48 protein-coding genes and 5 pseudogenes are annotated in these 57124 nt (G+C 72.8%); 23 read left to right on the forward strand and 30 right to left on the reverse strand.

Going from position 1 to position 57124, the window contains the following annotated elements:
- Positions 1 to 3593: 3593 nt before the first annotated feature.
- The gene (locus tag ABD946_RS14330) at positions 3594 to 4271 is read right to left on the reverse strand and encodes a hypothetical protein (protein WP_345283512.1); all 678 of its coding nucleotides are present in this window, start codon (positions 4269 to 4271) and stop codon (positions 3594 to 3596) included.
- A gap of 244 nt (positions 4272 to 4515) precedes the next feature.
- On the opposite strand from ABD946_RS14330, the gene ABD946_RS14335 reads away from it, so the two are divergent.
- Positions 4516 to 7548 (forward strand): SpoIIE family protein phosphatase, encoded by a 3033-nt coding sequence (locus ABD946_RS14335; RefSeq protein WP_345283514.1) that lies wholly within the window; start codon positions 4516 to 4518, stop codon positions 7546 to 7548.
- A gap of 30 nt (positions 7549 to 7578) precedes the next feature.
- Here the strand turns inward: ABD946_RS14335 and ABD946_RS14340 are convergent, their stop codons facing one another.
- From ABD946_RS14340 to ABD946_RS14360, 5 genes and pseudogenes are all read right to left on the reverse strand, one after another.
- Positions 7579 to 8346, reverse strand: a complete 768-nt coding sequence (locus tag ABD946_RS14340; RefSeq protein ID WP_345283516.1) for a 3-oxoacyl-ACP reductase — start codon at positions 8344 to 8346, stop codon at positions 7579 to 7581.
- A 4-nt stretch (positions 8347 to 8350) separates the two neighbouring features.
- Positions 8351 to 9652 (reverse strand): aldehyde dehydrogenase family protein, encoded by a 1302-nt coding sequence (locus ABD946_RS14345; protein WP_345283599.1) that lies wholly within the window; start codon positions 9650 to 9652, stop codon positions 8351 to 8353.
- Between the two features lie 100 nt (positions 9653 to 9752).
- Positions 9753 to 11113, reverse strand: a pseudogene (locus tag ABD946_RS14350) (glutamine synthetase family protein).
- The gene (locus ABD946_RS14355) at positions 11110 to 12627 is read right to left on the reverse strand and encodes an amino acid permease (RefSeq protein WP_345283518.1); all 1518 of its coding nucleotides are present in this window, start codon (positions 12625 to 12627) and stop codon (positions 11110 to 11112) included. Before ABD946_RS14355 ends, ABD946_RS14350 begins: the two are co-directional and overlap by 4 nt.
- A 176-nt stretch (positions 12628 to 12803) precedes the next feature.
- The gene (locus ABD946_RS14360) at positions 12804 to 13544 is read right to left on the reverse strand and encodes a Mut7-C RNAse domain-containing protein (protein WP_345283520.1); all 741 of its coding nucleotides are present in this window, start codon (positions 13542 to 13544) and stop codon (positions 12804 to 12806) included.
- A gap of 146 nt (positions 13545 to 13690) precedes the next feature.
- Between ABD946_RS14360 and ABD946_RS14365 the strand changes: the two genes are divergently transcribed.
- Complete coding sequence (locus tag ABD946_RS14365; protein ID WP_345283522.1) at positions 13691 to 14422, forward strand: FadR/GntR family transcriptional regulator; 732 nt, start codon at positions 13691 to 13693, stop codon at positions 14420 to 14422.
- Between the two features lie 27 nt (positions 14423 to 14449).
- Here the strand turns inward: ABD946_RS14365 and ABD946_RS14370 are convergent, their stop codons facing one another.
- On the reverse strand, positions 14450 to 14683 hold the full coding sequence (locus ABD946_RS14370; RefSeq protein ID WP_345283524.1) for a DUF2277 domain-containing protein: 234 nt from the start codon (positions 14681 to 14683) through the stop codon (positions 14450 to 14452).
- A gap of 119 nt (positions 14684 to 14802) precedes the next feature.
- Between ABD946_RS14370 and ABD946_RS14375 the strand changes: the two genes are divergently transcribed.
- From ABD946_RS14375 to ABD946_RS14400, 6 genes are all read left to right on the forward strand, one after another.
- Complete coding sequence (locus ABD946_RS14375; RefSeq protein WP_345283526.1) at positions 14803 to 15078, forward strand: hypothetical protein; 276 nt, start codon at positions 14803 to 14805, stop codon at positions 15076 to 15078.
- Between the two features lie 171 nt (positions 15079 to 15249).
- Positions 15250 to 16884 carry a D-alanyl-D-alanine carboxypeptidase/D-alanyl-D-alanine endopeptidase gene (gene dacB / locus ABD946_RS14380; protein WP_345283528.1) on the forward strand — a complete coding sequence of 545 codons (1635 nt, stop codon included), beginning with the start codon at positions 15250 to 15252 and terminating at the stop codon, positions 16882 to 16884.
- Between the two features lie 134 nt (positions 16885 to 17018).
- Entirely contained in the window at positions 17019 to 17828 is an 810-nt protein-coding gene (locus ABD946_RS14385; RefSeq protein ID WP_345283530.1) for a peptidoglycan-binding protein, read from the forward strand.
- A gap of 225 nt (positions 17829 to 18053) precedes the next feature.
- Positions 18054 to 18323 (forward strand): hypothetical protein, encoded by a 270-nt coding sequence (locus ABD946_RS14390; protein ID WP_345283532.1) that lies wholly within the window; start codon positions 18054 to 18056, stop codon positions 18321 to 18323.
- Complete coding sequence (locus ABD946_RS14395) at positions 18316 to 18924, forward strand: DUF6879 family protein (protein WP_345283534.1); 609 nt, start codon at positions 18316 to 18318, stop codon at positions 18922 to 18924. Before ABD946_RS14390 ends, ABD946_RS14395 begins: the two co-directional genes overlap by 8 nt.
- On the forward strand, positions 18924 to 19760 hold the full coding sequence (locus ABD946_RS14400) for a methionyl-tRNA formyltransferase (RefSeq protein ID WP_345283536.1): 837 nt from the start codon (positions 18924 to 18926) through the stop codon (positions 19758 to 19760). The genes ABD946_RS14395 and ABD946_RS14400 overlap by 1 nt, the downstream gene beginning before the upstream one ends.
- Positions 19761 to 19794: 34 nt before the next feature.
- Here ABD946_RS14400 and ABD946_RS14405 read toward each other — a convergent pair whose 3' ends face one another.
- The 7 genes from ABD946_RS14405 to ABD946_RS14435 all read right to left on the reverse strand — a co-directional run bounded on the left by ABD946_RS14405 (position 19795) and on the right by ABD946_RS14435 (position 28183).
- Positions 19795 to 19965, reverse strand: coding sequence for a tetratricopeptide repeat protein (locus tag ABD946_RS14405; protein WP_345283538.1), 171 nt, complete (start codon positions 19963 to 19965; stop codon positions 19795 to 19797).
- Positions 19946 to 21757 (reverse strand): tetratricopeptide repeat protein, encoded by a 1812-nt coding sequence (locus ABD946_RS14410; protein WP_345283540.1) that lies wholly within the window; start codon positions 21755 to 21757, stop codon positions 19946 to 19948. Before ABD946_RS14410 ends, ABD946_RS14405 begins: the two co-directional genes overlap by 20 nt.
- A 191-nt stretch (positions 21758 to 21948) precedes the next feature.
- Positions 21949 to 22359, reverse strand: coding sequence for a hypothetical protein (locus tag ABD946_RS14415; RefSeq protein WP_345283542.1), 411 nt, complete (start codon positions 22357 to 22359; stop codon positions 21949 to 21951).
- A 194-nt stretch (positions 22360 to 22553) separates the two neighbouring features.
- Positions 22554 to 23861, reverse strand: coding sequence for an MFS transporter (locus tag ABD946_RS14420; protein ID WP_345283544.1), 1308 nt, complete (start codon positions 23859 to 23861; stop codon positions 22554 to 22556).
- A gap of 153 nt (positions 23862 to 24014) precedes the next feature.
- Complete coding sequence (locus ABD946_RS14425) at positions 24015 to 24476, reverse strand: cupin domain-containing protein (RefSeq protein ID WP_345283546.1); 462 nt, start codon at positions 24474 to 24476, stop codon at positions 24015 to 24017.
- 39 nt (positions 24477 to 24515) lie between these two features.
- Positions 24516 to 26213, reverse strand: a complete 1698-nt coding sequence (locus ABD946_RS14430; RefSeq protein ID WP_345283548.1) for an AMP-binding protein — start codon at positions 26211 to 26213, stop codon at positions 24516 to 24518.
- A gap of 32 nt (positions 26214 to 26245) precedes the next feature.
- Positions 26246 to 28183: an FAD/NAD(P)-binding protein gene (locus ABD946_RS14435; protein WP_345283550.1), complete on the reverse strand. Its 1938-nt coding sequence runs from the start codon at positions 28181 to 28183 to the stop codon at positions 26246 to 26248.
- Positions 28184 to 28608: 425 nt separating this feature from the next.
- Between ABD946_RS14435 and ABD946_RS14440 the strand changes: the two genes are divergently transcribed.
- The 3 genes from ABD946_RS14440 (at position 28609) to ABD946_RS14450 (ending at position 31314) form a co-directional block, all read left to right on the forward strand.
- The gene (locus ABD946_RS14440; RefSeq protein ID WP_345283552.1) at positions 28609 to 29226 is read left to right on the forward strand and encodes a TetR/AcrR family transcriptional regulator; all 618 of its coding nucleotides are present in this window, start codon (positions 28609 to 28611) and stop codon (positions 29224 to 29226) included.
- 196 nt (positions 29227 to 29422) lie between these two features.
- Positions 29423 to 30385 (forward strand): hypothetical protein, encoded by a 963-nt coding sequence (locus tag ABD946_RS14445; protein WP_345283554.1) that lies wholly within the window; start codon positions 29423 to 29425, stop codon positions 30383 to 30385.
- Complete coding sequence (locus ABD946_RS14450) at positions 30382 to 31314, forward strand: hypothetical protein (RefSeq protein ID WP_345283556.1); 933 nt, start codon at positions 30382 to 30384, stop codon at positions 31312 to 31314. Before ABD946_RS14445 ends, ABD946_RS14450 begins: the two co-directional genes overlap by 4 nt.
- A gap of 60 nt (positions 31315 to 31374) precedes the next feature.
- On the opposite strand, the gene ABD946_RS14455 is transcribed toward ABD946_RS14450, so the two are convergent.
- Positions 31375 to 32727 carry a hypothetical protein gene (locus ABD946_RS14455; protein ID WP_345283558.1) on the reverse strand — a complete coding sequence of 451 codons (1353 nt, stop codon included), beginning with the start codon at positions 32725 to 32727 and terminating at the stop codon, positions 31375 to 31377.
- Complete coding sequence (locus ABD946_RS14460; RefSeq protein ID WP_345283560.1) at positions 32727 to 33623, reverse strand: hypothetical protein; 897 nt, start codon at positions 33621 to 33623, stop codon at positions 32727 to 32729. Before ABD946_RS14460 ends, ABD946_RS14455 begins: the two co-directional genes overlap by 1 nt.
- Before the next feature lie 287 nt (positions 33624 to 33910).
- Between ABD946_RS14460 and ABD946_RS14465 the strand changes: the two genes are divergently transcribed.
- The 4 genes and pseudogenes from ABD946_RS14465 (at position 33911) to paaK (ending at position 38091) form a co-directional block, all read left to right on the forward strand.
- Positions 33911 to 34123 (forward strand): hypothetical protein, encoded by a 213-nt coding sequence (locus tag ABD946_RS14465; protein WP_345283562.1) that lies wholly within the window; start codon positions 33911 to 33913, stop codon positions 34121 to 34123.
- Between the two features lie 47 nt (positions 34124 to 34170).
- Positions 34171 to 35391, forward strand: a complete 1221-nt coding sequence (locus ABD946_RS14470) for an RCC1 domain-containing protein (protein WP_345283563.1) — start codon at positions 34171 to 34173, stop codon at positions 35389 to 35391.
- 31 nt (positions 35392 to 35422) lie between these two features.
- On the forward strand, positions 35423 to 36643 hold the full coding sequence (locus ABD946_RS14475; RefSeq protein WP_345283564.1) for an RCC1 domain-containing protein: 1221 nt from the start codon (positions 35423 to 35425) through the stop codon (positions 36641 to 36643).
- A gap of 121 nt (positions 36644 to 36764) precedes the next feature.
- A pseudogene (gene paaK / locus ABD946_RS14480) lies at positions 36765 to 38091 on the forward strand (phenylacetate--CoA ligase PaaK).
- Here the strand turns inward: paaK and ABD946_RS14485 are convergent.
- From ABD946_RS14485 to ABD946_RS14515, 7 genes are all read right to left on the reverse strand, one after another.
- The gene (locus ABD946_RS14485) at positions 38088 to 38312 is read right to left on the reverse strand and encodes a hypothetical protein (protein ID WP_345283566.1); all 225 of its coding nucleotides are present in this window, start codon (positions 38310 to 38312) and stop codon (positions 38088 to 38090) included. The pseudogene paaK and the gene ABD946_RS14485 overlap by 4 nt on opposite strands.
- Positions 38309 to 38818, reverse strand: coding sequence for an HD domain-containing protein (locus ABD946_RS14490; RefSeq protein ID WP_345283568.1), 510 nt, complete (start codon positions 38816 to 38818; stop codon positions 38309 to 38311). The genes ABD946_RS14485 and ABD946_RS14490 overlap by 4 nt, the downstream gene beginning before the upstream one ends.
- Positions 38812 to 40071, reverse strand: coding sequence for a cytochrome P450 family protein (locus tag ABD946_RS14495; protein ID WP_380148563.1), 1260 nt, complete (start codon positions 40069 to 40071; stop codon positions 38812 to 38814). Before ABD946_RS14495 ends, ABD946_RS14490 begins: the two co-directional genes overlap by 7 nt.
- A 96-nt stretch (positions 40072 to 40167) precedes the next feature.
- Positions 40168 to 40959 (reverse strand): ABC transporter permease, encoded by a 792-nt coding sequence (locus ABD946_RS14500; protein WP_345283572.1) that lies wholly within the window; start codon positions 40957 to 40959, stop codon positions 40168 to 40170.
- A complete protein-coding gene (locus ABD946_RS14505; RefSeq protein WP_345283574.1) occupies positions 40956 to 41927 on the reverse strand; it encodes an ATP-binding cassette domain-containing protein in 972 nt (323 codons plus the stop codon). Before ABD946_RS14505 ends, ABD946_RS14500 begins: the two co-directional genes overlap by 4 nt.
- Before the next feature lie 75 nt (positions 41928 to 42002).
- Positions 42003 to 42848, reverse strand: a complete 846-nt coding sequence (locus tag ABD946_RS14510) for a DUF4097 family beta strand repeat-containing protein (protein ID WP_345283576.1) — start codon at positions 42846 to 42848, stop codon at positions 42003 to 42005.
- A 112-nt stretch (positions 42849 to 42960) separates the two neighbouring features.
- Positions 42961 to 43482 carry a hypothetical protein gene (locus ABD946_RS14515; RefSeq protein ID WP_345283578.1) on the reverse strand — a complete coding sequence of 174 codons (522 nt, stop codon included), beginning with the start codon at positions 43480 to 43482 and terminating at the stop codon, positions 42961 to 42963.
- 272 nt (positions 43483 to 43754) lie between these two features.
- On the opposite strand from ABD946_RS14515, the pseudogene ABD946_RS14520 reads away from it, so the two are divergent.
- A pseudogene (locus tag ABD946_RS14520) lies at positions 43755 to 44396 on the forward strand (nucleoside/nucleotide kinase family protein).
- A gap of 294 nt (positions 44397 to 44690) precedes the next feature.
- Here the strand turns inward: ABD946_RS14520 and ABD946_RS42715 are convergent.
- Positions 44691 to 45113, reverse strand: a pseudogene (locus tag ABD946_RS42715) (DNA glycosylase); the annotation flags it as partial.
- On the opposite strand from ABD946_RS42715, the gene ABD946_RS42720 reads away from it, so the two are divergent.
- Positions 45024 to 45245 (forward strand): hypothetical protein, encoded by a 222-nt coding sequence (locus ABD946_RS42720; protein ID WP_425558625.1) that lies wholly within the window; start codon positions 45024 to 45026, stop codon positions 45243 to 45245. The pseudogene ABD946_RS42715 and the gene ABD946_RS42720 sit on opposite strands and share 90 nt — an antisense overlap.
- Positions 45246 to 45265: 20 nt before the next feature.
- The gene (locus ABD946_RS14530; RefSeq protein ID WP_345283580.1) at positions 45266 to 45751 is read left to right on the forward strand and encodes a cupin domain-containing protein; all 486 of its coding nucleotides are present in this window, start codon (positions 45266 to 45268) and stop codon (positions 45749 to 45751) included.
- A gap of 34 nt (positions 45752 to 45785) precedes the next feature.
- Here ABD946_RS14530 and ABD946_RS14535 read toward each other — a convergent pair whose 3' ends face one another.
- Entirely contained in the window at positions 45786 to 46640 is an 855-nt protein-coding gene (locus tag ABD946_RS14535) for an S-methyl-5'-thioadenosine phosphorylase (protein WP_345283582.1), read from the reverse strand.
- A 128-nt stretch (positions 46641 to 46768) separates the two neighbouring features.
- Between ABD946_RS14535 and ABD946_RS14540 the strand changes: the two genes are divergently transcribed.
- Positions 46769 to 47557 (forward strand): N-formylglutamate amidohydrolase, encoded by a 789-nt coding sequence (locus tag ABD946_RS14540; RefSeq protein WP_345283584.1) that lies wholly within the window; start codon positions 46769 to 46771, stop codon positions 47555 to 47557.
- 39 nt (positions 47558 to 47596) lie between these two features.
- On the opposite strand, the gene ABD946_RS14545 is transcribed toward ABD946_RS14540, so the two are convergent.
- A complete protein-coding gene (locus ABD946_RS14545) occupies positions 47597 to 49831 on the reverse strand; it encodes an MMPL family transporter (protein WP_345283585.1) in 2235 nt (744 codons plus the stop codon).
- 108 nt (positions 49832 to 49939) lie between these two features.
- Here ABD946_RS14545 and ABD946_RS14550 point away from each other — a divergent pair, with 108 nt between their 5' ends.
- Positions 49940 to 50515: a TetR family transcriptional regulator gene (locus tag ABD946_RS14550; protein WP_345283587.1), complete on the forward strand. Its 576-nt coding sequence runs from the start codon at positions 49940 to 49942 to the stop codon at positions 50513 to 50515.
- A gap of 279 nt (positions 50516 to 50794) precedes the next feature.
- Positions 50795 to 51514, forward strand: coding sequence for an alpha/beta fold hydrolase (locus ABD946_RS14555; RefSeq protein WP_345283589.1), 720 nt, complete (start codon positions 50795 to 50797; stop codon positions 51512 to 51514).
- 167 nt (positions 51515 to 51681) lie between these two features.
- On the opposite strand, the gene ABD946_RS14560 is transcribed toward ABD946_RS14555, so the two are convergent.
- Complete coding sequence (locus ABD946_RS14560; RefSeq protein ID WP_345283591.1) at positions 51682 to 53751, reverse strand: S53 family peptidase; 2070 nt, start codon at positions 53749 to 53751, stop codon at positions 51682 to 51684.
- Positions 53752 to 54087: 336 nt separating this feature from the next.
- Between ABD946_RS14560 and ABD946_RS14565 the strand changes: the two genes are divergently transcribed.
- A complete protein-coding gene (locus ABD946_RS14565; protein WP_345283593.1) occupies positions 54088 to 54642 on the forward strand; it encodes a DinB family protein in 555 nt (184 codons plus the stop codon).
- A 91-nt stretch (positions 54643 to 54733) separates the two neighbouring features.
- Positions 54734 to 55315: a helix-turn-helix domain-containing protein gene (locus ABD946_RS14570; protein WP_345283595.1), complete on the forward strand. Its 582-nt coding sequence runs from the start codon at positions 54734 to 54736 to the stop codon at positions 55313 to 55315.
- Between the two features lie 33 nt (positions 55316 to 55348).
- Here the strand turns inward: ABD946_RS14570 and ABD946_RS14575 are convergent, their stop codons facing one another.
- From ABD946_RS14575 to ABD946_RS14585, 3 genes and pseudogenes are all read right to left on the reverse strand, one after another.
- Entirely contained in the window at positions 55349 to 55663 is a 315-nt protein-coding gene (locus ABD946_RS14575) for a dihydrodipicolinate synthase family protein (protein WP_425558623.1), read from the reverse strand.
- Positions 55557 to 56024, reverse strand: a complete 468-nt coding sequence (locus ABD946_RS42725; RefSeq protein ID WP_425558624.1) for a dihydrodipicolinate synthase family protein — start codon at positions 56022 to 56024, stop codon at positions 55557 to 55559. Before ABD946_RS42725 ends, ABD946_RS14575 begins: the two co-directional genes overlap by 107 nt.
- 103 nt (positions 56025 to 56127) lie before the next feature.
- Positions 56128 to 57084 (reverse strand): annotated as a pseudogene (locus tag ABD946_RS14585) (aldolase); the annotation flags it as partial.
- Between the last annotated feature and the right edge of the window lie 40 nt (positions 57085 to 57124).

Raw genomic sequence — 57124 nt, forward strand, 5'->3', positions numbered from 1 at the left:
CGTGGCGTTCACCGGGCGGAAATCGGCTGCGGGCCACGGAGCGGGCGCTGCCAGCGATGCCGGGTAATGGATGCGATCTTGCGGGCGGGCGGGGAGGTGCTCGGGGCCAAGGCTCTCCGAGCGGTGGACCTGGGGGGATCACGGCTTGGAGCACGGATGGTGCCGGATGCGGACTGGACGGGGGGGCGGGACGGTGGTGGTGACAGGCCTTAGGGGACGGCGGAGCACCGCGACTGGGAGGGGCTTCACAAACGGCGCGGCCAGGTCGGACAGGCACCTGATGACGCTCGGCGCTGGCCGGGCCGGGTTGCTTGGGAGGGTGCCACCGAGGAGCTGCCACGCTGACTGGTGATGGAGCGACCATAGGGAGGCGCCGACACGCATGGCTGTCGGACGTAGCTGCATGAGGCGACGACAACGCGGGCCGCCGGGAGGGGCTGCTGGCGTGGGAACGCGGCCGTATTCGCGGACGGCTGGCCGCACGCATTCGGGCCGCCGGCGGGGCGAGCTTCGCGCCGTTGGCGGCCCGGTACGGGGGGGGCGGCCGCCGTGGGAGGAACCTGCAGATGGGACTGGGCAGACACCAGGCAATGCGGCACAGACGGCCACCTGCCTCGACGGACCTGGGGCTGCCGTGCCGCGGACATTGGACCGGGAGAGCTAGGCGAGGATCGCGAGCGGGGGCGCCAGACGCCCCACCCCGACGTCACACCGGGCGACCACAGTGCCCGCTGACAAACAACCTGCCTGACGCCCGACGGCCTGCGGCTGAAATCGATCTCGAGGGCGGCCTACGCTACCAGTTCGCGTCTTCCTGTACGACACCGCGACCGACGTACTGCCGGATGCCGGGTTCTCCACCTGCTGGTTGCGTCTTCGGGCTTCCGGACGGCCTGGCCGCCGAGGTCGAGACGGACCTTCCGCGACGAGGTGGTACGGTATCCGGAGCTGCGCCCGAGGACGGCCTGGCAGATCGGGATGCCATGCCCAGTCGCGGTCTGGATCAGACGGACCCCACGCACGGTGCGGATGGCTGGCCGCGCGCCGGTGGCGCAGGACGCCAGGAGCACCCGCACCCCGCCGCCCGGTCCCACCAGCACGTCAGCTGCTGCGGCCCACGCTAGCCGACTGATCAGGTTCCCGACGCGAGTCCATCCACGACGCGAACAGGGCGAGACACCACCTTGACGCCGCCTGCGGCAGAAGCCGGCCACCTCGGTGAGCACCGGGGTGATGTAGTGTAACAGGCGGAACAGCCCAGGCGCAGCCGGATCACCACCGTGCCGCAGGGGCCAGCGAGCTGGCCGCATGCGGAAGGTGGCACCAGCTCCTGCGCAGTGATCGGCACCGGGGCGGTAACTCTGGGCCAAGTTCGGGCAGCAGCCGGGCCCAAGGCGAGCGTGCCGACCGCGCCGGCGCCGACCACCACGAGCATGCGAGACGCCACCAAGGTGCTGGCCCAGCAGGGTGGCGGCCGGCACGCCAGAGACGGTGGCCCACACCGAGTACGCCGGAGAACATCACCGAGGACCGCCCGGGCCCGCAGGGGCGGCGGCGCCCGCCTCGGCACGGCGGCCACCGCAACAGCGACCCCGAAGAAGCGCGTGCGGCCAAAGCCCGAGTGCGTCAGCCGAGGCGGCCGAGCCAAGTAGGGACATACGTTCGGGGCCTCAGCGTGCGCAGAAGTCAAGGCTTCAGACCGACCGTGAAACACAGCGAGGCGGACAGGCCCGCATCATGCAACGGCCTTGCGGGGGCAGTCTTCGCGCAGAGCGCAGGTGCGCACTGCTGGCAGGCCCGATCGACCACCCCCGAGTACAGCGTTAATCCGAGATCAGCCAGCCGGACTATGCCACGGTCACCCGGGGACTCTCCGAGGTCACGTCGCGACTGCAGGGAGCACGGCCATCGCGGCGAACTCGGTGGTGCCGAAGATCGCGTAACGGCGGTGATGACTGAGGGCTGCACGTGACGCGCACCAGCACAGGCACTAGACGGGACCAACTCCAGGGGTGTTGCACATGGGGCGAGTCGCCACTGACACACTCTGCGCGAGGTTCGGGGCAGTTTATCACGAGCCGAGGTCAGCGTCAACGGATCGTGCGGACGCTCCTGACCGTGGAGATCTCGGTCAGCGTGCGCGCAGTCGGCGCCGGCGCCGGCCCCCTCCGCAGTGGCGCGGCGTCACCTTCCACGGCGTCATCAACTCCTTGCCAGGAGCTCAGCTCGGCGACGCTCATCGCGACGCGTCCGGCTCCGGCGGACGTACGGGCGGCCCGTGGTCGGAGCCAGGACGGCGCAGGCGGTGCTCGCGATCGACGATCCGCTCGCCCCGGCACACGACCGGCAGCAGTCGCACGCGTCCGCCGCAGCTCGCGCGGCGGCAGGTCTCGGCGTGCACGGCCCGCGCCTCGGCACAGTGCCCGTAGCGCGTGCGGTCGCAGGGCATCTCCGCATCCGGCCGCAGACGGACTCGGCTCGGGGGCGATGCACCGTGGTCCAGCAACATAAAAAAGTAGCACTGGGCGTGCCGCAGCGCAGCGACGCGTACCGGTGACCGCACCCGCGCGTCGCGTCGCGGACGACTGAGCCGGCGGCACGTGTGGCGCATCCAGCAGGAGCGGCGAGGCAGTGCCTATGCACCGTGTCCTGCCAGCCGGGTCGCCGGCCGCGCTGGTGTCCCCGGCCCGAGCAGCGAGCGACTGAAGGCGAGCACGTGACGGTCACCACCGCCGTCTGGGACGGCGATAGTGACGGCCGCCAGCGCACCATGACGCCCCAGCCAGGGTCGCGGCGGCCACCATCCGTCGCGTGCCGCGGCCAAAACACAGCAGCACCTGCACGGCGAAACAGCACCCGCAACGGCGTCGCGAGCACGCAGACGGTGTGACACACCGCGAGAACTGAGCGGTCCTCCACCGATGTCTTGGCTTCACACAGGACACGCGGCGTGACGGGCAGCCCAGCTACCAGTAGGCGGCCCACGCAGCAGCAGCGCGAGACGTGCGAGACATGCCACGCCGGCGCGCGCAGCCCGTACTCGACGCCCGGCCGGGCCGAGCTCGGCAGCGCTACGGGGCGCACACCGGGCGGTCGCCGCCACAACCGCTCGTCACCCGCTCCCGAGAATACGCAGCGATCACCTCACCAGCACGCCCGGTCGAACGCCGCCCACCTCGACCGGACATGTAGACTCTGACATCACCAGGACGCCGGCAAACCGCACCAGGCACCGCACCGCCCGCACCGCTCCGCCACACCGTCCGTTCGCGCCCCTACGTGTACGATCCGCTCCCCGGCAGCTCGGCGACTCATACAATGCTCCCACAGCAGCGCCACGCCCGCCTCGCACAGCGCGGCCGCCGCCCCGAACCGCTCCCACAGCCGCCCCCTCCTCGGCCCCGACCACCCTCGGAGCACCGCCACGCCACCAACGCCCGGGCGAGGATCGGCCGCTCACACCCACCGCCCCGGCGCAGCGCCCCGCCGGCGGACCCGCCGACGGGCGGAAGGGCGCGCCGGGGTGTGGCCTCACCGACACCCAGCCCGACGCCCCACCCGTCCGCGTCCGCCCGTCGTCCCCTGACGGACCGTCACCCGTCCCGCCCGCCCCGCCCGGGGGCCACCGCAGGCGCAGCGCCAGGGTCCGCCTCGTTCAGCGCGCCGGTCAGCCGCCTCCGGGCGGCCTCCGCTCCCGGGGTGCCGACGGCGGCCAGGGCGTCGGCCAGGGCGTCGAAGACGGCCGCCACCGCGTGGCGCTCGCCGTCCGCGCCCGAGGGGCTGACCATCCCAGCCGGAGCCGCAGCTGCCAGAGCGCGCCCGCCAGGAAGGGCCGCCGCCATCGCCCACGGCGGGGGCCGCGACCGGCATCCCCGGCGCCGACCGCCGTGAAGACCAGCAGCTGCACGGCGGCGGCGGAGCCCACACCGCCCCGGCCACGCTGACCGCGCCACGAGACCACGCCCGACCACCGTCAGCAGCGGCAGCGCCCACCACCCGGGGGCCAGCGCCCCGAAGAACCCCGCCGCCCCGGCCACCGCGGGCAGACCGATCCGCACCGCCGCCACCCGCCGCGTCCCCGGCCGGTCGTTGAGCGTGCCGAAGAACGCACCCAGCCCGGCGGCGATGGCCTCCGCCGGGCGGCCCGCCGCCAGCCCCAGCGCCAGTGCGGGACCGGTGCCCAGCGCCCCGCGCAGCACCGCCGGCCAGGGCACCGGCCCGCCGCGGGGCCACCGGAGCGGATGGGCGAGCCAGACGGGCGGGCGGTGCACCAGGGTCCTCCTCGTTCGACCTGACCGGACGGCTGCGGCCGAGCCTAGGAGCCTCGGTTGTCGCTCTCGCTTCGCCGCCGTTACGGGAACGTGACCATCCGCTCCCCCGCGCCCGGAGCCCCGCCGTACGGCCCTCCGCCCGCCGGGAACCCTCCACCGCAGCCCCTCGCAGAGCCGTGCCAGCCGCAGCACCCCGTGCGAGGATGACAGGACGGCAGCCCCAGCCCCGGGCGGTGGTCGACACATGCGTAGTGATGAGCAGGACGGCCTCCTGACGGTCCCGATCGCGACCGCGCTGATCGCCGAGGACGGCCGCATCCTGCACTGGAGCACCGACGCCGAGGCCCTGCTCGGCTACCCCGCCCGGCAGGCCATCGGCGCCCGGGCGGCCCAGCTGCTGGTCACCGAGGACCAGCGGCCCGAGGTGCTCGAACTGTTCCGGCACATCCTCACCGGCCGGGGCTGGTCCGGCGTCTTCCCGGTGCTGCACCGCAACGGCCACCACGTGAACCTGGAGTTCCGCACCCACCCCGTGCTCGGCCCGGACGGCCGCCCGCTGGTGCTCGCGGTGGCCTCGGACGTGACGACGGTGCACCGGCTGCACGCGGACCTGGCGGTGCTGGACAGCTTCTTCAGCCAGTCCCCGGTCGGCATGGCGGTCTACGACACCGACCTGCGCTTCGTCCGGCTGAACGACGCGCTGGCCCGCGCCAACGGCCTGCCCGCCGAGCAGCAGATCGGCCGCCGGGTCACCGAGGTGCTGCCGGGGATCAACGGCGAGGAGATCGAGGCGGTGATGCGCCACGTGATGGCGACCGGCGAGCCGGTGCTGGACGCCCGCTCCTACGGCCGGACCCCTGGCGACCCGGGCCACGACCGCGCCTGGTCCGCCTCCTACTTCCGGCTGGACCGGCCCGAGGGCGGGGTGCTCGGGGTGAGCTCCACCATCGTGGACGTCACCGAGCGGTTCCGGGCCGAGGCCCAGGCGGCCCGGGCCCAGCAGCGCCTGGCCCTGCTCAACGAGGCCAGCACCCGGATCGGCACCACCCTCGATCTCGCCCGCACCGCCCAGGAGTTGGCGGAGGTGGCGACCCCGGAGCTGGCCGACACGGTGGCGGTGGAGGTGCTGGACACCCTCGCCGCGGGCCAGCCCGCCGAACTGCCCAGCCCCGCCGACCGCTCGGCGGTGCTGCGCCGGATGGCCTTCCACTCCGCGCCGGGCTCCGGCATGGTGCCGCTGGCTCCGGTCGGCGCGGTGCACCACTACCACCCCTCGACGCCGTACGCCTGGGCGCTGGCGCACCGCCGTCCCGTCCTGCTGCCGACCCTGGACGGCGGGGCCTCGCACTGGTTCGCGGACGCGCCCGCCGAGGCCGCGGCGATGCGCGGCGACGGGGTGCACACGGCGATGGTGGTGCCGTTGATCGCGCGCGGGGCGGCGGTCGGGATCGCGGTCTTCTACCGGAACGTGACGGAGCGTCACTACGACGCGCAGGACGCGGCGCTGGCCGCCGAGCTGGCCGCCCGGGCAGCCGTGGCGGTGGACAACGCGCTGCTCTACACCCGGGAGCGGGACGCCGCCCGGGCCCGGCAGTTCGCCCTCGAGGAGGCGCACACCGCCCAGCAGCGCCTGGCCCTGCTCAACGAGGCCAGCACCCGGATCGGCACCACCCTCGACCTCTCCCGCACCGCCCAGGAGTTGGTGGAGGTGGTGCTGCCGCGCTTCGCCGACTTCGTCACCGTGGACCTGCTGGAGTCGGTCCTCGACGGCGAGGAGCCGGCCGCCCCGCCGGACGAGGGCCCGGCGCTGCTGCGGGCGGTGGCGGTCGGCGAGGTGAAGGGTTCGGAGGTGCTGATGGGGGCGGCCGACGAGGTCGGTGAACCCAGCCGGTCGGCCAACCTCTATGCGGAGAGCCTGCGTTCGCGCCGCTCGATCCTGGTGGCCGAGGTGGACGAGGCGGCCCTGCACCGGATCGTCGCGGCACCCGACCGGGTGGAGCCCGGTCTGGCCGCGGGCGTGCACTCGTACGTGATGGTGCCGCTGCTCGCGCGCGGGACGGTGCTGGGCGGTGCCGAGTTCATCCGGACCGTCAACCCGGAGCCGTTCACCGCCGACGACGTGGCGCTGGCCGAGGAGTTGGCGGCCCGGGCCGCCGTCTGCATCGACAACGCCCGGCTCTACCGGCGGGAGCGCGAGACCGCGCTGACGCTGCAGCGCAGCCTGCTGCCGCAGGAGGTGCACCACTCGCTGGGGCTGGAACTGGCCCACCGCTACCTGCCGAGCAGCGTGGTCAGCGAGGTGGGCGGCGACTGGTTCGACGTGGTGCCGATCGGCAGCGGCCGGGTCGCGCTGATCGTCGGCGACGTGATGGGCCACGGTATCCGGGCCGCCGCCACCATGGGCCAACTCCGCACCGTGGCAAGGACCCTGGCCACCCTCAACCTCGATCCGGCCCGGCTGCTGCGCCGCCTGGACGAGGCCGCCTCGGCACTCGGCGAGGGCCAGTTCGCCACCTGCGTCTGCGTGGTGTTCGACCCGCTGGACCGCAGCTGCACCGCGGCCTCGGCCGGACACCTGCCCCCGCTGCTGGCGCCGCCCTCGGGCGAGGCCGAGCTCGTCGAACTGCCCGCCGGCGCGCCGCTGGGGGTGGGCGGGGTGCCGTTCCAGAACCGCAGCTTCACCCTGCCCGAGGACGGCCTGCTGCTGCTCTACACCGACGGCCTGGTGGAGCGGCGCGACCACGACATCGACCACGGCATCGAGCTGCTGCGCCGCGCCGTGACCGGCCGCCGCGGCAGCCTGGAGCGCACCTGCGACGCGCTGCTCGCCGCACTGGAGGCCCCCGCCGGCCAGGACGACGTCGCCGTCCTGCTGGCCCGGGCCCGCCCGGTCGGCCCGGACCGCTACGCCGTCCTGCCACTGGCCGAGGACCGCGCCGTGGTCGGCCGGGCCCGGCACTTCACCCGCGAGGTGCTCGCCGCCTGGGGCCTCGACGTCCTGGCCGACCACGCGGAACTGCTCACCAGCGAACTGATCACCAACGCCCTGGTGCACGCCGGCCGACCGGTCGAGATGCGGATCTTCCGCGACCGGCTGCTGACCGTCGAGGTCACCGATGTCGACGCCCGCCCGCCGCGCCTGCGGGTCGCCGAGGAGGCCGACGAGGGCGGCCGCGGCATGTACCTCGTCAACGAACTCGCCCACCGCTGGGGCACCCGCGTCACCGACACCGGCAAGGTCGTCTGGTACGAACTGGAACCCCCTGCGGGCGGCTGAGCCGTCGTCAGCCACCCGCGGGGCGTCCTCCTACTGCGGGGTCACGTACGCACCGGAGATGCCGCCGTCCACCAGGAAGGTGTTCGCCGTCATGAACGACGAGTCGTCGCTCGCCAGGAAGGCCACCGCCGCCGCGATCTCGGCGGGCTCGGCGAAGCGTCCCAGCGGGATGTGCACCAGGCGGCGGGCCGCCCGCTCCGGGTCCTTGGCGAAGAGCTCCTGGAGCAGCGGCGTGTTGACCGGGCCCGGGCAGAGCGCGTTGATCCGGATGCCCTCGCGGGCGAACTGCACGCCCAGCTCGCGCGACATCGCCAGCACGCCGCCCTTGGAGGCGCTGTAGGAGATCTGCGAGGTGGCCGCGCCCATCACCGCGACGAACGAGGCGGTGTTGATGATCGAGCCCTTGCCCTGCCGCTGCATGTGCGGGATGGCGTACTTGCAGCAGAGGTAGACACTCTTCAGGTTGACGTCCTGCACCCGCTGCCAGGCCTCCAGGCCGGTGGTCAGGATGGAGTCGTCGTCCGGCGGCGAGATGCCGGCGTTGTTGAAGGCGATGTCCAGGCTGCCGTAGGTGTCGACGGCGGTCTGGTACATCTGGCGGACGGCGTCCTCGTCCGTCACGTCCGCGCGGATGAACAGGCCGCCGACCTCGTTGGCCGCCTTCTCCCCGCTCTCCTCGTCCAGGTCCACGCAGACGACCTTCGCTCCCTCGGCGGCGAAGCGCCGGGCGGTGGCGAGGCCGATGCCGCTGCCGGCTCCGGTGATGACGGCCACCCGGCCGTCCAGACGGTTGCTCATCCGACTACTCCTGATCCGTTGCGATGAAGACGTTCTTGGTCTCGGTGAAGGCGTGCAGGGCGTCCGGCCCGAGCTCCCGGCCGAGACCGGACTGCTTGAAGCCGCCGAAGGGGGTCGAGTACCGCACCGAGGAGTGCGAGTTGACCGAGAGGTTGCCGGCCTCGACGGCGCGGGCGACCCGCAGGGCGCGGCCGACGTCCCTGGTCCAGATGGAGCCGGAGAGGCCGTACTCGGTGGCGTTGGCGATCCGCACCGCGTCCTCCTCGTCGCGGAACGGGACCACGGTCACCACCGGGCCGAAGATCTCCTCGGTGAACGCCGGGTCGTCGTGCCGGACCGGCGCGAGCACCGTCGGCGGGTACCAGAAGCCCGGCCCCTCGGGGCAACTCCCGGTGAAGGCCGGGTCCTTGACGTAGGAGGCGACCCGCTCCCGCTGGGCGGCCGAGATCAGCGGGCCCATCTCGCTCTTCTCGTCGGCCGGGTCGCCGACCCGCACCGCGCGCACGGCCCGCTCGAAGCCGGCCATGAACTCGTCCAGCACGGTGGCCTGCACCAGGATCCGCGACCGCGCGCAGCAGTCCTGCCCGGCGTTGTCGAAGACCGCGTACGGGGCGGTGGCCGCCGCCTTCGCCAGGTCGGCGTCGGCGAACACGATGTTCGCGCTCTTGCCGCCGAGCTCCAGGGTCACGGCCTTGACCTGCTCGGCGCACCCGGCGGCCACCCGCTTGCCGACCGCGGTCGAACCCGTGAAGACCACCTTCCGCACGTCGGGGTGGGTGACGAACCGCTCGCCGACCACCGGGCCGCGCCCGGGCAGCACCTGGAACACGCCCTCCGGGATCCCGGCCCGCAGCGCCAGTTCGGCCAGCCGCAGGGCGGTGAGCGGGGTGAGCTCGGCGGGCTTGAGGACCACCGTGTTGCCGGCCGCGAGGGCCGGGGCGAAGCCCCAGGCGGCGATCGGCATCGGGAAGTTCCACGGCACGATGATCCCGACCACGCCGAGCGGCTCCTGGAAGGTCAGGTCCACTCCGCCGGCCACCGGGATCTGACGGCCGAACAGGCGCTCGGGGGCGGCCGCGTAGTACTCGATCACGTCCCGGGCGTTGCCCGCCTCCCAGCGGGCGTTTCCCACCGTGTGACCGGCGTTGGCCACCTCCAGCCGGGCCAGTTCCTCCCGGTCGGCGTCCACGGCGGCGGCGAAGGCGCGCAGCAGCCGGGCCCGGTCGGCGGGGGCGACCTTGCGCCAGCCCTCGAAGGCGGCCTTGGCCCGCGCGACGGCGGCGTCGGTCTCGGCCAGGGTGGCCATCGGGACGGTGGTGATCACCTCCTCGGTGGCGGGGTTGACCACCTCGTAGAGGTCGGGGCTGTCGGTCACTGCGTACTCTCCTCGGTCGGCGAAGCGGTGGTCACAGGCGTTCGAACCCGCGGCGGCGCTCCCAGTCCGTCACCGCGGCGTCGTAGGCGGCGAGTTCGACCCGCCCGGCGTGGGCGTAGTGCCGCACGACGTCCTTGCCGAAGGCCAGCGCCGCCGCCTCGCTGCCCTCGAAGGCGGCCACCGCGTCGCGCAGCGTGGACGGCACCCGGGGCGCGTCGGAGGCGTACGCGTTGCCGGTGAACTCCGGCTCCAGGGGCAGCTGGTGCTCGACCCCGTGCAGTCCGGCGGCGATCAGCGCGGCCAGCGCCAGGTAGGGATTGACGTCCCCGCCGGGCACCCGGTTCTCGAACCGCAGCGAGGGGCCGTGGCCGACCACCCGCAGCGCGCAGGTCCGGTTGTCCCGGCCCCCAGGCGATGGCGGTGGGGGCGAAGCTGCCGGGGACGTAGCGCTTGTAGGAGTTGACCGTCGGCGCCAGCAGCAGGGCGAACTCGCCCAGGCAGGCCAGCTGTCCGGCCAGGAAGTGCTCCATGGTCCGGGAGAAGCCGTGCGGTCCGTCGCCCGCGAAGACCGGGGCGCCGTGCTCGTCGCGCAGGCTCAGGTGGACGTGGCAGGAGTTGCCCTCCCGCTGGTCGTACTTGGCCATGAAGGTGAGGCTGTAGCCGGCCTGGTCCGCGATCTCCTTGGCACCGGTCTTGTAGACCGCGTGGTCGTCGCAGGTGGTCAGCGCGGGGGCCGTACTTGAAGGCGATCTCGTGCTGGCCGAGGTTGCACTCGCCCTTGGCGGACTCCACGGTGAGCCCGGCCCCGGCCATCTCGTTGCGCAGCCGGCGCAGCAGCGGCTCGATCCGGGAGGTGCCGAGGATGGAGTAGTCGACGTTGTACTGGTTGACCGGGGTGAGGCCGGAGTAGCCCTTGTCCCAGGCCTGTTCGTAGCTGTCCTTGAAGACGATGAACTCCAGCTCGGTGCCGGCGTAGGCCTGCCAGCCGTAGCCGGCCAGCCGCTCCAGCTGACGCCGCAGCACCTGGCGCGGGGAGACCGGGACGGGGGTGCCGTCCTGCTGGAGCACGTCGCACTGGACCATCGCGGTGGCCGGGTGCCAGGGCACCATCCGCAGGGTGTCGAAGTCGGGCCGCATCACGAAGTCGCCGTAGCCGGTCTCCCAGGAGGAGACCTCGTAGCCGTCGACGGTGTTCATGTCGACGTCCACCGCGAGCAGGTAGCCGCAGCCCTCGGCGGCGTGGCCGACGACCTCGTCCAGGAAGTGCCCGGCGGCGATCCGCTTGCCCTGGAGGCGGCCCTGCATGTCGGTGAGGGCGAGCACCACGGTGTCCACGGAGCCGTCGGCGACCAGCGCGCGCAGGCGGTCGAGGGTGAGGCGGGGGCTGCTCATCGCTTCTCCAAGGTGCTTGCGCGGTCGGCCGGTTCGTCCTCGGCGGTCACCTTGGGGCCGGTGAACCAGTGCCGGGCCGACACCAGCCACCAGATCCCGGCGAAGCCGAGCACGACCGCCACCGCGACGGGGGTGTAGTTGAAGTTCGCGGCGGTGACCGGGCTGAGGGTGGGCAGCATGAACAGCACCGAGATCAGCGCCGTCCAGCCGACCGCCACGCTACCGATCAGCTTGCTCCACCGGCCCAGGTGCCACGGGCCGCGCTCGAAGGCGTCACCCTGACGGAGTCTCAGGAACACCGGGACGACGTAGGCGATGTACAGCCCGATGACGGAGATCGAGGTGACGGCCGCGTAGGCGGTGGCGTTCCAGAGGTTCTGCGCGCCCAGCAGGAAGGCCCCTCCGGTGGCCAGCCAGACGGCGGCGGTCGGGGTCTGGGTGCGCGGGTTGATCCGGTGCCAGATCCGCGAGCCGGGCAGCGCGCCGTCGCGCGAGAAGGCGTAGATCATGCGGGAGTTGGCGGTCACCGAGGCCATCCCGCAGAAGAACTGGGCGCCGATCACGATCAGCAGCAGCAGCTTCGCGCCGGTCGGGCCGAGCGCGTCCAGGAAGATCTGCGCGGGCGGCACCCCGGTGCTCGTGCCGGTCACGCCCTCGTAGTTCGTGATCGCGAAGGTCAGCCCGAGCAGCAGCACCCAGCCGGCCACCAGGGAGACCAGCACCGAGTTGACGATGCCCTTGGGCCCGGAGCGGGCGGCGTCCCTGGTCTCCTCGGTCATGTGTGCGGAGGCGTCGTAGCCGGTCAGGGTGTACTGGGCCAGCAGCAGGCCGAGCATCGCGACGTAGAAACCGCTGGAGAAGCCGGTGTTGTTGACGAACTTCGTGAACACGAAGGAGGCGGAGGCGTGTTCGGACGGCAGCAGCACCAGCGCGCCGACGATCACCGTCACTCCGGCCACGTGCCACCAGACGCTCACCGTGTTGAGCAGCGCGACCAGCTTCACGCCCCGGGTGTTGAGCAGGCCGTGCAGCAGCAGGATGACCGCGAACAGCACCATGGTGTGCTCGGTGGTGGCGGCGTAGCCCCACTGGAGGTCCAGGAAGGCGTTGGTGAAGAACGCCGCGCCGAAGTCGACCCCGGCGGTGACGGCCACCTGGCCCATGAAGTTGAAGTACCCGGTGAACCAGGAGGCCGCCGCACCGTTGCGGCGGGCCAGCTTGGCGGCCCAGTAGTACAGACCGCCCGCGGTCGGGTAGCTGGAGCAGATCTCGGCCATCGACAGCGCCACGCAGAGCGTCATCAGGCCGACCAGTGGCCAGCCCCAGGTGATCAGGGCCGGGCCGCCGGTGTTCAGCCCGAAGCCGTAGAGGGTCAGGCAGCCGGAGAGGATGGAGACGATCGAGAAGGAGACGGCGAAGTTGGCGAAGCCCGACATCGAGCGGGCCAGCTCCTGGGTGTAGCCGAGCTGCCGTAGCCGGTGCTCGTCGTCGCTCGTGTGCTGCTCGGAAGGCATGCGCACCCCTTGGGGGTTGAGGGGTTCGGGAGAGAGCCGAAACGTGCGCCCACGTCATCGTGGCGGCCAAAGGACCGGTTTCAGACCTTTGGCGTGGGCAGCATGTTCCCGTTACCCCTGATTCCCCGTCAAGACCACGCGCCCCAGTGGTTCCTCGGCGGGCAGCCGGCCGGGCCTCAGCCGTTGACGACCGCCCCGCCGAACTCGGCCACCGCCGCGTCCACGATCCCGCTCAGCTGCGCGTGGTGCGCGCCGCGCCAGTACACCTGCTCGCAGTCCCCGCACTGGGCGTAGACGTCGTAGGAGCGCTCGGTGCCGTCCCGCAGCTGCTCGCGGACCTCGGCCTTGTCGGCCGGCCGGAGCACCCCGTTGCAGTTGGTGCACCGCGTCCACGGCGCGAGCGGGGGCGCGAACCGGGAGAGCACGTCGCGCAGTTGCTCCGCGGGGCGGTGGCTGTAGACGTACGCCCCGGCCCAGAGCTCGCGCCGGTGCAGCAGTCCCCGGTCCCGCGAGAGCATCACCCGCTGCTCGGCCGCCGAACGGGCCGCCAGAGCCGGGTCCCCGATGTCCAGGCTCTCGTACGCCGCGTCCACCCCGAGCAGCCGCAGCCGCCGGGCCAGCGTGCCCAGGTGCACGTCCAGCAGGAAGCGCGGCGCGCCCGGCAGCGCCTGCGGCCTGACCACCGCCCGCACGGCGATCCGCTCGCCGTCCACCGGCACGTGCGAGGTGGCCAGCGCCTCGCCGGCCGCCGTCTCGAAGGCGCCCACCTCGGTCAGCGGTACGCCGAGCGACTCCACCACGTGCCCGAGGGTCGAGGTCCCGTCGGTCCTCACCCCGGACCAGCCGCCTCGACGTGGGGTGCTCACGAAGACGTGCAGCTCGGGGGCGAATTCGATCGAGATCTCGGGCTTGTCCACGGGAGCAGCATGCCAGCACCACCCCTGTCCCCGCCCCGCCTTTTCGCCACCCGGACGCCCCGCCCTCCCCCGTCCCCGCCCCACCACCCCTCTCACCCACCGGTCACCCCCTCCGCCCCCACCCCCGCCCTGGGTACGATGCGGCCGTGGCTGACGAGGGCGTGGACTGGCGCGGCGCATCGGTCCTGCGTCCGGTGCGGACCGGGAACGCCTTCGAGGAGACCGTCGAACGCATCCTCGCCGCCCTCAAGCTCGGCGTCTTCGCCCACGGCGACCGCCTCCCGCCCGAGCGCGAGCTCGCCGCCCGGCTGAACGTCAGCCGCGAGACCCTGCGCGAGGCGCTCCGCTCGCTCCAGCAGGCCGGCTGCGTGGAGCCGCGCCGCGGCCGCTACGGCGGCACCTTCGTGACCTACCGGCTGCCCCCGCCCGACCTCGGTCAACTCCGGCGCGCCGTCCAGGACATGGGGGCCGAGCTGGAGGACGCCCTGACGTACCGTCTGGTCCTGGAGACCGGCGCCTCCGAACAGGCCGCCCGCCGCACCCTCACCCCGGCCCAGCGTGAGCACCTGGAGCAGCGGCTGGCCGAGCTGGAGGACTGCGACCCGGCCGACTACCGCCAGCTCGACTCGCGGTTCCACCTGGCCATCGCCGAGCTCACCGGCTCGCCCTCGCTGGCCGCCGGGGTGGCGGTCGGCCGGATGCGGCTCAACGACCTGCTCAACGCCATCCCGGTGCTCGGCCGCAACATCGAGCACGCCTCGGAGCAGCACCGCGCCATGGTCAGGGCCATCCTCGACGGGGACGTGGCCGCCGCCCGCCGCACCACGGAGGAGCACCTGGAGGCCACCGCGGCCCTGCTCCGGGGCTTCCTCGGCTGATCCCGGCCGCCTCCCCGGGACACCGCCTCAGTGCTCGTGGGCCGCCTGGTGCTGCTGCCCCCTGACCACCAGATGGTCGAGCAGCTCCCGGGTGGCTTCGGTGACCGCCTCCACCGCCCGCTCGAACACCTCCTGGTTGTGCGCGGCGGGCGCCCGGAAGCCGGACACCTTCCGGATGTACTGCAGGGCGGCGGCGTGGATGTCGTCCTCGGTCACCTCGGGGGTGACCGGGGCGCGCAGGGTCTTGATCGATCGGCACATGCTCCCAGTGTGCGCCGCGCCCCTGACAGGTGACAGGGGGTGATGGCCGCCGAGCCGGGGTACCGTGGCCGGGTAACTCTTGACGCATGATCACCCCCCGGACAGCAGCAGGAGGAACCGTGGAGACGTGGGCCACCTGGACCACTCAGGGCATCCATGCCGGGCACGGCGGCGTGCTCACCGAGGAGCTCGGCGCGATCACCGGCAATCTGACGCTTCACACCACCTGGGTCGAGGGGCAGGTGAAGATCACCGTCCAGTACACCGGCGCGCAGGACTGGTTCACCGTGCTCGGCAGCCCGCTCCCCGCCGCCGACGAGACCACCGCCCGCAATCTGCACCAGGCCATGGTCGAGGCCACCAAGGCGGGCAACGCCCGCGCCCCGCAGGCCTGAACCACACCCGTCCACCCTTCTGCCGAGGCCCCCCACCGGCGATCATCAGACCGTTCGTCAACTGCTAGTCTGTGCACGCCAACGGGGGGCTTTGGCCTGTTCCGCACCGATCTGTCGGGCGCGGACGCGCTTGCGCGCGCCCCCGTCACGTCCGAAAGCTCGGGAGCTCCCTTGTCGCTGCGCACCAGCCGCCGCCACGTCCTGCCCTTCGCCGCCGTCGCGGTCGCCGCCTCGCTCCTGGCGGGCGTCGCCCAGGCCGACACCTCCACCCCGGCCGACCCCAAGCTGATCGCCGACATCGACGCGATCCTGTCCACCCCGGCCCTGGCCAACGCCCAGGCCGGCGTCCAGGTCATCGACACCACCACCGGCCAGGTGGTCTACCAGCGCGGGCAGAACGCGCTGCTCACCCCGGCCTCGGTCCTCAAGACCGTCACCACCGCGGCCGCCCTCGACCTGCTGGGCGAGAACCACGTCTTCACCACCCAGGTCCTCACCTCCGGCACCCGCTACGGCTCCGTCCTGGTCGGCGACGTCGTGCTGCGCGGCGGCGGCGACCCGAGCCTGCGCCCGGCGGACCTGGACGCACTGGCCAAGCAGGTGGCCGCGGCCGGCATCACCACCGTCACCGGCCGGGTGCTCACCGACGCCACCCGCTACGACTCGGTGCCGCTCGGCCCGGGCTGGGCCTGGGACGACGAGCCGTACTCCTACAGCCCGCAGATCTCCGCGCTGACCGTCGCGCCGGACTCCGAGTACTCGATGGACACCGTCAAGGTGACCGTCACCCCGACCACGGCCGGTCAGCCCGCCAAGGTCACCACCTTCCCGGCCGAGGCCCCGGTGAAGTTCACCGGCCAGATCACCACCGGCGCGGCCGGCTCCGGCAACTCCAGCGGAGTCGAGCGCAAGCGCGGCGTCAACGAGATCGCCCTGACCGGCAGCCTGGCCGCGGGCGCCGCCCCGGTCGACTCCCTGGTCACCGTCGAGGGCCCGGCCGCCTACACCGGCGAGGTCTTCAACGGCGCCCTGGAGCGGGCCGGCGTCGACGTGGTCCGTCCGGCCAAGGCCGCCAGCGGCACCGAGACCACCCAGCCGCTCGCCTCGCACGACTCCGAGCCGCTCGGCAAGCTGATCGTCCCGATGCTCAAGATCAGCAACAACGGCATCGCCGAGCACCTGATCAAGGAGATCGGCAAGGTCAAGGGCGGCCAGGGCACCTGGGCCACCGGCTCCGCCCAGGTCAACGGCTTCCTCAAGGCCAACGGCCTGGAGCTCCCGACGGGCCGTCAGGTGGACGGCTCCGGCCTCTCCCGCTACGACCTGGTCACCCCGGGCAAGCTCGCCTCGCTGCTCGACCTGGCCACCCGCAAGCCGTGGTTCAAGACCTGGTACGACGCCCTCCCGGTGGCCGGCAACCCGGAGCGCATGGTCGGCGGCACCCTGGCCGCCCGGATGCGCGGCACCGCCGCCGAGAACAACGTGCACGCCAAGAGCGGCTCGATGAGCGGCGTCGACAACCTGATCGGCTACGCCACCGCCCCCGACGGCCGCCGCCTGGCCTTCAGCGCGATGATGAACAACTTCCCGGGCGCCCGCCCGCGCTTCGTCCTGGACGCCATCGCCGTCCGCCTGGCCACCGGCCCGGCGCCCGCCGCCCCGGCCGCCGGCTCGAACGCCCCCGCCAAGAGCGGCCAGAACGCCCCGGCCGCCCGCTCCTTCCAGGCGCCGTCCTCCGCCTCGCCCGAGGCGGCCCTGGTGCCGGCCACCCGTTGGGAGGAGTGCGAGACCCTCGGCCGCTGCTGAGCGCTCCCCGCACCCCCGCCCGCGCCTCCGTCGCGCCTCCACCCGCGCCCCTGACCGGGCCTGACGCTCCGTAACCGGGCCCTGCCGAACCTCGTTTGGCAGGGCCCGCTCGCCTATTCGTCAGGAGACAGACCATGTCCGGTGCACGGGCCATGCTGCACACCGCCCGGAGCCACCTCGGCTACCGCGAGGGCGCGGGCAACCGCAACCGCTTCTCCACCGCGATGGGCCGTCCGGCCGAGAGCTGGTGCGCCGACTTCGTCTCCGCCGTCGCCGCCGAGAGCGGCAACTCCGGGCTCTACCCCGACACCGCCTCCTGCTCCACCGCCCGCGACTGGTTCGCCCGCCGCAGCCGCCTCTCCGTCTACCCCGCCGTCGGCGCCCAGGTCCTCTTCGGCGCGCCCGACGGCCCCTACGGCCCCGGCGGCGAACACACCGGCCTGGTCACCGCCTACACCGCCGACACCATCACCGTCATCGCCGGCAACACCAACGACGACGGCTCGGCCAACGGCGACGGCGTCTACCAGCGCACCTACCGGCGCCGCTCCGCCTACGTCGACTCCTACGGCTACCCCGACTTCCCCGAGGGCCTGGTCTGCGCCGACCCGGCCTGGCGCGGCCGCCCCGGCATCACCTGGTTCGGCCAGCAGGCCGACGAGTCCGACCTCCCCACCCCCCTGATCCCCCGTCAGGTCGTCATCGACGGCCACCCCTACGGCCCCGGCTCCCACGGCCCCCACATCACCACCATGGGCCGCCTCCTCACCGCCGCCGGCTGCTCCCACTACACCGTCGGCCCCGGCCCCGACTGGGGCCCCGCCGACACCGCCTCCATGCGCGCCTACCAACTCCAGATCGGCGACACCGGCCCCGAAGCCGACGGCATCCCCGGCCCCCGCCAACTCCACCGCCTCCAAGCCGACTTCGGCGACCGCATCTGACCCGGCTCCGGTCTCTAGGTGGCCTGCGAGCCCGACGGTGGGGTTCGCGGGCCACCTCCTGTCCCCTCGACCGATTGCCAACTGGTCGACGAGACCGCGCCGTGCGGCCGTCCCTCGACGACGCCCCCACCTCGGCAGGGTCCGGTACTGGCCAAAAAATCCATTCCGCTCTGCACCCGGCACGGCCTGACTAGCATGAGACGCAACACAATTGGGAGGAACGTCATGGGACGGGGTTGGGAAGCGGATCCATCATCCCCACTGGCTCGCCGATTGGGTAGAGCACCATCCGAACTCGGGACCACCGGCGGCGAAGAAGGATGCCCCGACATCTGGGAGCTGGAGAACGGTGACATCGCCGTGGTCGGTCGCGATCTCACGGATTCCTATGCGGATCGCCTGCCCGAGGGCCTCGTCGTCGCACCGGATGAGCGGATCGTCGTGATCCCGCGCCGGACGGCCGCCGCCGCAAAGGCCGACCTCCCCGATGAGTAGGAACGGCCGGCATCTCGAACTGGATTCCTACCGGGAGGACTTCCGCAGTCACTTCTGGAAATCCGGCACCGAAGGGTTCTGGAAGCTCGAGCGCCAACAGCACTTCCAGGAGCCGGGGGTCGAAAGCTGGGAGGCGTTCCGCCTCGGGGATTGGGACAGAGCGGTCGAGTTGATCGAGGAGAAGCGCGGTCACTTTCAGGAGTACTTCGACAGGATCGCCCGGCACGGCTTCACCGTTCACCGGGTTCGGTGCGTCGAAGAGCCGATCTCCGCCTATCTCCAGTGGGAACTCCACTGGCTCAACCTGAAGAACCAGTGCGGCGAGGACACCACCGTGCTCACCGGGGGAAAACTGCGCCACTACGAGTCTGAAGGCCCGCTCCGCGAAGTGGTCGTCCTCGGCTCACGGGTCATGTACGAGATCGTCTACGACGACCTGGGAAGACTGGCCGGTGGGGTCCGCTTCGGCGATGCGCGCGAAATCGCCGAGCAGCGCCTCTCGATCCAGGAGATGCACGGCGCCGGTGAACCCCTCGGAGAGTTCTTCGACCGGTGCGTGGCTCCGCTTCCCCCGCCGGAGCCGTTCACCGGGGGATCGTGATGCGGGTCATCCTCGTCTCGTACTCCGCGCAGGGCTTCTCCTTGCTGCACGAGGTGTGTCGGCGGGAAGGGCACACACCCGTGGCCTATCTGCACGCCAGATCCCTCAACCCCGGAGGACCGACCCGCCGTGGTGCAGGGGATGTCGTCAGCGGGATCGTGGATTCACTCCCGGACGGCATGGACCTGCTGGTCCCGGGAAACAAGAGCCTTCTGCCGCACCTCATCGACGGGTACCGGGCGGATCTCATCGTCTGCTACGGATTCCCCTGGCGCATTCCATCGGACGCGCTTCGGGCGACGCGCCTCGGCGGGCTGAACGTCCACACCTCCATGCTGCCGAGGCATCGCGGCCCGATCCCAGTGAACTGGGCCATCAGGAACGGGGAGAAGGAGATCGGCGTCAGCATTCACTGGATGGACGAGCACTTCGACTCCGGTGGAATCCTGGCCCAGGAGGCAGGGATCGCGTTGGACGACGACGTGGTGCCCGGACTGCTGTGGGAGCAGGTCGACAGACACGTGGAACGGCTCCTTCCCACGGCCCTGTCCCTGGCCGGATCCGGTGCCCCGGGAACGCCCCAGGACGACCGGCTCGCCAGCCATGCGGGCTGGATGGAGCCCGAGTTCCTCCGCATCGACTGGGCCTCTCGGAGGGAGGTCATTCACAATCAGGTGCGAGCCGTCCGCTTCGGCAGCTCCGGAAGGTCAGGCCCGACCGCCTCGGTGGGTGGCCAGGAGGTCCGAGTCCTCCGGACCTCACTGGTACCCACGGACGGGGTGGAGGTGATGTGCGGCGACGGCCCGCTGTGGATCACCGAGTCCACGACCGACTGAGCCCGAGCAGGTGAAGGGCGACGGGCCGGGCTGGTCAGACCGGGCCGACCCGGTCCGCCACATCGAGTGAGTCGCGGTACCGGGCGAGTTTCTCGCGGATCACCTTCGTCCAGGGATGGTCCGGACCGAGCGCCCGCTCGCGCCACTCCTCGACGACCTCGGCCTGCTGGATCGCCTCGCGGTACTCACCCACCTCGTGGAGCACGTTGCTGAGGAGGCTCCGCGCAGCCATCGTGATGGGGTAGTCGGCCCCCGAACCTGCGCTCGTGCGCCGCCAGCGCGCGACGAGCCATCGGCAGGGCTTCGACGTGACGCCCTGTTCTGAACAGCGCGCCAGCGCAGTTCAGGTCCGCGGACAGCGTCACCGGGTGGTCCGCACCGAGCTCTCGGTGGCAGTCGGCGACCACGACCGGCCCAGCGACGGCCTCGCGCTCCAACTCCGGGCCGGCCGGCAACTCGAGGAGGCAGGCCCGCGCTTCCAGTGTCAAGGGATGCCAGGGACCCAGCCGGGCGGCCCGGCCGGACTCCGCACGGTGCATCAGGCCGACCGCTTCGGGGAGTTGCCCGAGCCAGGTGAGCGGCCGTGACAGATGCAGACACGTGGTCAGGGTCTCCGGGGCGTCCTGGCCGCAGACGCGTTCCAGGTCCCGGAGGAGAGCGCGGTGCAGATCTGCCGCCTCCTCGAGACGGCCCAGCCGGTCGAGGGCCTTGCCGACCCGCTGACGCAGCTTCAGCACCACGAGGTGGTCGTGGCCCAACAGGTCGCGGGCGAGGTCCGCCGCGCGCTCGGCCACGTCCAGCGCGGAGGCGTAGTCGCCGGACCTGTGCAGGCCGGTCACCAGGAGCAGCGCGCAGTCGGCAGCGGACTCCGCGGCCCCGGCCGAGGTCTCCGGCCAGCTGGTCAGGCGCCGGAGCAGTGCCAAGGCGTGCGGCGCGTGGAGCGCGAGCCGGTCGTCCCGCAGCCCGCGTTCGGGGTCGGCCGGCAGTGCCTGCCGCAGCAGCACGGCTGCCGCTCCGACGAGCCGTTCCCGCTCCTCCGCCGGCACGGTACGGGCGACGCTGTCGAGGAGCACTCCATGCGTCCGCAGACCGAGGACGCCGCCGGGGACGAGTTCGGTGAGCGAATGGTCGAGGAGCCCTCTCAACGCCGCCTCCACCCGTGCGGCGGGGAGGAGTTGCGCACTCCCGACCCCGGCCAGCAGCGTCACGGGGAGCGGGTCGTGCGCGAGGCAGGCCAAGAGCCGCAACAGGACGACCGCCTCGGGGAGGTTCTGTGCCACCAACTGGTCCAGGGAGAGCTGCCACGTCCGGCTCGCCAGGTGGCGCGAGTGGTCGACCGAGGCGACGGCACCCTGGTCGAGCAGCTCGATGGGGTCGGGACGCTCCCGCAGGTACCGCCCGTACTCCTCCATCGTCCACGGCGTGATCACCTGGTGGGCCAGGAAGCCGCCGGCCAGTGTCAGGGCGAGCGGAAGGCGCCCCAGACGGTCGGCGATGGCCGCGGCCTCCTCGGAGGAACCCGTCCCCGGGGCTAGGTCGCAGAGCACTTGCGCCGCTTCCTCCCGGGGCAGGACACCCACGTGAAGCAGTTCGGCCGCGGGCCACCAGTGCCCTGCGGCCTGACGCGTGGTCACCAGGACAGTCCCTCGCGGACTGGTCCGCAGCCACCCGCCCTCGCGGAGCACCGACGGGTCGTCAGCACTGTCCAGCACCAGCAACCAGGGTCGCTCCGAGCCGTCGAGGCGCTGCCACACCAGATCCGCGGCCGCCCGCAGACCGTTCCGCGCAGCCGTCAGCTCGCCGTCGCGCGCGCCGCGGTCGGCTGCGACGGCCAGCATGCCGGCCCGCAAGGACGCCGGGTCGGACGCGTTCACCCAGAGGCCCACGCGTCCCTCGTCCCGGATGGCCAGCTCGAAGAGCACACAGGCGACGGCCGTCTTCCCGCTGCCTCCCAAGCCGTGCAGGACGAGAACGGTGTTCCCGACCCCCTCGGACACCGCTGCTCTCAGGCGTCCGATGATTTCGTTCCGATCGCGGAGGATGGCGGGTGCCCGACCGATCGGTGGCACCCTGACCGAGTCGGGGCCCGTCCAGGACGTCATGTGGTGATGGTGCTCGGTGATGTGCTGGTCACCTGACGCCTGGTAGACGCGTCCCTGGTCCGCGGCCCGGCCGTCGTTGTGAGCGGTCATCGCTGTTCGATGGTCAGGTCGCGGCCCGCCTGGTAGACGCGTGCGCTGCCCGAAGCACTCGCTCGCTGGTCGACCACCGTGGAGGGCCGGACGTCCGGGCCGAGCTCGTTCAACAGTTCGCGCAGCTCGCGCGCCTGATCCGGGTGGGCCACCAGGAACCGTCGTAGGCGGCCCTGCCATTCGGCCGCGATCTCCTGGCCGGTCTCCTCATCGCCCTCGGACTCCGCTCGCAGGAGCTCACGACGTGAGGCCTCGAGTTGAGCCGCCACCTCCGCCTCGTGGTCGGGCCGGGCCCGCCGCCACAGCGCCAGAACGCCGTCCCGTACGCCGTTCCAGGCCGAGGTCGCCAACAACGTGGCGATCGTCGTACCCGCAGTACTCGCAAGAAGGGTGATCTCCGTGTCCACGCCCTGCCCTCCTGAAGTTCGACCCGGATCGCAAGTCTAGGGTCGACGCAGTGTCCCGGCGCGGGACTCGTCGAACGTGGCACTCGTCAACATGTGTTCCCGGAAGGTGAATTGACCACTGGACAGCAGCCTTTCGGACGACATCGGCCCGCGATCCCTTGCCGGGTCCGCGGGCCGGGGTCGTGAGTGGGGCGTCAGGCCGCAGCCGGCTTCGGGTCGCGCGGGAGTTCGCGGGGCATGAGGAGGGCGGAGAGGACGGCGGGGGCGGCGCCGATGAGGATCATGACGGCCCACCAGTCGGAGACGTCGAGGAGGAGGGGGATGAGGAGGGGGGTGGCGAAGGCGCCGGCGAAGACCATGGTGTTCTCGAGGCCGAGGGCGGTGCCGGAGCGTTCGGCGCCGGCCATCGTGGCGATCTCGGCGTAGTGGACGCCGTGCCAGCCGCAGGAGAGGAAGCCGGCCAGGATGAGGAGGCCGGCGACGATCCAGGTCGGGGAGGACTCGAAGACGGCGATGCCGGTGTAGGCGACCGCGATGACCCAGGAGTAGAGGGTGACCAGGGTGCGGCGGTAGCGGCCGCCGTGGCGGTCGGTCCAACGGCCGCCCCAGACCCGGGAGATGGCGCCGAGGATCTGGACGACCACCAGCAGGACGGCGATCGAGCCGATCGACATGCCCTTGACGGTGTGCAGGAAGACCGAGCCGAAGGTCAGGACGAGGAACTGGGGCAGGTCGAGCAGGAAGGCGGTGATGGCGACCCGCCAGATGTCCCAGCGCTTGAGCGGGTCGGGGACCTCGGTGGCGGCAGTGGAGCCGTCGCGCTTGGTGCGGGCCAGCGGGGGCTCGTCCAGCCAGATCACCACCGCGAGGGTGGCCAGCAGGCAGAAAAGGGTGAGGAAGGCGAACACCCAGCGGAAGCCCGCGCCGAGGGCCAGCGGCGGGAGGACCGCGGCGCCGATCGCTCCGCCGGCCGGGACGGCCGCGACCCGCAGGGAGATGGCGAATCCGCGCTTGGCGGGCGGGAACCAGCCCATCACCGCGCGGCCGGAGGCGCCGTTGACGCAGCCGCCGAGGGCGCCCGCGAAGAAGAGCACCACCGCCAGCGCGACGTAGGAGGGCACGGCCCCGCCGGAGGGCACCAGGAAGGCGGTGACCAGGGCGAGCGCCACGGTGGTGCCCGAGAGGCCGGTGATCAGCACCACCCGCTCGCCGATCCGGTCGGAGAGGATGCCCCAGAAGACGTCGGTGACGAAGATGCCGGCGGTCACCGCGGCGAGCACGAAGCCGAGTTGACCGGTGCTCAGGGAGTAGGCGGTCTGCAGGATGGAGCCGGAGGTCGGGATGCCCTGGAAGGTGGCGCTGAAGGCGGCCTGGGCGAAGATGCCGATCCAGAGGATGCCCCACTTGTAGCGGGTGCCGTGGACCTTGCCGGACCGGCCGACGGTGGGCTCCGCCGGGGTGGGCGGGGTGGACGGTGTGGGCGGGGTCGTTAACTGGACCATGGGGAGGTCTCCTGGTCGTGGTTCGGGGCGGACCGCAGAAAGGGCGTACAGCAACGGTGGCAGCCGTGCACCGGAGCGGGAAGGGATCTCCGGTGCACGGCAAGCGGGTATGTCAGGTGTGCCGGGTACCAGGTGTGCCCGGTACCAGGCGTGTCAGCCCTGCGCGTCCGACGGAAGCGGAGCGCCGTCCAGGGCGAGGCCGGTGTCGGGCATCTCGCCGGGCTGGATCGGGAGGGTGCGCTTCTCCCGGATGACCATCATCTTGCAGCCCTTGGTGCTGGAGACCCGGTGGATGCTGTTCGGCACCTCGACCACCAGGGTGCCGGGGAGGTAGCGGTCACCGTTGTCGTTCTCCAGCTCGCCCTCCAGGATGAAGAGCAGCTCGAAGCCGAGGTGGCGGTGCAGGTCGCCGTGGGCGCCGGGGCCGAAGTGCGCGATGTAGGCCTCGGCGCCGTCGGGGCCGGTCTCCTCGCCGGTGTAGAGCCAGTGCACGTCCACCGCCTGGCGGCCGGGCTGGACGTAGGCCTGCCAGTTGAGGTTGTCGCCGCTGGAACCGGCGCCGAGCAGGTCCGGGAAGACCTCGACCTTGCGCTGCTGGGCGATGTACTCGGGCATGGTGGAACTCCTAGGAAGGGGATGGGAGGTGAGGAGGGGTCAGAGGCCCGGGGCGGCGTGGACGGTCTGCTCCTCGAGCAGGTCCTCGGCCCGGTGCTCCACCCCGGCGGCGCCGGCCCGCAGTTCGGCGCGGCGGATCTTGCCGGAGGTGGTCTTCGGCAGGTGGGCGAACTCCAGCGCGCTGATCTGCTGGTGCGGGGCCAGCTGCCCGGCCGAGAAGGCGAGGATGGCCCGGGCGGTGTCGGCGTCCGCGGCGTACCCGTCGGCGAGGGCGACGTAGGCCTTGGGGACGCGGTAGCCGACCGGGTGCGGCACCGGGACGACGGCGGCCTCGGCCACCGCCTCGTGGCGCAGCAGCACGCTCTCCAGCTCGAACGGGGAGATGCGGTGGTCGTAAGACTTGAAGACGTCGTCGTTGCGGCCGATGTAGACCAGGTAGCCGTCGGCGTCGCGCCGGGCGATGTCGCCGGTGTGGTAGAGCCCGTCGGCGAGGGTCTTGGCGGTCTTCTCGGGGTCGCCGAGGTACTCCGTCATCACGCCGACCGGACGGTCCGTCAGGTCGACGCAGATCTCGCCCTCGTCGCCGGCCCGGCCGGTCTTGGGGTCGACCAGCAGGATCGGGTAGCCGGGCAGCGGCTTGCCCATGGAGCCGGGGCGGACGGCCAGGCCGGCCGTGTTGCCGATCTGGGCGGTGGTCTCGGTCTGGCCGAAGCCGTCCCGGACGGTGAGGCCCCAGGCGGTGCGGACCTGCTCGATCACCTCGGGGTTGAGCGGCTCGCCGACCGAGGAGGCCTCGCGCAGGGCGGCCGGCTTGTGGCCGAGGTCGGTCTGCAGCAGGGTGCGCCAGGCGGTCGGCGGGGCGCACAGGCTGGTGGCCTGCTCGCGGTCGGCGATCTCCAGCAGCAGCCGGGGCGAGGCGCCGGGCGGCAGGTTGACGGAGAGCACGGTGGCCTCGGCGTTGAGCGGGCCGAAGAAGGAGGACCAGGCGTGCTTGGCCCAGCCGGGGGCGGAGACGTTGCAGTGCACGTCGCCGGGGCGCAGGCCGTTCCAGTACATGCCGGTCAGGTGGCCCACGGGGTAGCTGACGTGGGTGTGGGCGACCATCTTGGGGCGGGAGGTGGTGCCGGAGGTGAAGTAGAGGAAGAGCAGCTCGTCGGCGCGGGTCTCGCGCTGCGGGCAGTAGGAGGTGCTCTCGCGGTACGCCTCGGCGTAGGGCCGCCAGCCGGGGACGGGCTCGCCGACGGCGATCCGGGTGACCTCGGTGAACGGGTCGAACAGCCCGGTGAGGTGACTGGCGGTCAGGACGTGGGCCACCTCGCCGCGCTCCATCCGGTCGGCGAGGTCGTCGCCGGAGATGGTGGTGTAGGTGGGGAGGACCACGACGCCGAGCTTGATGGCGGCGAGCATGGACTCCCAGACGGCGAGCTGGTTGTCGAGCATCAGCAGCACCCGCTCACCGCGCCGGACGCCCTGGGCGCGCAGCCAGTTGGCGACCTGGTTGGAGCGGGCGGAGAGCTCGGCGTAGCTGAGTTGGACGGCCTCGGTGCCGTCGGTGATCCGGATCGCGGTGCGCTCGTTGCCCTCGGCGATCCGGTCGAACCAGTCGAGCGCCCAGTTGAACTTCTCCAGCCGGGGCCAGCTGAACTTGGCGACGGCGGCGTCGTGGTCCTCGCGCAGCTCCAGCAGGAGGTCCCGGGCTGCCCTGAACTCCTGGTACGCGTCGGGGTGTTCGGTCACGGTGCGTCAACTCCTGGTAGGCGGCGAGACGGTCAGGCGCTGGCGAGGACGTCCTGGGCGATGGCGTCGGCGTCGGCGTGGAAGCCGACCATCGGGCCGGGGCGGCCGTTGCCGATCTGGGTGAACCAGCGGAGCTCCTCGGTGGGGATGCCGAGCGCGTACAGGCCCTTGGTCGGGGTCCCGGCGCGGTCGATCACCCGGTAGGGGCGTTCGGTGACGGCGAGCGCGCCGGTGGTGAAGCTGGCGCCGTCCTGCTCGCTGACGTTGGTGTGGGCGGAGGCGCAGCCGTCGCCGAGCAGCTGGCGCATCAGCGGGGAGGCGTCGACCCGGATGTCGGAGCGCGGGATGCGGGCGTCGATCAGGGTGGTGGCGTTGACGAACGAGCCCTGCACGGAACGGGATTCGAGCGAGAACTGCCCGGTGTCCTCGCAGCGGCCGATCTCCAGGTCGGGGCCGACCACGGTGAGCACGCCGGCCTCGATCAGGGCGACGGCCTGGCGGATGCGCAGTGACGGCGGGCCGGCCGAGACCATGGTGTTGATCGGGTTGAACCAGGTGAGGAACTCGTCGCGCTGGGAGTCGGGGTGCAGGCTGGCGAACTCCACCGCCTCCCGGACGGAGCCGCGGATGTCCCGCAGGGTGTCCAGGGCGGCCTTCAACGGGCCGTCGATGTTGCCGCGTTCGGCCTCGGCGGCGTCGGAGCAGAGCACCTCGGTGAGCCGGGCGTGGAAGGCGGCGGGCGAGGCGAAGGCCTCCCCGGCGAAGGGGCGGGCCATCCGCTCCAGGTCGATCTGCGGCAGCCCGGCCAGGCCGGTGTCGGCCAGCAGCTTGGCGACCTGCTCCTGGTCGCAGCCGACCGCGAGCTTGTAGGCGTCGGAGAACTCGGCAGCGGCCTGCTCGCCGTCGCGGTGCAGCACGGTGGTGCGGTAGTAGGTGTGGTCCACCTCGCGCAGGATCAGCGGCAGGACGTGCTCGCGGAAGCGGAGCTTGACCGAGCCGCTCTCGTCCAGCGCGCGGCGGCGGACCTCGGCCAGCGCCTGCAGGGTGAAGATCGCCGGGGTGTAGCGGTAGTCGGAGCCCTTCTGGTTGCGGCCGCGGGCGAGCAGCGGCAGGCCGCTGCGGGATCCGGCGTAGATGTGCGGCTCGTGGCCGGAGGGCTCGTACTTGAGGCGCCCGTCGACCCGCTCGACGAAGCGGCCGCCGCGGCCGGAGGTGAGCACGGTGGTGACGTCGTAGAAGGTGAGGCCGAGGCCGATCACCGCGACGGGGCGGCCTGGGCGGATGTCCTCCAGGTCCATGTCGGCGGCGGAGTCGCCGCGCAGGTAGCTGGTGCCGCGGTGGCGGGAGGCGAAGTCCAGCAGGTCGCGGTCGGCGCCGCCGGCGAAGTTGTGCGGGTGACCGGTGGTCAGCACCACCTTGTCGACGTCGAGTTGCTGGCCGTCGCTGGTGGTCAGGCGGTAGTCGCGGGTCTCGCCGCGCTTGGCCCAGCGGGCCCGGGCGGTGACGGGTACCACGGCGACGCCCTCGGGGAGCCGGGCGGTGATCCGCCGGTACACGTCGTGCAGGTAGCGGCCGTAGACCCGGCGCGGGGCGTAGGTGTTGGGCGATCCGAGCTCGGGGTACGTCGCGGGATCGGCGGCGAGCCACTCGTGCAGCGAGGGGCCGGCGCCGGCGCGCCACGGGCCGTCGTCGGGCTCGCCGGAGTAGAGACTGACCTCACCGGCGGCGGTGTTCATCAGCAGCCACTCGGACTGGTCGGTGCGCCAGACCCGGCCCGCACCCATTTCGCCCGGATCGACGGTGTAGATCCGGACCGGCCGGGAAAGCGGCTCGGCGGAGAGCCGGGAGACCATTCTCTCCAGGACCGAAAGGCCCCGAGGTCCCATTCCTATGATCGCGATGTTCAGGGCGGAGTCCTGCATCTGAGTGCCTTCCCTGTCTGCGGTTCGATGACTGAAGTAAATGGGCATCCAAAGGTGGACGCAAGTACAGTTTTGACTGTGACGCAGATCACCGGCGTCCGTGGTGTGAGCGGCGATCTGACGAACTGACCTCGGGGGTCGATGAGTTCGTCCCGGTTTGTCGGCACTTTCCGGCCTGGCCTATGTCAGGCCTCCCGGCCGCCCGGCGAAACGAATTGACGACGTACCGATGAATTGCCGGGGCCCTTTGTCAGGTAGGCGGATTCCCCACGGAGCATTTCCGCGCGGCGCATCGCCGTCGAATTGACGAATTTCGGCCCGCCCGGCCGTCGCGGACAGCGACCGAGGATCTCGCCGGGGCGGTCGGACGGCCCCGGCTACCCACCTGACGGACTGTCAAAACGTTACCCACGGTCAACTTTCGACCATGGTATAAAGCTGGCCTGGGGGATCGGCAGCGGGGGGCATGGGGCATGACCAGGGCAGCGGGAACGTCACTCGGGCGCCGGGAGCGCAACAAGCTGCGGGTCAAGGAGGGCCTCTACAACTCCGCGCTGAGACTCTTCGCCGAGCAGGGGTACGACGGCACCTCGATCGACGACATCGCCGAGGACGCGGACGTGGCGAGGGCCACCTTCTTCAACCACTTCCAGCGCAAGGAGGACCTGATCAGCGAGTGGGGCCGCCACCGGCAGGCCGAGCTCGCCGCCTCGCTGGAGGAGCTGCCCGATGAGGAACAGCTGGGCGCGGTGGGCCGGTTGACGCACTGCATGACGGTGCTCGGGCGGATCAACGAGGGCGAGCGCGCGACAACGGTGGCCATGCTCACCGCCTGGGTCCGGGCGGGCCGGCCGCTCACCGAGCGGCCCTACCTGGCCGAGATCTTCACCCGGATCGTCGAAACCGGCACCGACCGGGGCGAGTTGGCCACCGTGCTGCCCGCCCACCAGGTCGGCGACCTGCTCCACGACCTCTACCTGGGCACCCTGCTCCGCTGGGTGCAGGACCCGGCCCCGGCCGAGGAGGGCCTGCTGACCCTCCGGCTGCGGGGCGTGCTCACCACCCTGCTGGACGGCCTCGCACCGCGCTGAGTCCCATTCAACGCGCCGCGGCCGCGCACCGCCCGGCGGACTACTCCGGTCGTGGCCGGTGTCCTCAAGGCGGCTGCTCCACACGGAGGTTGACGCGCCATCGAATGGCGCAGGCGTCCCGGCGACCGGTCGCCCGCCGCCGGGGCCGACCGGAGGATGAAGGCACCGACCCGACCCACGACTCAGGAGAGTTCCCGTGGTTGATGCCGCATGCCCGCCGACCGGGAGGAGGCGGCACGGTGCCCGGACCGCCGTGCTGGCCCCCGTGGCCGCGCTCGCCGTCCTGGTCCCCTTCGCCCTGCCGAGCAGCGCCGACGAGGCAGCCGGGGCGCCACCGCCCCTGGTGGCCGAGGCGTACGACGGCGAGCAACGCCTGGCCACCACCAAGGAGGTGACCGACCTCTGCGCCCAAGGTGCGCCGTGCACCTTCCGGGTCGACCGGGCGATCTCGCGCGAGTACCTGAGCGCCGTGATGTCCCTGGGCAACGCGGCCATCAACTGCTCGGACGGGGACATGCAGATCGACCGCACCGTCACCTTCGTCACCAGCAGCACCGACAACATCGGCGGCGAGATCTCCGGCAGTGCGGCGGTCGAGGGCGCGATCGACGGCACGGTGGCCGCCTCGGCCGCCGCCAGTGTGGCGCCGGGCGTCGTCGGCGGCACCACCCAGTGGGGATCGAGCAAGGACAAGGGCCCGACCACCCAGGACCAGGCCAAGACCTCGGTGGACGTCCCGGTCACCGTCTCCGGCTCGAACAGCCTGCACGTCGGTGCCAAGGCGAGCTTCTCGACGGCCTTCAAGGCGACGTACTCCCACCGCTGGCAGTCCGTCAACACCGAGTCGACGCGGGTGGTGTTCACCGTCGGACCGGGCGACGAGATCCAGTTCGGCGTGCTGAACGCCATGGTGCGCACGGCCGGCGCACTGACGGTCGACGGCACCGGGAAGCTCGTCAAGAACATCACGGTGGACAGCCCCTCCACCGCAAACGTCAGCGCCATCGTGGCGCAGAGCTTCAGCAGCCCGGACAAGTGCCTGACGCTCCGTCCGAAGGGCCGGTCGGCCGGGCTGGTCGAACTGGCCCCGGAGCAGGGCGGCCGCCGTCCCGGCGCCGTGTACGTGCGGACCGCGCAGGGTGAGTGGAGGCAGCGATGAGGACACGTCGGATGCGGGCGGCCGGAGTGCTGACCGCCCTGGCGGTGCTGACCGCCGCCCCCTGGCCCGCCGCCGCGGAGGGCGCCGGCATCGAGGAGATGGCGGTCGCCGAGGCCTTCGAGGGCGCCACGCCGCTGCCCGACGCCGCCGCGGTGGCCCGCGGCTGCGGCGGGGAGTACGGCTGCTCCTTCCGGATCCTCCCCGCCGGTTCCCGTGAGTTCACCACCGCGGTGATGTCGCTCGGCAACGCGGCGATCAACTGCACCAACAAGCCGATCGACGTGCACCGCACGGTGATCCTGGAGTCCACCACCACCGACAACGTCTCGGGCGAGATCTCCGGCACCGCCACGCTGGAGGGCACCGTCGACAACACCACGACGGTGGCCGGCAGCGTGGGCGTGAGCAACAAGAACGAGATCACCCACACCGACCACACCGCTCCCAAGGACAAGGGGCCGAACTCCGAGATCACCAGCGGCGCGACGCTGGCGGCGGGCGGGTCGGCCGGCGCCTCCGGACAGGTCAAGCTGAGTGCCAAGGCCACCTTCTCGATGGCCTTCAAGGCGACCTACTCCAAGGAGTGGCGGCGCACCAACACCGAGACCACGCAGGTGAAGTTCACCGTGCGGCCCGGGGACGAGCTCCAGTTCGGCGTGCTCAACGCGATGACCCGCACGGTGGGCGAGCTCAGTGTGGACGGCACCGGGAAGCTCATCAAGAACGTCACCGTGGACAGCCCCTCCAGCGTCAACGTCAGCACCCTGGTGGCGCAGACCTTCACCAGCCCGGACCGCTGCCTGACGCTCCGTCCGCCGGGTCGTGCCCTGCCCGACCAGGTCCTCGACCTCGCACCGCGCACCGACGGCACCCGGCCGGACGCCCGGTACCGGCTGACGGCCGACGGGGCCTGGGCATCCCAGGACTGAGCCCGGCACGACGTGGCCGCCTGCCGGAGCTCCGGCAGGCGGCCACGTCGTGTGCGCCGACTACGGGTTGAGCGGCACGGACCCGGCCCGCAGGCCGGCCGGCGGGGCCTCCAGGGTGAGCAGCCGCTGGTCGGCACCCGGGGCGTTGTCCGGGGTGCCGCCGCTCGGGCGGGCGGTGCCGCAGCGCTGGAGCTCCACCTCGTTGAGCGGGCCGGTGCGCTGGAAGTAGCGGTCGGGCAGGGACGTGGCCGGGACGTCGAAGGCGGCGTCCAGACGGTAGCCGTTGCGGGAGTTGGTGAAGGAGCCCACCACCCGCTCCCGGGCCGGCTGAACCTCGATCCAGCTCACCTCGCCGGGCTGGATGGTGGGGTTGAGCGACTTGGTGGTGGTACGGCTCCAGGTGAGCGGGTTGCTGGTGGAGACCGCCGCCGGATTCCCGCCGCCCGCCGCGAAGCCGGCCGCCACCTGGGCGGCCAGGTTGGGGCGGCTGACGGAGATGTCGGCGCGGTCCGGGGTGAGCGGGGCGCCCTTGAGTGCGTAGTACTGGGTGAGGTTGTCGTACGGGGGCTCGGTGTTGGTCATCGGGTGGTCGTCCACCACCGTGTTGCGGGTGCAGTTCACGTACACCTCACCGACGATCCGGGTCCTCCCGTAGTACTGGTAGGAGTAGCGCCGGTCGACGGTGAACCGGCAGGCGGTGGTGGAGCCTTCGCAGTCGTCCACCGCCACGCCGGGCTCCAGCGTCGAGACCCCGTTGTACGCCGCGGGGCCCGGCAGCCGCTCCTTGGCGACCTTCTGGTCCACCGGCGCCGGCACCTGCTCGGCCGTCACGTTGGTGATCAGCGGCCCGCAGGAGAGCGAGCCGGTCTCCTCGGAGTCGAAGGAGACCATCGGGTTGTCCTCGGTCGCGGTGAACCCGAAGACCCGGCCGGTGGTCCAGTTCGCCTTCCCGACCGTGTCGGTGCCGCCGGTGGTGACCTGCGGGTCCGGCGGGATGCCCGTCGGGACGACCAGCGAGACGTTGTAGGTCTGACCGTCCTTCACCTGGTCGAGCTTGCAGCCGGGATGGGTGCTCGGGCTGTCGTCCCAGCGCAGGGTGACCTGGGAGCCGTTCCTGACGCCCCAGAGGCGGGTGCGCATCGAGCGCGGCAGCCCGTTCCAGTTGAGCGAGGTCGCCTGGTAGCCCTGCGGGTGCTGGGCGAGGGCCTTGCCGAAGACCACCGCGTTGGTCTCGGGGTACCAGTCGGCATGGCCGGCCTGGGTGCCGTTGTCGGGCGCGGCCGGGCGGGCGAAGGTTCCGTTGGGCACGGCGACCGGGACGGGGGTGGCGGCGTGGGCCGGCGGCGGCGCGGTGACGGCCAGGGCCAGCGCGGCAGCCGGGCAGCCCAGCCGGACGAGGAGATGACGGCGCATCAGCAGAACCACCACTCGCTCGGCGGGACGACCGCGTCCCCGGGCCCGGCCGAGGCGGTCAGCGCGTTCGGCAGGGCGCAGAGCTCGTTCGCGGCGGCGTTCGGCGGCTCGTCCCGGGAAACCTTGCCGAAGTCGGCGACGGCCTGGGTCTGTTGGGCGATCCCGTCCTTCTCGGCCTTGCCGTCCCCGGCCACGCCGCCCAGACACTCCTTGCTGGTGGGCGGGCAGTTCTCGATCTTCTCCTTGCTCCCGGCCACGTCCTTGCACGCCGGACTGCTCGCGTTCCCGCCCGCGCAGGGGTCGTTCTCCTCGGGCTTGGACGGTGCGGTGAGCGGCGGCGAGGTCTGCTTGGCCACCACGTTGGTGATGAGCGGCCCGCACCCGACGTCGGTGGTCGCCGTGAAGGTGATCTCGGGGGCGTCCTCGGCCGCGGAGAAGGAGTACGTCCGCCCCGTGTACCAGTTCGACCGGTTGCTGACCGGAGTGGTCGTGAAGCTCCCGCGGCCGTTCGCGTCACCGGCCACCGCCACGGTGTACCCGAGCCGGGTCCCCCCGCTCGCACAGGTCGCGGGGCTCTCGTCCCAGCTGACCGTGACCGTCGCCCCCGACCGGATGCCGCGCAGCCGGGTGCCGGCCGGCACCGCCTTGCCGCCCCAGGTCAGGGAGGCGGCCTGGAGGCCACGCGGATGCTCCGCCCTGGCGGTCGAGGCGACGCCACCGCCCTTCCAGCCGTCGATGCCGCTGGCCCAGTCCTGGCCGGCGGGCACGCTGGGCGAGGAGAAGGTCCCGTTCACCACCGTGGCCGGCTCGGTGTCCTCCGCCGAGGCCGGGCCCGCCAGGGCGAGTGCGCTACTGAGGGTGATGACGAGGAGTCTGGCGCGTTGATTCCGCAGCACGGTTCGCTCCGCTGAACTTGGCAGTCTTGCCGGACTTTTGAGCGCCGGTCAGCCGACGGACGCCCACGATCTCCCGTCATCCTTCAAGCCGTGGTTACTCACCGCAATCAGAACGGGCCGATAGAGCGAAGACGAACTATCTCGCTGGGCCATTGGCGTGGAAGGCCGTCGCGGCCCGTGAGGACGGCCCGCCGAGCCGGGTAGGTGTTCGAACGATCCCGATCCCCTGTCCCCCAGTGGCCGCGCGCCCACCGCGCCGAGCGGCCCGGATCGTCGAGGAATCCCCCATGACCCCCTTGCTCCGCCCTGTCCGCTGCCTGCGGGCGGGTGCCGTCCTGCTCGCCCTGGCCGCCGTCCCGTCCCTGACGGCCGCTCAGCTCACCGAGCCCGCCGCGCCCAGGACCACCAGCTCCACCACCGCCCAGGACAGACTCGCACCCCTGCCCGGCCACGCCGCGCTCCACGGTGCCCCCGTCCGCCGCTCCGCCCCGCTCCAGTGACCCCCGACGTAGAGGAAGAAATGCGCCCGCACCGCACGCTCCGCCGTATGCCCGCCACCGCCGTCCCCGCCGTGATCGCCGGCCTCACCCTGCTGGGCGCCACCGCCCTGCCGACCTCGGCCGCCTCCGCCTACGACCTGCGGCTGCGGGCCTGGGGCCAGAACACCAACGGCCAGCTCGGCGACGGCACCGCCAAGACCCAGCGGCTCAGCCCGATCTCGGTGGTCGGCCTGTCCGGCGCGGAGGTGAACGGGATCGCCGCCGGTGGCAGCGGCACCGGGGCGGCCGCCGCCGGCTTCGCCCTCGCCCTGATGGGCAACGGCACCGTGGAGGCCTGGGGCCGCAACGACAAGGGCCAGCTCGGCAACGGGGCCAACGGCACCACCGACGAGTGGTCGGTGCCCGGCCTGGTGCCGGGGCTGACCGAGGTGGAGGCCGTGGCGGCGGGCGGCTCGCACGCGCTCGCCCTGCTCAAGGACGGCACCGTACGGGCCTGGGGTCTCAACGACAAGGGGCAGTTGGGCGACGGCACCACCACCGACGCCAAGCTCCCGGTCACCGTCGCCGGCCTCAACGACGTGCAGGCCGTCGCCGCCGGTGACAGCTTCAGCCTGGCCCTGCTCAAGGACGGAACGGTGAAGAGCTGGGGGAACAACGACAAGGGCCAGCTCGGCATCACCGCCAAGCCCGCGACCGGCGCCGCCGTGCCCGCCCCGGCCCCGGCCACCCGGACCACGGCCGCCGTCATTCCGGAGCTGACCACCGTCAAGAGCATCGCCACCGGGTCCTCGCACGCCATGGCGCTGCTCGCCGACGGCACCGCCGTCGCCTGGGGCCTCAACGACAAGGGCCAGCTCGGCGACGACACCGTGGCCAACAAGCCGTACCCCGTACCGGTGTTGGAGCTCAAGGGCGTCTCCGCGCTGGCCGCCGGCGGCTCGCACAGCCTGGCCCTGCTGGAGGACCGCACCGTCCGGGCCTGGGGCCTGAACACCAACGGCCAGGTGGGCGACAGCACCCAGACCCAGCGCAACACCTCCGTCCCCGTCTCCGACCTGACCGGTGTGCTGGCCATCGCGGCCGGCTCGGCCCACAACCTGGCGGTGCTGGCCGACGGCACCGTCAAGGCCTGGGGCCTGAACGACAAGGGCCAGCTCGGCGACGGCACCACCACCCAGCGCCTCACCCCGGTGCAGGTGCTGGCCAAGTCCGGAAGCGTGTCCATGGTCGCGGCGCCGTCCAGCGGCAGCTTCAGCCTGGCGCGCTGACCCTCCCCAAGTCCCCTACGAAAGGCAGAAGATGACCCACCCGCGCACGGCCCGCCGCATGCTGGCCGCCACCCTCGCCGCCGTCGCCATAGCCGCCCCGCTCGCCCTGCCCGCCGGCACCGCGCACGCCCAGGAGAAGCGGCTGAAGTCCTGGGGCAACAACCGCTCGGGCCAGCTCGGCGACGGCACCTGGACGGACTTCCGCACCACCGCCACCACCGTGCTCGGGCTGACCAGCGCCGAGGTGGTGAAGATCGCGGCCGGTGGCGCGGGCGCCCACAACGGGCACGGCCTGGCGCTGCTCACCGACCGCACCGTGCAGTCCTGGGGTTCCAACAACTCCGGCCAGCTGGGCGACGGTTCGGTCTTCAGCCACAACGCGCCGGGGCAGGTGGTGAACCTCTCCAACGCCACCGACATCGCGGCCGGCGGCACCCACAGCCTGGCCCTGCTGGCCGACCGGACGGTGGTCTCCTGGGGCCACAACAACTACGGGCAGCTCGGCAACGGAACCAACAACGACAGCTCGGTCCCGGTCCGGGTCGAGGGCCTCAACAAGGTGGTGGCCATCGCCGCCGGGCTCAACCACAGCATCGCGCTGCGCGAGGACGGCACCGTCTGGGCCTGGGGCTACAACATCAACGGCCAACTCGGGGACGGCACTTCGGCCAGTCGCGCCGTCCCCAACCAGGTCACCGGGCTGACCGGGGTCACCAAGATCGCGGCCGGCTGCGACCACAACCTCGCCCTGGTCGGCCCGCCGAGCAGCACCACCAAGCCCACCAGCGGCAACGCGATCAAGGCCTGGGGCTACAACGCCACCGGCCAGCTCGGCGACAACTCCACCATCAACCGCTACAGCCCGGTCGACACCCAGGGCATCTGGCTCGGCGGCGTCTCCCAGGTCGCGGCGGGCTGCAAGCACAGCATGGCGGTGACCGACTCCGACAACAAGCTCAAGGCCTGGGGCCAGAACACCTCCGGCCAGATCGGCGACGGCACCACCGACTACCGGATCACCCCCGTACCGGTGCCCGCACTGACCGGCATCCAGCTGGTGGCCGGCGGCCGCGAGCACACCATCGTGCTGCTCGGCGACAACACCGTCCGCTCCTGGGGCAACAACGGCTCCGGCCAGCTCGGCAACGGCACCACCACCGACAGCTCCACCCCCGTCACCACGCTCACCGCCCTCACCGGCGTGGACAAGCTGGCGGCCCCGGTCGGCGGTGACTTCAGTCTGGCCAACTGACCTTCCGTCCGCTCCGCCCGCCCCGGATCTTGACAGCCGGGGCGGGCGGTGGATTACTGGGCACCGTTTTCGCGTACCAACCGAATGACCGGTCGGATGACCGAGTGACGGAGGAGATGCGATGGGCAAGCGCCTCGGAGAGCCCCTTCCGGCGGAACTGCTGGACGCCGGCGAGCGGCTGACGCCCGAGCAGCTGAGGGAGCGCCAGCTCACCCTGCTCCAGGGCACCCTGCGCCACGCCTACGACAACGTCGAGCTCTACCGGCGGAAGTTCGACGCCGCCGGGGTGCGCCCCGAGGACTGCCGCACCCTGGCCGACCTGGCCCGCTTCCCCTTCACCACCAAGGCGGACCTGCGCGAGACCTACCCCTACGGGATGTTCGCCGTCCCGATGGAGCGGGTGCGCCGCATCCACGCCTCCAGCGGCACCACCGGCCGCCCGACCGTGGTCGGCTACACCGAGGGCGACCTCTCCGTCTGGGCCGACCTGGTGGCCCGCTCGATCCGGGCGGCCGGCGGCCGGGCCGGGCAGAAGGTGCACGTGGCCTACGGGTACGGGCTGTTCACCGGAGGCCTCGGCGCGCACGACGGCGCCACCCGGGCCGGCTGCACCGTCATCCCGGCCTCCGGCGGCATGACCGCCCGTCAGGTCCAGCTGATCCGGGACCTGGGGCCGGAGATCGTCATGGTGACCCCCTCCTACCTGCTCACCCTGCTCGACGAGTTCGAGAAGCAGGGGGTCGACCCGCGCTCCACCGCGCTGCGGGTCGCGATCCTCGGGGCCGAGCCCTGGACGGCGGAGATGCGCCGCGAGATCGAGGAGCGCACCGGCGTCCACGCGGTCGACATCTACGGCCTCTCCGAGGTGATGGGACCGGGCGTGGCGCAGGAGTGCGTGGAGACCAAGGACGGCCTGCACATCTGGGAGGACCACTTCCTCCCCGAGGTCGTCGACCCCTTCACCGACGAACCGCTCCCCGACGGCGGGCACGGCGAGCTGGTGTTCACCTCGCTCACCAAGGAGGCGCAACCGGTCATCCGCTACCGCACCCGGGACCTGACCCGGCTGCTGCCGGGCACCGCCCGGCCCGCGTTCCGCCGGATGGAGAAGGTCACCGGCCGCAGCGACGACCTGATCATCCTGCGCGGGGTCAACCTCTTCCCCACCCAGATCGAGGAGATCCTGCTGCGCACCCCCCACGGTCGCCCCGCACTTCCAGCTCCGCCTGACCCGCCGGGCCCGCCTCGACCACCTCACCGTCCGGGTGGAGGCCCGCCCCGACGCCGACCCGCGGCAGCGGGCCGACGCCGGGGCGGCGATCGTCCGGGACATCAAGGACGGCATCGGCGTCAGCGCCGAGGTGGAGGTGGTCGACCCCTACACGCTGGAGCGCTCGGTCGGGAAGATCCAGCGGATCGCCGACCTGCGCTCCGAGGGCGGTTCCTAGCGGTCGTCCCGGTCCTCGTCGTCGCGGTCGCCCTCGGCCTGCGACTCCTCCCAGGCGTGCATGATCTGGTACGAGGTGATGCCCTCCTCCGGGTCGGCCGACCGGACGTCCTCCCGGTCGGTGGCGTCCTTCTCGCCGAGCCGCTGCTGCATGTCCGACATGGTGGTGCTCCCTGGGTCGTGGGCCCACTGCTGCGGGGCCACCTCCCAGCCTGCGCTCATCCGCCGACCGCGGCCAGCTCCGCCAGGAGCGCCGGGTTGACCAGCTCCAGCACCGCGCGGACGTCGGCCTCGGGCACCGCCCGCCAGAGCACCGCACGTGCTCCCCGGTACCGGAGGGCCAGCCGCTCCCGGGAGGCCGGGTCCAGCGCGGCCACCCGGTCGGGGTGGGAGTTGTGGGCGTTGTCGGCGATCTTCACGAGGGCGGCGGCCTGGTCCCCCGCCACCTGACGGACCATCTCCTCGTACCCGACCCCCGCCACCCGGGTGACCCGCCGCACCGTCGCCACCACTGCGGACGGCACCCCGGCCGCGAGCAGGTCCTCGGCCGTCAGCGGGGTGTCCTCCAGTACGTCGTGCAGCAGCCCGGCCATCCGCAGCCCGTCGCCGAACGGCGCCAGTCCGGCCGCCACTGCCCGCACGTGCCCGATGTACGGGACGCCGAGCTTGTCCACCTGCCCCGCGTGCGCCTGCTCCGCCAGGGCGTCCACCTCTGCCAGGGTCAGCATCCGTCCCCCTCCTCAACCGTCGTCGTGGAGGCCCACTGTACGGGCAGCTCCAGCAGGCCTCGGGCGCGCAGCGAGGGGCGGTGGCGCAGCTCCCCGGTGGGCTGACCGAGGGTCAGGGACGGGAGGCGGCGCAGCAGGGCGGTGAGGGCGACCTCGGTCTCCAGCCGGGCCAGCGGGGCGCCGAGGCAGTAGTGGATGCCGTGGCCGAGGGCCAGGTGCTGGTTCTCCGGGCGGGCCAGGTCGAGGCGGTCCGGCTCCGGGAACTGCTGGGGGTCGCGGTTGGCGGAGGCCAGGGCGAGCAGGACGGTCTCCCCCGCCGGGACGGCGACGCCGCCGATGGTGAGGTCCTCGGTGGCGAAGCGGCGGATGGCCAGCGGGGCGGGGCCGTCGTAGCGGGCGAACTCCTCGACGGCCCCGGCGGCCAGGGCCGGATCGCGGCGCAGGGCGGCGAGCTGCTCGGGGTGGGTGAGCAGGGCGAGCACGGCGTTGCCGATCAGGTGGACGGTGTTCTCGTAGCCGGCGAACAGGATCAGGAAGGCGAGCGAGGTCAACTCGTCCTCGCCGAGCCGGTCCTGGGCACCCGCGCCGCCCTCGCCGCCCTCGTCGTCGCGGACGGCGATCAGCGCGGAGAGCAGGTCCTCGCCGGGCTCGGTGCGCTTGCGGGCGATCAGCTCGGTGAAGAAGCCGAGCATCGCGCCGACGGCGGCCTTGGCGTCCTGCGGGCGGGCCGGGTCGGGGGCGACCAGGGTGTCCGTCCAGGCCCGGAAGTCGTGGCGGTGGTCGGCGGGGACGCCGAGCAGGTCGCAGATCACGGTGATCGGCAGCGGGGCGGCGTAGGCGGAGATCAGTTCGGCCCGGCCGAGCGGGGCGATGGCGTCGATCAGCTCCTCGGCGGTCCGCTCGACGGCGGGGCGCAGGGCGGCGATCCGGCGCGGGGTGAAGGCCTGGGAGACCAGGCGGCGGATCCGGGTGTGGTCGGGCGGGTCCATGTTGAGCAGGTTGGCGTCGAGCGCGGGCGGCAGCGAGAAGCCGCGGTAGTTGCCGGGGGCGGCGTGGCGCTTGTCGAGGGCCAGACGCGGGTCGGCCAGGGCCCGGCGGACGTCGGCGTAGCGGGTCACCAGCCAGACCGGGAGCCCGTCGGGGCCGGTGACCCGGTGCACGGGGCCGGCCTCGCGGAGGGCGGCGTAGCCGGCGTACGGGTCGGCGGTGAGCAGGGCCACCGGGTCGGCGGCGGGAAGTCGGGAGGTCGTCACCCGCTCCACCCTAGGGTCGGCCGGGAAACGCCTGCGGGGCGGCCTCCCCTGACGTGGTGTCAGGGGAGGCCGCCCCTCGGGGGCGGTGGTGGTCCGTCACTTGGGGTCGCGGTCGTAGACGGACTTGGACCAGCGGTAGCCGAGGACGGTCAGGCCGAGGCACCAGAGCAGGGCGATCCACCAGTTGTGGCCGATCCCGGTGCCGAGCAGCAGGCCGCGCAGGGTCTCGATGGCGGGGGTGAAGGGCTGGTACTGGGCGACGGGCTGGAACCAGCCGGGCATGGCGGTGACGGGGACGAAGGCGCTGGAGATAAGCGGGAGGAAGATCAGCGGGAGGGCGTTGTTGCTGGCGGCCTCGGCGCTGGGGCTGACCATGCCCATCCCGACGGCGATCCAGGTGAGGGCGAGGGCGAAGAGGGTGAGCAGGCCGAGGGCGGCGAGCCACTCCAGGACGGTGGCGTCGGTGGAGCGGAAGCCGATGGCGACGCCGACGGCCCCGACCAGGACGACGGCGGCGACTGACTGCACCACGCTGCCGATCACGTGGCCGATCAGGACGGAGCCGCGGTGGATGGCCATGGTGCGGAAGCGGGCGATGATGCCCTCGGTCATGTCGTTGGAGACCGAGACGGCGGTGCCGACGGTGGTGCCGCCGATGGTCATCAGCAGGATGCCGGGGACCAGGTAGGCGATGTACTCGGAGCGGTCGGCCCCGCCGCCGCCGATGCCCGCGCTCATCACGTCGCCGAAGACGTAGACGAAGAGCAGCAGCAGGACGATCGGCGTGAGGAGGAGGTTGAGGGTCAGCGACGGGTAGCGGCGGGCGTGCAGGAGGTTGCGCCGCAGCATGGTGGAGGAGTCGCGCACGGCCAGGGACAGGGAGCTCATCGGGAGGCCTCCGCGGGGTGGGTGGTGAGGGCGAAGAAGACGTCGTCCAGGTCGGGGGTGTGCACGGTGAGCTCGTCGGCCTCGATCCCGTGGTTGTCCAAGTGGTCGAGGATGCGCCGGAGTTGGCGCTGGCTGCCGTCACTGGGGAGTTGCAGGGCGAGCGCCTCCTCGTCGCGGGCGGCGTCGGTGAGGGCGGCAGCGGCGGCCTGGTAGGCGGACGGGTCGGTGAAGCGCAGGCGGACGTGGCCGCCGGGAACGAGGCGCTTGAGCTCGCCGGCGGTGCCCTCGGCGACGATCCGGCCGCCGTTCAGCACCGCGATGCGGTCGGCGAGTTCGTCGGCCTCCTCGAGGTACTGGGTGGTGAGGAAGACGGTGGTGCCGTCGGCGACCAGCTCGCGGACGATCTGCCACATGGCGTGGCGGGAGCGGGGGTCGAGGCCGGTGGTGGGCTCGTCGAGGAAGATGATCCGCGGGTTGCCGACCAGGGTCATCGCGATGTCCAGGCGGCGCTTCATGCCGCCGGAGTAGGTGGAGGCTGGCTTCTTCGCGGCCTCCACCAGGTCGAAGCGGCGCAGGAGTTCGGCTGTGACGCGGCGGCCCTCGGCCTTCGGGAGGTGGTGCAGGTCCGCCATCAGGAGCATGTTCTCCTCGCCGGTGATCAGCCCGTCGACGGCGGAGAACTGGCCGGTGACGCCGATCGCGGCGCGGACCTGCTGCGGCTGGGCGGCCAGGTCGTGGCCGGCCACCTGGGCCTGTCCGCCGTCGGCGCCGATCAGGGTGGAGAGGATCTTGACGGCGGTGGTCTTGCCGGCGCCGTTCGGCCCCAGCAGGGCGAAGACGGATCCGGCCGGGATGCGCAGGTCGACCCCGTCGAGGACGGTCTTGTCGCCGTAGGACTTGCGCAGGCCGACGGCGGTGACGGCGGCGGGTGCCTGCGAGGGCCCGCCGTTGTGCCTGGGCGTGGGCATGACAGATGAAGGCACGGAGCCCTCCCCTTTCGGTGAACGGACTTGCCTGGTCGGTGAGTTGGTTCCGCCGAGGGGTCAGCCCCGGGCGCGCAGGACGTCGATGTTCCCGTAGCGGGTGCGGGCGTGGACCTTGACGGTCTCCTCGTTCTCCGCCGGGGCGTCCGAGCCGGTGAGCATGTTGCGCACCTGGCCGGCACCGGAGTTGACGTCCAGCCAGGCCGCGGTGCCCTGACGGATGCCCACCTCGATGGCGCCGTAGCTGGTCTCCAACTGGGCGGTGCCGCGCGTCACTTCGCCGACCCGGATGGTGCCGTGGGCGGTGGTGGCGGTCACCGAGCCCTCGGCCCGGCGCACGTCGATGTCGCCGTTGGCGCCGCTCACCCGCAGGTCACCGCCGACCAGGTCCACCGAGGTGGTGCCGTGCGAGTTCTTCAGGACGGCGGAGCCGCTGACGCTGCCGACCCGGAGGCTGCCGGTGCTGGTGGTGATCTCGGCCGTGCCGTCCACCCGCTCGACGGTGATCGAGCCGTGCGAGGCGGTCAGCCGGAGCGGGCCGGTGGTGTCCAGCCGGGTGTCACCGCTCGAGGTCTTCACCCGGACCTCGCCGAGCCGGCCCTCGCCGAGCACCTGGGCCCAGGCAGCGGTCACGTCGACCGCCGAGCCGGTGGGCAGCTCGACCGTGACGTCCACGGTGCCGGGCTTGCGGAGCGTGTTGCGGAACTTGGGGGTCTTCACGCTGAGCGTGCCGTTCGCGAAGCTCACCTCGGTCTGCTCGACGGCCCGGCGGTCGGCGTCCTTCTTGGGGTTGCGGGGCAGCACCTCGACCACGGTATCCGCGCGGTCCGCGGCGGCGATGCGGATGGAGCCGGCCTCCACGTGGGCGGTGACGGAGATCGGCGCGGGGGTGTCGTAAGAAGGCATGGCGGTGGCGTCCTCTTGGCTCTCGATGGCATCTCCGCAGGTAGGAGACGTCCGGTGGATTTCGGCGCGCGGATGACGCGCCGTCAGGAGGTGCTGGGCGGCGGGGCCCCGGTCAGCGGACCCAGCCGGTGATGCTCTGCCCGACGGAGTGCAGCCCGCCCGGGCGGCCCGGCCGGGCGGCGGAGCCGCCGTCCACGGCGGAGGAGACGGCGCGCACCAGCCAGGCGTTGACCGACAGGCCCTCGCGGCTCGCGGCCTCCTCGGCCCGCGCCTTGAGCGGGGCGGGCAGCCGCAGGTTGACCCGGGCGGTCGCGCCACCCTCGTCGAGCTCGCTCCCTGCCGGGTACGGCTCGGCGGGCGCGTACGGCTCCGCCGGCGCACCGCGGTCGGCGGGCGGCAGCGTCACCACGAAGTCCGGGTCGAGCCCGCGCAGCCGCACGTCGACCGAGCCCGGGGCCAGCTCGCGGGTGATCTCGTCCATCGCGGCCGAGAGCACGTTGAGCATGGTCAGCCTGGTCGCCGACTCCAGGGGGGCGGTGAGGCGCTCCGCGAGCTCGCGGGCGTCCTCGCCCCCCGCCTCGGCGGCCACCGCGAGTTCGCGGCGGAGGTTGTCGACATACGGGGTGAGGTCCATGACGCCATCATGGCACCATGATGGCACCATCCGCAAGCCCTCCTGGCGCCACGGTGGCGCAATGTGGCGCCATACCGCCCTGACCTGCGCCGATGAGCAGATCCGAGCCGATCCGCGGTGCCACCACCGCCCCTCTGTCGCATCGTGCGGCGCCATGGTGGCGCCATATGGCGCCACCACTGCACCAGGTGGCACCACCGGCCGCACGGGCATACACCGGCACCGCCGCGCCTTGAGAGCGGAGGACGTCCCCTACGGAGAGGAGAGCACCCGTGCCGGTGCAGCCCATCTCGCCCGAGCGGCTGGCCGAGCTGCTCGCCGACCGGATCGCCGCGCTGCCCGTCGACGACGGCCGCCGCATCCGGGTCGCGCTGGACGGCGCCGACGCCGCCCGGCCCGGCGAGCTGGCCGACGCGCTGGTGGAGCCGCTGCGGCTGCGCGGCCGCCCGGTGCAGCGGGTCTCGGCGGTGGACTTCCTGCAGGCCGCCTCGATCCGGCTGGAGTACGGGCACCAGGACGCCGACGCGTTCCACGACCTCTGGCTGGACGAGCGCACCCTGCTGCGCGAGGTGCTCGACCCGCTGGAGCCCGGCGGCAGCGGCCGGGTGCTGCCGACCTTCCGCGATCCCCGCCACCGACCGCTCCACCCGGGCCGCGTACGTCACCCTGCCGCCGGACGCGGTGCTGCTGCTGGACGGGCCGCTACTGCTCGCCGCTGGCTGCCCTTCGACCTGACGGTCCACCTGGCGCTCACCCCCGCCGCGCTGGCCCGCCGCACCGCACCCGGACAGCACTGGACCCTGCCGGCCTTCGCCCGCTACGCCGAGGAGACCGACCCGGCCGGGCTGGCCGACCTCACCGTCCGCTGCGACGACCCGCGCCACCCCGCCCTGGTGACGGGGCCTCAGGGGTAGGACCCCGCTGACAGCGGGGCACCAGTAGGCCGGGCGGTCGCGGTCGTGGGTGGCGGCCCGAACGGGGGTGGCGCAGCGCAGGCAGGGCCTGCGGTCGCGGCCGTAGACCCAGTGCATCCGGCCGGGGCGGGCGTCGGGGACGGTCGGGTGACCGGAGCGGGCCTTGTTGGCGTCCAGGAGCCGCTGGGCACGGGCCAGCAGGCGGTCCAGCACGGGGGCGGCGTCGGCGACCGGGGCCCAGGGGGTGAGGGAGGCCAGGTAGCAGAGCTCGTTGGCGTAGATGTTGCCGATCCCGGCGAGGTTGCGCTGGTCCAACAGGGCTTCCGCGAGCGGGCGTTCGGGGTCGGCGAGGATCCGGCGGGCGGCCTCGGCCGCGTCCCAGTCGGGGCCGAGCAGGTCCGGACCGAGGTGGCCGACCGCGGTGGACTCCTCGGCGGTGCGCAGCAGCCGGACCACCGGCAGCCGGTACCCGACGGCGGTCGGCCCCTCGGTGCCGAGCACGGCCCGGACCTGGTGGGGCCGGGCCGCCGGACCACCGCTCCCCCGGTGCGAAGACGGCCCAGCGGCCGTCCATCCGCAGGTGGGTGTGGGAGGGTCAGGCCGCCGTCGAACCTGGTCAGCAGGTGCTTGCCCGCGCGGCACCGTGCCCAGCACCCGACGGCCCGTCAGGTCGGCGGTGGCGTGCGCGGGCACCCGCAGCTCGGCCCGGACCAGCACCCGGCCGGTGAGGGCCCGGTCCAGCTCGGTGGCGACGCGGTGGACGGAGTCTCCTTCTGGCACCCGTCCATCATCGGGCACCGGCGGGCGGACATGAAGATCAACAACGCTGGTATGTTCGCGTGCCGGTGATCATCCGATCATCGACACCGATGTGCGGGGGCACGGAACACCATGCGGAACACCACCACGGACGCACCCACCGTCGTACGCACCGTCCCGCGGCCGCGCGAGGCCGGTCGATCCGGGCGGGCGGGGACACCGCCCGGGGCATCAGCACCACCCCACTGGCCCGGGGTTCGCACCGGGGCCCGCTGCCGTTCCGCCCCGGGGGCGACACCGACGTGGTGGTGGGCGAGGTGGTGATCGCCCCCGGCGGGACCACCGGCTGGCACTACCACCCGGGGCCGGTGCTCGCCGTGGTCAGGTCCGGCACCCTCACCCGGGTGCTGGCCGACGGCACGGTGGAGACCACCGGGCCCGGCGGCGTGGTCTTCGAACCGGCCGGGCCCGAGCACCCGCACGTCGGCGACAACCACGGCACCGAGCCGGTGGTCCTGATGGTCACCTACCTCACGCCGGCCGGCGGCCCGCTCTCGGTGGACACCCCGGCGCCCGCCCGGGGCGGGGCGGGCTGACCGGGCGTCACCGTCCGCCGCCGGTCGGGCGCGGTCAGGCGCCGACGCCCGGCAGCCCGGTCTCCAGTCCGTCGAGCGCGTGCGAGCAGACGCAGTCGCGCTTGGCCGGCAGGCCCTCCAAAGCCTCGAAGAGGACGGTGCGCAGCCGGTCGACGTTGCGCCCGAAGACCTCCAGGACCTCGGCGTGGGTGACGCCCTCACCGGTCTCCACGCCCGCGTCGAGGTCGGTGACCAGGGCCAGCGAGGTGTAGCAGAGGCCCAACTCGCGGGCCAGCACCGCCTCCGGATGGCCCGTCATGCCGACCACCGACCAGCCGTTGGCGGTGAACCAGCGGGATTCGGCGCGGGTGGAGAAGCGCGGCCCCTCGATCACCACCAGCGTGCCGCCGTCCACCGGCTCCCAGCCGCGGCCGCGGGCGGCGGCCAGGGCGGCCTCGCGGCCGTCGGGGCAGTACGGGTCGGCCATCGAGACGTGGACCACCTCGGGGTGGCCGCCGCCGGGCAGCGGCAGGCCGTCGTAGTAGGTCTGCGGCCGCCCGGCCGTGCGGTCGACGAACTGGTCCGGCACCAGCAGCGTGCCGGGCCCGTACTCGGCCCGCAGGCCGCCGGTGGCGCAGGGGCCGAGCACCTGACGGACCCCCAGGGAGTGCAGTGCCCAGAGGTTGGCCCGGTAGTTGATCCGGTGCGGCGGCAGGCTGTGGCCCCGGCCGTGGCGGGGCAGGAACGCCACCCGGCGGCCGGCCACCTCGCCGAGGAAGAGCGAGTCGCTCGGCGGCCCGTACGGGGTGTCCACCACCACCTCGGTGACCTCGTCCAGCAGGGCGTACAGTCCGGACCCGCCGATCACGCCCAGCTCGGCGCGGGCGGAACGGTCTGCGCTCTGGCTCATGGTGACGGCCTCTCAGTCGCATCGGTCGGTGCTCGAAGATCGAACCCACTCTACGGAGCCGGGGCATGATGGCCCCGCACCACCACCGCCGATGCCGCCACCGCCACCACCGACCCCGGGGGACCTCCGTGACCGACGACAGCCCGTACCGGCTCCACCCGGGTGATGCCCGCTCCCCGGTGATCCTGCACGTCCCGCACTCCTCCCGGGTGGTCCCTCCCGAGGTCCGCCGCGGCATCCTGCTCGACGACCCGGCCCTGGCCCGGGAGCTGGACCACATCACCGACGCCCACACCGCCGAACTGGCGGCCCGCGCCGCGGCGGCCGCCGCGCTCACGCCCTGGCGGTTCGTCAACCGGCTCTCCCGCCTGGTGGTCGACCCGGAGCGCTTCCCCGACGAGCGCGAGGAGATGCTGAAGGCCGGCATGGGCGCCGTCTACACCCGCACCACCCACGGCGAGCCGCTCCGGGCCTCCGACCACGACCAGCAGCCGCTGCTGGAGCGGTACTTCCACCCCTACGCGGCCGCGCTCACCGAGGCGGTGGAGGAGCGGCTGGCCGCCGTCGGCCGGGCGGTGGTGATCGACGTGCACTCCTACCCGACGGCGGCCCTGCCGTACGAGCTGCACGGTGAGGACCCGCGCCCGCCGGTCTGCCTCGGCACCGATCCGTTCCACACCCCCGCCGAGCTGCTGACCGCGGCCCGCGCGTGCTTCGAGGGCCTCGGCGGCACCGGGCTGGACAGCCCCTTCGCCGGCACCTACGTGCCGCTGCGCCACTACGGGAAGGACGCCCGGGTGAGCGCGCTGATGGTGGAGATCCGCCGCGACGGCTACATGACCGAACCGGGCGGCCCGGCCGGCCCGGGCCTCGGCGCGCTGGCCGACGCCCTGGCCCGGCTGGTCGACCGGGCCTGACGCACCTTCGGACAACCGGTGGACGGCGGACGGCACGGCTCAGCGCCCCGCCGTCACCGGCTCCTCCGCCTGCGCGGCGGTGGCCGCAGGGGTGCGGGGCGGGAGCTTGGCACCCTCGATGTCCACGTCCGGGGTGATCCGGTCGAGCCACTTCGGCAGGCCCCAGGCCCGGCGGCCGAGCAGCGCCATGGCGGCCGGGACGAGGGTCATCCGGACCACGAAGGCGTCGATCAGGACGCCGAAGGCGAGGGCGAAGCCGATCGACTTGATGATCGGGTCGTGGTTGAAGACGAAGCCCCCGAAGACCGCGACCATGATCAGCGCGGCGGCGGTGACGACCCGTCCGCTCTGCGCCAGGCCCTGGGTGACCGCCCCGGCCGCGTCCTTGGTGTGCTCGTGGTGCTCGCGCATCCGGCTGACCAGGAAGACCTCGTAGTCCATCGCCAGGCCGAACAGCACGCCGATCAGCAGCACCGGCAGGAAGCTGGTCACCGGCCCGGCCGAGGGCACGTCCAGCACGCCGTTGAGGTGGCCCTGCTGGAACACCCAGACGGTGGCGCCGAGCGAGGCGGCGATCGAGAGCAGGAAGCCGAGCGCGGCCTTGACCGGCACCAGCACCGAGCGGAACGCGATGGTCAGCAGGACCAGGGCGAGCAGCACGATGATGCCCACGAAGAGCGGCAGCACGTCCGACAGCTTCTGGGAGATGTCGATGGTGGCGGCGGTGCCGCCGGCGACGTAGAGCGTGCCGCCGGCCTTCTCGACCTCCGGGGCCAGGGCGCGCAGACGGTGCACCATGTCGCTGGTGGCCTGGTCGTCCGGTCCCGACTTCGGGACCACGGCCACCACGCTCAGGCTGCCGTCGGGGTTGGCGGTCGGCGGGGCCACCACGGCCACACCGGGGTCGGCGGCCAGCGAGCGGGCCAGGCCGGCGACTGTGGCGGGGCGCTGCTCGGCGGGCACCCGGGCGGTGTCCACGACGGCGACCAGGGTGGCGTTGAAGCCGGGGCCGAAGCCCTCGGTCAGCAGCTGGTGGCTCTTGTGCTGGGTGCTGCTGGTGGGCTGCGAGGCGTTGCTCGGCAGGCCCAGGCGCAGGTCCTTGGCGGGCAGCGCGAGGGCCACCAGGCCGACCACGCCGACCAGCAGCACGGCCAGCGGGCGGCGCGTCACCAGGCTCGCCCAACGGGCGCTCCAGGACGGGGAGTCCGCGGGGCCCTCGGTGCCCCTGTCCTTCCTCGTGGCCCTGTCCTTCCTCGTGGCCTTGGCCTTCGGGCGCAGGCGCTCGCCCGCGAAGCTCAGGGCGGCGGGCACCAGGGTGACGGCGATCAGCACCGCGAGCAGCACGGTGACGGCTGCGGCCAGGCCCATCGCGGTGAGGAAGGGGATGCCGGTGACCGCGAGGGCCGCCAGCGCGATGATCACGGTAGCTCCGGCGAACACCACCGCGCTGCCGGCGGTGGCCGTGGCCCGCGCGATGGAGTCGTCCAACTCGGCTTCAGGATCGGCGAGTTGCTCGCGGTGGCGGGAGATGATGAAGAGTGCGTAGTCGATCCCGACGGCCAGGCCGATCATCAGGGCGAGCACGGTGGCGGTGCTGGTGAGGTCCACGAAGCGGGAGACGAACTGAACGCCCATCACCCCGATGACCACGCCGACGGCGGCGGTCAGCAGCGGCAGCCCCGCCGCCACCAGGGATCCCAGCGCGAGGAACAGCACGGCGAAGGCGATCACCACGCCGACCACCTCGGCCGGGCCGCCGACCTCGGTCACCGGGGCCATCACCGAACCGCCCAGCTCCACCTGGAGCCCGGCGCCGCGCGCCGGGGCGACGGCCTCGGTGAGCGCGTCCTTGGAGCTCTGCGGCACCTGGTCGGCCGGGCGGTCGAACAGCACGTCGGCGAAGCCGATCCGCTGGTCCGGCGAGACGGCACCGGTCTCGGCGGGCGGGGCCACGTGCACCACGCCGGGCACGGCGGCGGCCCGCCCCAGGCCCTCGGCCACGGCCTGCTGGGCGGCCGGATCGGTCAGCGCCTTCCCCTCGGGGGCGGCGAACACCACCCGGGCGGTGCCGCCGGATGCGGTCGGGAACCGGTGCTCCAGCAGGTCCTGGGCCTGCTGGGACTCGATGCCCGGCACGGTGAACTCGGTGCTCGGCTTGCCGTGCAGGGTGGCGCCGAGACCACCGACCACCGCCAGGACCAGCAGCCAGACCGCGACCACCGCTCCACGGCGGCGTATCGCCCACCGCCCCAAGCCGTACAGGCGTGCCGCCATGCCGTCCTCCCTCTCGCCTCGCTCCGTGCCCCGTCCGGGCGTCTCGTTGCACCGTACGGCATTTTTACACTGGACTGTAATTTAACCCTGGGTGGTAATCTCCGCAGCATGACCACTGACGAGCGCCAGGACGGCCTCCGGGAGCGCTCCAAGGCCAGGCGCCGCGAGACGATCGTGCGGACGGCGTTGGAGCGGTTCGCCGACCGGGGCTTCGACGCGACGACCATCGCCGACATCGCGGTCGCCGCCGAGGTCTCGGCCCGCACGGTCACGCTCTACTTCCCGTCCAAGCTCGACCTGGCCCTGACCCACTTCGACGGCTTCGCGGCGGAGCTCGCGGCCGGCCTGCGGGACCGCCCGGCGGAGTGGACCATCCTGGACGCGCTGGAGCACTGGCTGCGCACCCGGTTCGCCGAGAACACCGAGCTGGACCAGCTCAGCGATCAGATGCTCGAAGCCAATCCCCAGCTCAAGGCCGTCGCCAACTCCCGTCTGGCGGAGGTGATCCAGGAGGGCACCCGGCTCTTCGCCGAGGAGACCGGCAGCTCGCCGGACGACTTCGCGCCCCGGATGGCGGCGGCCGCGGCGGCGGGGGTCATCTCGGAGCTCTGCAACAGCCCGGAGCAGGAGAACATCGAGGCCGCCATCGCCTTCCTCCGCGCGGGCGTCAACACCCTGGAGTAGCGACCCGGAGCGCGGCTCTCCGGCGGCCCTCCGGCGGCCCGGAGGGCCGTCAGGGGCGCGGGGAACTGCGCGCAGGGGAACGCGACGACCCGTGTGCCGGGTACGGACGTTCACGTGCAAGTGGATCTCCGTACCCGGCACACGGGTGGTCGTCTTCCGTCTCGCGCAGTTCCTCGCGCCCCTGACCGCCCTACGGGCGGCCCGAGGGCGGTCGGAGGGCACCGCGGGCGTACAGTGGCCGTCCCCGGACGGGGGCGCGAGCGGGAGGACGAACGAGACGTGAGCAGAGCGGTGGGCCACCGGAGCCTGCGGTGGCGGGGGCGGCGCCCAGACGGTGCGGAGGCCGCGGTGCTGGTGCTGCACGGCGGCAAGGAGTTCAGCGAGGACCGGCCGGGGCCCGTCAACCTGCCGGCCCTGCGGATGGCCGGGTTCGCCCGCGCGGTGGCCAAGGTGACGGCGGGTCAGCGGATCGCGCTCGGCGCCGTCCGGTACCGCTACCGCGGCTGGAACGGCGAGCACGCCGACGCGGCCCGCGACGCCGAGGCCGCCCTCAGCGACCTCGCCGAGGCCCTGGGCCCCGTGCCGACCGTCCTGATCGGCCACTCCATGGGCGGCCGCGCGGCGATCCGCGCCGCCGGCCACCCCTGCGTGGCGGGCGTGGTGGCCCTCGCCCCGTGGTGCCCGCCCGAGGAGCCGGTCGCCCAGCTCAAGGACCGCACCCTGCTCACCCTGCACGGCGACCGCGACACCGTCACCGACCCCGCCGCCACCCGGCTGCTGGCCGCCCGCGCCCGCGAGGCCGGCGCCCGGGTCGCGGGGTACACCGTGCGGGGTTCGGGACACGCCCTGCTGCAGCGCTCCGGCGACTGGCACCGCGCCACCGCCCACCTCACCGCCGCCCTGCTCGGCCTGCGCCCCTTCCCCAGCGAGGTCGCCGCCGCCCTCTCCCTCACCGACGCCCAACCCGGCGGCTTCGAACTCCCGCTGGCCACCGTGTAGTTGGACGTGACCCGTGTGCCGGGTACGGAGTCTCACGTGCACGTGAGTGTCCGTACCCGGCACACGGGTCGTCCTCTTCCGCAGCGCGCAGTTCCCCGCGCCCCTGACCGCCCTCCGGGCGGCCCGAGGGCGGCCCGAGGGCGGCCCGGAGGGCGCTCAGGTCACCGTCAGCCGCCGAGGCGGAAGGAGCGGAGGAAGTCGCGGCCCGGGGAGCCGAGGCCGGTGGCGGTGTCGTAGCCGCGGGCGGCCGAGAGGCCGTAGTCGGCGCCGATCCGGTAGAGGCGCACCTTCAGGGCGCCGTTGACCGTGCCGAGGTCGACCACGTTGCCGCGCTTGGAGTGGTTGGCGGTGTCGTCGACGTCGTTGAAGACGCCGCGCCCGGCCCGGTCGTAGAGCGCCGGGTTGGCGAAGCCGAGGGCGCGGCCGCCGCGGGCCTCGACCGCGTCGGCGAGCATGGCGGCGGCCTCCGGGGCGGAGACCGAGGTGCCGCCGTAGCCGCCCTCGCTGTAGGTGCCGTCGGCGGTGTAGCCGACCAGGGTGGCGGCGACCAGGTCACCGCTCATGGCGAGGTCGGGTGTGGCGCGCAGCGGGGTGGCGGAGTGAGTGCCGTCGGCGGCGGTGGTGGAGATCCGGTCGGGGACGACGCCCTTCTGGTACCAGGGCTGGGCGAAGTCCTTGGAGACGCCGCCACCACCGCCGAAGTAGAAGGCGCCGGGGAACGGAGTCCAGGACTTCTGGTCGGCCGAGAGCACCGAGCGCTTGTCACCCATGGACACCTCGTCGCCGTACCGGCCTCCCCCGTCCCGGAGTTGGAGTGCGGTGCCGCCGACCGAGGTGACCCACGGGGAGGAGGACGGCCAGTCGGTCTGCGCCTGGTCGGTGGTCGCCTCGCAGTTGACGCCGGTGGCGGCGGCGCCCGGGGAGCTGTCGCCGCAGTCGCCGGAGGAGAAGGCGAAGCCGATGCCGGTCACCGCGCCGAGCTGGAAGACCTGGTTGTCGGCGGCCACCACGGCCGGGTCGATGTCACCGCCGGTGGCGTGCATGATCTCGCCCCAGGAGTTGGAGACCACGTCGGCCAGGTGCTCGTCGACCACCTTGGCCATCGCGTCGTACAGGTCCTCGTCGTAGCAGGAGTTGCCGCCGACGTAGACCACCTGGGCGTCGGGGGCGAGGCCGTGCACCATCTCGACGTCCAGCGCCTCCTCGCCCGCCCAGCCGTCGGCCCCGCCGCACTCATCCTGGTGGGTCCACTGCGCCGGAGTGACGTGCTCCGTGTACTGGCCGGGCGCGAAGGGCCGGTCGCCGTGCGCGGTGGAGAAGTGGTTCGCGTCCTGCTCCATGGTGGGCAGGCCGTAGGCGTCGATGACGGCCACCCGGGCCCCCTTGCCGGTGGCGCGAGCGGCGGTCACCCCGTAGGCGGTGCGCAGTTGGGCGGGGACGTAGGCGCAGGGGGCGAAGGGTTCGTTCTTCTCGTAGCCCTCGGGCGCGCCCTTGGCGGTCTTGGAGCCGTAGCCGTCCTCCGAACAGGTCGGCACGGTCGGCAGCGCGGCCGGGGCACTCTTGTCGGGTGCGGCCAGACCCTGGGCCGCGGCGGAGCGCCGTTCGGCCTCCCGGACCGAGACGGCGTGCGAGACGTTGACGTGGATCGCGTCGGCCAGGCCGGAGACGCCGAGCACGGCGCCGGCCACCTGCGCGGGCACCTGGGCGTCCCGGGCCGGGGCGCGGTGGGTGCCGTCCGCGGTGCGGTAGCTGCGGAAGTCGGTGCCGAAGGCCTTGGCGAACGCACCGGTCGGGCCGGTCACCTGGACGTGGTGCGCGGTGACGGAGGAGACGGTGAGACCGGCGCCGGTCAGCCAGGAGGTGACGGCCGCGACCTGCGTGGTGGTGGCGCCGAACCTGCCCCGCACCTGGTCGGCCGTCAGGAACTGGCCGTAGGCGGGGGATCCCGGGTCGGAGACCGCCCGGGCCAGCGCGGCCAGGCCGGTCGCGTCCCGTCCGGCCAGGTAGATCCGGGCGCTCGCGGGCACGGCGGCGTCCACCGCGCCCGCATCGGCCTGCGGGGTGGCCCAGGCGGGGTGGCTGCCGCTCAGGGTCCTGGCACCCTCGCCGACGGGTGTGGCGGAGGCGGGTGCCGCGGCGCCCAGGGTCGCGAGGACCAGGGCGGCTGCGGCCGCGATCGCGGCGGTGGCGGTGACCGGGCCGGCGCTCTTGGAAAGCTGCTTCCGTGCGGTGGGCACGTCGGCTCCCCTCTCGGTTCGACGGAGCGTCAACTGCCCCTCGTGGAGGCGTGACGGAGCGCGCTGCGGCGGCGACGGGCCGCCGCAGCGGCGACTGAAGTGGTGTGCGGAAGCTGTCTATTCGGACTGGCGTGTGCGGCTCAAGAGCGGGCCGCCAAGTTTTGCCCTGCCATGACCGGATCGAGGGGATCTCCTGCCCCGTGGGCCGCAGTGGGGAAGTTTCCGGAATCCGGGAGGCTCCCGGCGGCGAAGCGGACACGTTCTGACCTAGATGGGGCCTACCTTTTCTCTTGTCGACGGAACGACCGACCAGAACGACGAAGACGGAGAGCCACCATGACCGAGACCACCAACCTCCAGGCCCCGATCACCGCCCCGGCCGTCACCGGGGAGCGCGCCGACCTGCTGGAGCAGCTCGCCAAGTCGCGGTTCTTCCTCCGGTTCACCGCCAACGAGCTGACGGACCAGCAGGCGGGGCACCGCTCCACGGTGAGCGGGCTCACCGTGGGCGGGCTGATCAAGCACGTCACGGGCGTGGAGCGGACCTGGGTCGACTTCATCCTCGAGGGCCCGTCCGCGATGCCGGACTTCGCGGCGATGACCGAGGAGGACTTCGCGGCCCGGGAGAACGAGTTCCGCCTGCTGCCGGGCGAGACGCTGGAGGGCGTGCTGGCCGCGTACGCCGAGGTGGCCGCCCGCACCGACGAGCTGGTGGCCACCCTGCCCGACCTGGACGCGGTCCAGCCGCTGCCCAAGGCGCCGTGGTTCGACGAGGACGCCAAGTGGTCGGCCCGCCGGGTGTTCCTGCACGTCATCGCGGAGACCTCCCAGCACGCCGGCCACGCCGACATCGTCCGCGAGGCGATCGACGGTGCGAAGAGCATGGGCTGACGCCCGCTCGGGCACCGCGGGCCGCCGGGGCGGGCACCGGCGGCCGCGGTGGGATACTCGTACGGTCCGTACGGGTCGAGAGGGTGTCCGAATGAGCAGCAGCCGGGTGCGGGTCCTGCGCAAGCAGCAGCGGCTCAGCCTGGAGGCCCTGGCGGAGCGGGCCGGGGTGACCAAGAGCTACCTGTCCAAGGTCGAGCGCGGGCTCAGCGACCCGTCGATCTCCACCGCGCTCAGGCTGGCGGACGCGCTGGGCGTGGAGGTCGGGCGGCTGTTCTCGGAGGAGGTCGAGCCCGAACTGGTCACCGTGGTACGGGCCGGCGAGCGGACCAGGATCGCGGACGGCGCCGACGGCCCGGGCGCCCCGCGCTACGAGGGGATCGCCACCGGCCTCAGCGGCAAGCAGATGGTGCCCTTCGTGATGCACCCGCCGACCGCCGGGGCCGAGAGCCCGTGGAAGTCGCACGCCGGCGAGGAGTTCCTCTTCGTCCACGCGGGCACGGCCGAGCTGGAGTTCTCCGACCGGACGGTCGCGCTCGGCCCGGGGGACAGCGTGTACTTCAACTCGGCCCTGCCGCACCGCTGCCGGAGCACCGGGGCGGAGCCGGCCCAGATCCTGGTGGTGATCCACGACGATCCGGCCGACTCCGCCGGACGGGTGCCGCCGCTCCCCTGACGGGGGCTCGGCCCCGGCCGGCCGTGCGGCCGGTCAGGCGGGTACGGCCGCCGTCGCCGCGAGCAGACCCGCGAGCCGGGCCAGGCCCGCCTCGTCGAGCGGCAGCAGCGGCTGCCTGGGGTCGCCGGCCTCGAAGCCCTGCAGCGCGAGCCCGGCCTTCACCGTGGTCGGCAGGCCGCCGCTCAACAGGAAGTCCAGCAGGGGCAGTTGACGGTAGAAGACGCTCCGGGCCGCGTCCAGGTCACCGATCCGGACGGCCCGGTGCAGCTCCAGGGTCAGTTCGGGGATCAGGCAGGCGGCCGCGGTGCACCAGCCCGCCGCGCCGGCCGCGAAGGCCTCCAGGGCCAGCGGGTTGCTCCCGTTGTAGAACGGCAGCTCGCCGTCGGTGAGCCCGGTGCAGGCGGTGCAGGCGCTGGATGTCCCCGCTGCTCTCCTTCACCATGGTGATGTTCTCCACCGTCCGGACCAGACGCACCATCAGCTCGGGCGACAGGTCGACGCCGGCGGTGGCCGGGTTGTTGTAGATCATCACCGGCACCGACACGGCGTCCGCGACCGCCGTGAAGTGCCGGACCACCTCGCGCTCGTCCAGCCGCCAGTACGACAGCGGCAGCACCATCACCACGTCGGCCCCGGCCCGTTCCGCGAACCGGGCCCGCTCGACGGCGCTGCGGGTGGTGAGGTCGGCGATCCCGACCACGGTGGGCACCCGCCCGCCACCGCGGCCACCGAGGCCTCGGCCGCGCGTACCACTCCTGGTCGGAGAGGTAGGCGCTCTCCCCCGTGGAGCCCAGCGGGGCGACCGCGTGGCACCCGGAGCGGACCAGACGGTCCGTCAGGGCGGCCAGGCGGTCAGTGTCCACCGTGCCGTCACCGGCGGCGAAGGGGGTGACCGGGTAGGCGATGATGCCGTCCAGGGTCGTGTGGGTCATCGTCAGGCACCGTTCTGGGAGTGGTGGGCGGGAGCGGGCGGCGGTCCCGCCCGTGAGGGCGTCGCCGTGGCCCGCGCGCAGGGCGCGGCGGGCGTGGTACGCGAAGTTGGCCTGGCCGCGCTTGGGCGTGGAGGTCCAGTCGTGCGCCTCCTTGGCGAGCAGCTCGGGGATCTCCTGGATCCGGCCGGAGGCGCTCGCCAACAGCTGGAGCCGGGCGGCCCGTTCGAACAGCACGGCCAGGGTGCAGCTCTCCTCGATGCTTCCGGTGGCGACCAGTTGCCCGTGGTGGGCCAGCAGGAGGGCGCGCTTGTCGCCGAGGGCCGCGGTGATGATCTCGCCCTCCTCGTTCCCGACCGGGATGCCGGGCCACTTCTCCAGGAAGGCGCAGTCGTCGTACAGCGGGCACAGGTCCATGTGCGAGACGACCAGCGGCGTCTCCAGCATGGAGAGCGCCGAGATGTGCAGCGGGTGGGTGTGGATCACGCAGGCGACGTCGGGGCGGGCCCGGTAGATCCAGCTGTGGAAGCGGTTGGCGGGGTTGGCCATGCCCTCGCCCTCGAGGACGTTCAGGTCCTCGTCGACCAGCAGCAGGTTGTCCTCGGTGATCTCGTCGAAGCCGAGGCCGAGCCGTTGGGTCCAGTACGTGCCCGGCCGCTCGGCGCGGGCGGTGATCTGCCCGGCCAGACCGGAGTCGTGGCCCGCGTCGAACAGGATCCGGCAGGTGAGCGCGAGCTTCTGACGGACGGTCCAGTCGTTGTCGGGGATGGCCGTGTCCATCCGCCGGTGGGCGAGCTCCACCAGGTCGGACTTGGAGGTGCCGAAGGTTTCCGCAGCCATGGTGCGGCCTCCTCTGCTCGGAGTCAGGAAACTGGGTTCA

This window comes from Kitasatospora albolonga, assembly GCF_039535905.1.
Lineage (GTDB): Bacteria > Actinomycetota > Actinomycetes > Streptomycetales > Streptomycetaceae > Kitasatospora > Kitasatospora albolonga.

Excerpts from the sequence above, each read along its gene's own strand:
- ABD946_RS14335 (WP_345283514.1), top strand. The coding sequence starts at position 4,516 with ATGCGTAGTGATGAGCAGGACGGCCTCCTGACGGTCCCGATCGCGACC.
- ABD946_RS14340 (WP_345283516.1), bottom strand. The coding sequence starts at position 8,346 with ATGAGCAACCGTCTGGACGGCCGGGTGGCCGTCATCACCGGAGCCGGC.
- ABD946_RS14345 (WP_345283599.1), bottom strand. The coding sequence starts at position 9,652 with ATGGCCACCCTGGCCGAGACCGACGCCGCCGTCGCGCGGGCCAAGGCC.
- ABD946_RS14355 (WP_345283518.1), bottom strand. The coding sequence starts at position 12,627 with ATGCCTTCCGAGCAGCACACGAGCGACGACGAGCACCGGCTACGGCAG.
- ABD946_RS14370 (WP_345283524.1), bottom strand. The coding sequence starts at position 14,683 with ATGTGCCGATCGATCAAGACCCTGCGCGCCCCGGTCACCCCCGAGGTG.
- ABD946_RS14385 (WP_345283530.1), top strand. The coding sequence starts at position 17,019 with ATGTCCGGTGCACGGGCCATGCTGCACACCGCCCGGAGCCACCTCGGC.
- ABD946_RS14390 (WP_345283532.1), top strand. The coding sequence starts at position 18,054 with ATGGGACGGGGTTGGGAAGCGGATCCATCATCCCCACTGGCTCGCCGA.
- ABD946_RS14395 (WP_345283534.1), top strand. The coding sequence starts at position 18,316 with ATGAGTAGGAACGGCCGGCATCTCGAACTGGATTCCTACCGGGAGGAC.
- ABD946_RS14400 (WP_345283536.1), top strand. The coding sequence starts at position 18,924 with ATGCGGGTCATCCTCGTCTCGTACTCCGCGCAGGGCTTCTCCTTGCTG.
- ABD946_RS14420 (WP_345283544.1), bottom strand. The coding sequence starts at position 23,861 with ATGGTCCAGTTAACGACCCCGCCCACACCGTCCACCCCGCCCACCCCG.
- ABD946_RS14425 (WP_345283546.1), bottom strand. The coding sequence starts at position 24,476 with ATGCCCGAGTACATCGCCCAGCAGCGCAAGGTCGAGGTCTTCCCGGAC.
- ABD946_RS14435 (WP_345283550.1), bottom strand. The coding sequence starts at position 28,183 with ATGCCCATTTACTTCAGTCATCGAACCGCAGACAGGGAAGGCACTCAG.
- ABD946_RS14440 (WP_345283552.1), top strand. The coding sequence starts at position 28,609 with ATGACCAGGGCAGCGGGAACGTCACTCGGGCGCCGGGAGCGCAACAAG.
- ABD946_RS14450 (WP_345283556.1), top strand. The coding sequence starts at position 30,382 with ATGAGGACACGTCGGATGCGGGCGGCCGGAGTGCTGACCGCCCTGGCG.
- ABD946_RS14455 (WP_345283558.1), bottom strand. The coding sequence starts at position 32,727 with ATGCGCCGTCATCTCCTCGTCCGGCTGGGCTGCCCGGCTGCCGCGCTG.
- ABD946_RS14465 (WP_345283562.1), top strand. The coding sequence starts at position 33,911 with ATGACCCCCTTGCTCCGCCCTGTCCGCTGCCTGCGGGCGGGTGCCGTC.
- ABD946_RS14470 (WP_345283563.1), top strand. The coding sequence starts at position 34,171 with ATGCCCGCCACCGCCGTCCCCGCCGTGATCGCCGGCCTCACCCTGCTG.
- ABD946_RS14475 (WP_345283564.1), top strand. The coding sequence starts at position 35,423 with ATGACCCACCCGCGCACGGCCCGCCGCATGCTGGCCGCCACCCTCGCC.
- ABD946_RS14485 (WP_345283566.1), bottom strand. The coding sequence starts at position 38,312 with ATGAGCGCAGGCTGGGAGGTGGCCCCGCAGCAGTGGGCCCACGACCCA.
- ABD946_RS14490 (WP_345283568.1), bottom strand. The coding sequence starts at position 38,818 with ATGCTGACCCTGGCAGAGGTGGACGCCCTGGCGGAGCAGGCGCACGCG.
- ABD946_RS14500 (WP_345283572.1), bottom strand. The coding sequence starts at position 40,959 with ATGAGCTCCCTGTCCCTGGCCGTGCGCGACTCCTCCACCATGCTGCGG.
- ABD946_RS14505 (WP_345283574.1), bottom strand. The coding sequence starts at position 41,927 with ATGCCCACGCCCAGGCACAACGGCGGGCCCTCGCAGGCACCCGCCGCC.
- ABD946_RS14510 (WP_345283576.1), bottom strand. The coding sequence starts at position 42,848 with ATGCCTTCTTACGACACCCCCGCGCCGATCTCCGTCACCGCCCACGTG.
- ABD946_RS14515 (WP_345283578.1), bottom strand. The coding sequence starts at position 43,482 with ATGGACCTCACCCCGTATGTCGACAACCTCCGCCGCGAACTCGCGGTG.
- ABD946_RS14530 (WP_345283580.1), top strand. The coding sequence starts at position 45,266 with ATGTGCGGGGGCACGGAACACCATGCGGAACACCACCACGGACGCACC.
- ABD946_RS14535 (WP_345283582.1), bottom strand. The coding sequence starts at position 46,640 with ATGAGCCAGAGCGCAGACCGTTCCGCCCGCGCCGAGCTGGGCGTGATC.
- ABD946_RS14545 (WP_345283585.1), bottom strand. The coding sequence starts at position 49,831 with ATGGCGGCACGCCTGTACGGCTTGGGGCGGTGGGCGATACGCCGCCGT.
- ABD946_RS14550 (WP_345283587.1), top strand. The coding sequence starts at position 49,940 with ATGACCACTGACGAGCGCCAGGACGGCCTCCGGGAGCGCTCCAAGGCC.
- ABD946_RS14565 (WP_345283593.1), top strand. The coding sequence starts at position 54,088 with ATGACCGAGACCACCAACCTCCAGGCCCCGATCACCGCCCCGGCCGTC.
- ABD946_RS14570 (WP_345283595.1), top strand. The coding sequence starts at position 54,734 with ATGAGCAGCAGCCGGGTGCGGGTCCTGCGCAAGCAGCAGCGGCTCAGC.